Origin of the sequence: Mobilicoccus caccae (genome assembly GCF_030161635.1) — a bacterium.
GTDB lineage: Bacteria > Actinomycetota > Actinomycetes > Actinomycetales > Dermatophilaceae > Mobilicoccus > Mobilicoccus caccae.
Window position 1 is genome coordinate 3,540,413 of sequence record NZ_BSUO01000001.1, and the last position, 55,985, is coordinate 3,596,397.

A 55,985-nucleotide genomic window follows, 5' to 3' on the forward strand; every position below is an offset into this window, starting at 1 on the left:
TGGGATCGGTCTCGGCGAAGTCAGTGTCGGTGGAGTCGGTGGAGTCGGTGGGATCGGTCTCGGCGCGGTCGAGTGCGGGGTCGACGGCGGGGTCGGGGGCGAGCATCACGGGCTCCTTCGTCGTGGTGGCCCACCACGGACCACCGGTCCCGCCACCCTGACGACCCGAACCTCCCGACGGCCTCCCCGGTCACCCGACAGTGGACGACGCGGTCGCCCGCCGGGCGCTGTGGATCGTCAGGACCGCGCGGCCAGCCGCGGCAGCGGCGCGAGAGGCCGATCCGTCGGCACGACGACGCCGTCCTCGATCAGCTCGGCGTCGAGCTCACCCGGCGCCACGACGACGCGGTGGGCGTCGCGTCCGCTCCAGATGTCGACCGCCAGCACCCGCAGGTCCTCCGGTCGCACCCGCGCGCGCAGGAGCCTGACGGGCTCCTCGAGCAGGAGGGAGAGGAAGTCCCGCGACGCCTGTGCCCGCGCCCGATCCGCGCGCCACATGAGGTCACCGGCGCTCCACAGCTCGAGCACGTCACCTCCGAAGGCACCGCCCTCGGCGTACGGCCGCGCAGGGCCCAGCAACCGCGCCCAGTCCTCCAGGCTGCGCTGGTAGCGCACCGCATCCCCGAGGAAGAAGCAGGTGGCGGGCACGTCCGCGAGCTCCCCACTCAGGTCGAGGGTGCCGTCCTCGACCAGCTCGAACAGCAACCGGACCCGCGGCTCGTGGTGGTCGCCCACCCCGGTGAGGTAGTCGTGCAGCCGGTGCACCGGCGCATCGCCGCCGCCACGCAGGACGTCGCGGACCTCCTGCTCGAAGGCGTCCTCGAGTGCCTCCCTGATGCGTTCGGCCATCGCCGCCCCCGGCGGTGGCGTTCCTGCTCCTCGGCGTCGGTCATCGTGCCTCCCCCAGCTGTCGATGTCGCAGGAGTCTAGGACGTACGTCCAGGACACGTGACCGATCCGGTCGCCGGACGCATACAACGCATCGGGACTACGGTCGAGACATGTCGGATCGCCCCGCACTGCTCAACGACCGCTCAGACTTCCTGCCCGAGGCCATCGGTGGCCTGGTGGCAGCGCATCCCGATGCCGCCTGGCATGCCGATCCCGGTTTCGTCGGCCGCGCGGACGCGCCACGCGACGCCGAGACGCCGCGGGTCGGCCTGGTCTCCGGTGGCGGGTCGGGGCACGAACCGCTGCACATCGGATTCATCGGCGCCGGGATGCTCACCGCCGCCTGCCCGGGGTTGCTGTTCACCTCACCCAACGCCCTGCAGGTCGTGGGCGCGACGCGGTGGGCCGATGCCGGGCGCGGTGTCCTGCACATCGTCAAGAACTACACCGGCGACGTGATGAACTTCCAGGTCGCGCGCGATGCCGTCGCCGTCGACGGGGTCGAGACCGACGTGGTCGTGGTGGCCGACGACGTCGCCACGGAGTCCGACGAAGGCCCCGGCCGTCGAGGCACGGCCGCGACGATCGTCGTGGAGAAGGTGTGCGGGGCGGCCGCGGAACGCGGCGACGATCTCGCCCGGGTGACCGAGCTCGGACGCGCCGCCGCCGAGGCGTCCCGGTCGATGGCCGTCGCGGTCGCCCCCGGCCGCCTGCCGACGGCGGACCGACCCACGTTCGACCTCGAGAACGGCTCCTTCGAACTCGGCGCCGGCATCCACGGCGAGCCGGGTGTCGGCCGCATCGACGCGACGAGCGCCGGCGAGCTCGTCGACACGCTCCTGACCAGGATCGCCGCGTCGTTGGAGCTGTCGGCGGGTGACCGGATCGTGCTCGTCGTCAACGGCCTGGGCGCGACGCACGGTCTGGAGCTCGCGCTGGTGTACGGCGAGGCGCTGCGCCGGCTGTCCGAGCGGGAGGTGGTCGTCGAACGCGGGCTCGTGGGCAGCTTCGTCACCGCCGTCGACACCGCCGGGTTCTCGATCACCCTCACCCGCGTCGACGACGAGATGCTCGACCTGCTCGACGCCCCGACGGCCGCACCCGCCTGGCCGAACGCGATCGCGCATCGCCCCACGTACGAGGACGCGCGCCCCGAGGTCGACGACTCCCTGCCCGACGGCGAGGAGTGTGGCTGGCTGAGCGCCTTCGTCGAGCGCGTGCAGGGCGGGATCGACGCCCTCACCGACCTGGATCGCCGAGCCGGGGACGCCGACTTCGGCACCAACATGGAGGCGGCGCTCGGCGACATCGACCTGCCGGTGCGCGGCGATGACGCCGGCGTCCTCCAGGCTCTCGCCGATCGCCTGCTCGTGCGTTCCGGGGGCACCTCCGGCGCGGTGTTCGGCACCCTGTTCCGAGAGCTCGCCACTGCCCGACGTGCCGAGGAGAACGCGGCGATCGCGCTGGCCACGGGCCTGGAGCGGGCGGCCTCCGCCATCACCGATCTCGGCGGGGCGCAGGTGGGCGACCGCACGATGATCGACGCTCTCGTGCCCGCGGCACAGGAGGCGCGTGCCTGCGCCGACGCCGGCGAGGACGACCTGGCCGCGTGCCTGGAGCGGGTCCACGTGGCGGCACGGGAGGGGGCCCGCTCCACCCGCGAGATGACGGCCGCGAAGGGCCGCGCCTCCTACAACGCCGACTCGGCGCGGGGCGTGGTCGACCCGGGCGCGATCGTCGTCAGCTGGCTCTTCGGCGGCGACGGCGACGTGTCGGCGTTCGAGGCGTAGCCGACCCGGCGTTCAGTCCACGTCGCCGTCGACGTACACCCAGTGTCCGGCGCGGCGGGTGAAGCGGCTGGTCTCGGTCATCGTGTGACGCTCGCCGGCGGCGTTGCGGGAGGTCGCCCGGTAGACGACCGTGCCCTCCTCGTCGCCGGGGCCGCCGGCCGAGCTCGAGAGCACCTCGAGCCGCACCCACCGGTGCCGCGGGTCCAACGACAACGAGTCGGGTCGGGTGCGCGGGTGCCACGTGCGCAGCAGGTACGCCTCGTCACCGACGGCGAACGCCGAGTAGCGAGAACGCATCAGCGCCTCGGCGGTCGGTGCCGCCTCACCACCGTGAAAGCGTCCGCAGCAGGCGGCGTAGGTCGCTCCCGAGCCGCACGGGCACGCGCCCTCCGGGCTCGCCGCCCCGCCGACGATCCCGAACGCCGCGCCACCCGCCGCCCCGCCGAACGCACTCACGCGCTCACGCGCTCACCGCAACCGGCCACACGTCAGACTCCACCGGCCACCACGTCCGCCGGTGTGTGGTCGGCACCGCTCAGACGCCCTGCCACATCGCGTCGAACGGCGCGTTCGAGGCGAGGCGGGCGCGGATCCCAGCGGTGACGAACTGCTTGGCGGCGCGGGCGGCCTCCAGCGGCGACTGTCCCTTGGCGAGCTCGGCCGTGATCGCGGCGGCCAACGAGCACCCGGCGCCGCTGACGGCGACCTCACCGATCTTGGGCTCGGAGAGCACCTCGAGCGTCGTTCCGTCGTAGAACACGTCGACCGCATCGGGACCGGCCAGGCGGACGCCACCCTTGGCGAGCACCGCCGCCCCGCAGGTCTCGTGGATGCGGCGGGCCGCGGTCTCCAGATCGCCCACCGACTCGATCGTGTCCATGCCGGCCAGCGACAACGACTCGAAATGGTTGGGCGTCACGAACGTCGCCAACGGCAGGACGTTCTCCTTGAGCGCGTTGTCGGTGTCCAGGGCGGCGCCGGGCTCCTGCCCCTTGCAGATGAGCACGGGGTCGAGCACCAGGCGCTCGGGGCGATGCTCGCGCAGCTCTCGGGCGACCACGTCGATGGTCGCCGGGGTGCCGAGCATGCCGATCTTGACGGTGTCGATGTCGTAGCAGGCGAACTCGGCCTCGAGCTGATCGGCGATGACCTGCGGATCGACGGGAACGAACCGGTGGCCCCAGTCGGCCTTGGGGTCGAAGGAGACGATGCAGGTGAGGGCTGCCAGACCGAAGACACCACTGGCCTGGAAGGTCCGGAGGTCGGCCTGGGCGCCCGCGCCACCGGTGGCTTCGGAGCCGGCGATCGTGAGGGCGAGGGGCGGTGGGGGCATGTGCGTGTCAGCCATGGGCCCATCTTGCTCCTGTCGCCCGGCACCGCGCACGTCGACCGGGCGGTCGTCGGATCAGGGGCGCGCGAACCGCTTGCGCAGCCGGCGCAGTGACTTCTCGATGCCGACGGTGTTGCGGTCCTTGGCCCGGATCAGTCGAAGCAGCGGCGGAAGGGTCGACCCGCTCTCGTCGTAGACCTCGGTGACGCGTGTGCGGCCCTGATCGAGGGGTTCCAGCTCCCACCGCCAGCGGTGACCGGCAGGCAGACGCCATTCGATGAGCCGGTCCCGCTCGAGGCGGGTGACGGTGTTCGTCATGGCGTAGGGGACCCCGAACATCTTCATCGAGACGCGGAACCGGTCGCCCTGCTCGAGGTCGCGGGGGCCGATCACCTCCGGCTGCACGGTTCCGCTGCCGTCGAGCTCGTGGTGGCGGTGGGGGTTGACGAGCAGCGCGAAGATCTCGTGCGGTTCGGCGTCGACGACGACCTGGCGGCCGACGCCCGCGGGTCCGCAGTCGAGCGGGGTCACGTCAGTGGGCTCCATGACCCACACCCTACGGCCGGGTCACGAGGCGACGACCTCGCCGTCTGCCGCCGCGTGGGTGAGACTCATCGCACGTCAGAGGTGCCTCGCGGACGGCCTGCGGGCGGAGACGGGCCGCTAGTGTCGGGGTGAGTTCTCACGAATCGCCGCTCGAGCCTGGAGGTCGACGATGACCGCGCAGCAGCAGTACTCCGCCAAACTCCGGGAGGCCGGAGACGCGGTCGACCTCATCGAGAACGGGTCGGCGATCGTCGCCCCGACCGGTGTGGGCGAGCCGCCGACCATCCTCGAGGCGCTGTCGGAGAACCGCACCGAATTCCGCGGAGTCACCGTCTCCCAGATCCTGCCGCTGCGTCCGTTCGGCTACCTCGACCCCGACACGGTCGAGCACGTCCGCCACGTCGCGTACTTCCTCGGCGGCCCGACCCGACCCGGCGCGCAGGCGGGCTGGGTCGACTACTACCCCTCCTACTTCAGCGAGATGCCCGCGCTGTTCCGCGAGGGGCTGCTGCCGGCCGACGTCGTGGTCGCGATGGCCTCGCCGATGGACAAGCACGGCTACTTCTCCATCGGCCTCACCCCGGACTACACGATGGCGGCGCTGGAGCGGGCCAAGGTGGTCATCCTCGAGGTCAACCCGGGCGTGCCCTACTGCTACGGCCACTGCCACGTGCACATCGACCAGGTCGACGCGATCGTCGAGGACGACCGCCCGCTGCTGGAGGTCGGTCTGCCGACGATCGGCCCGGTGCAGGAGGCGATCGCCGGGCACGTCGCCGACCTCATCCCCGACGGCGCCACCCTGCAGATCGGGTACGGCGGCATCCCCGACGCCGTCGTCATGCAACTGCTCGAGAAGCGCGACCTCGGCGTCCACACCGAGATGATCGGCGACGGCATCCTCTCCCTGGTGGAGGCGGGAGTCGTGACCAACCGGCGCAAGAACGTGTCGCCGGGCTCGATGAGGGCGACGTTCGGCCTGGGCACCCGCAAGCTGTACGACTACATGGACCACAACCCCGCCCTGGAGATGCACCCGGTCGACATCACCAACGACCCCTACCTCGCGGGCTCGCACGACAACCTGCACTCGATCAACGGCACCATGCAGATCGACCTGCTCGGGCAGTGCGGCTCCGAGAGCCTCGGCGTCAAGCCCTACTCCGGCACCGGTGGCCAGTCGGACTTCGTGCGCGCCTCCAACCGGTCGCGTGGCGGCAAGGCGTTCATCGTGCTGCCCTCGACGGCCAAGGGCGACACGATCTCGCGGATCGTGCCCACCCTCTCCCCGGGCACGCACGTGTCGACCAGCAAGAACGACATCGACCACGTCGCCACCGAGTTCGGCGTGGTGCGCCTGCGCGGCCTGTCCGCCCGCGAGCGCGCCCGCGCCCTCATCGGTATCGCCCACCCCGACTTCCGCGCCGAACTCACCGAGCAGGCGGAGAAGTTGCACCTGATCTGAGCGTCGCCTCCGTACGGTCGCCCGCTCTGAGCAGAGCGGGCGACATTGTGCAACGCCCGCTTTGCCCAAAAATCCGACAACTCGCATCGCTCGATGTGCGCCGTCACGGATTCGCCACTGCCAGAGTGAGCTTCGTCATCGTGGACGGAGCCGGACCGGACGTCGCACGTGGGACGCCCCACTCCGCCCTGCCGGTGGTGGCGCCGCCCCGCTCGCGCAGGACACGACACCTTCCACACCCCTGTGAACAGGATGGAAGGACGTGCCCATGCGCATTCTTCGCACCATCGCGGCGGCCGCGGCGGGAGCCCTCACGGTCACCGGAGTCCTCGCTCCGCTGGCCCCCGTCGCCTCCGCGGCCGATCTGCCCGGCCCGGCGACCCGCGCCGTCTCCGACGGCAAGACCTCGTTCGCGGTCGTCACCAACCCCGGCGGCGGCGCCACCCTCAGCTACGTCCCCGGTGGGGCGGTCACGCTGCTGGAGGTGACGACGCCCACGGCGCGCCTGGCGTTCAAGGACATGAACGCCAACCGTCGCCTCGATGTATGGGAGGACTGGCGGCAGCCGGTGAACGTCCGCGCGGCCGCGCTCGCGCAGGAGCTGACGAAGGAGCAGATCGCCGGGCTCATGCTGTTCAGCTCCCACGAGCGCGACCCGGCGGCCGGCCTGACCGACGCCCAGCGCACGTACCTCGCCCAGGACCAACTGCGCAACGTCCTCAACGCCGGACCCAACGACGTGAAGGCGAACGTCACCTGGGTCAACGCGATGCAGAAGTTCGCCGAGGCGCAGGCCAAGGCCGGGCTGCCGTACGTGCCGGTCAACTTCTCCTCCGACCCGCGCTCGACGGCGGCGCAGGACACCGCCTACAACGCGGCCGGCACCGACATCTCCCGGTGGCCGAGCAACCTCGGCCTGGCGGCGACCTTCGACCCCGAGACCATGCTCAGATTCGCCAAGACCTCCTCCGCGGAGTACCGCGCGATGGGCATCACCACCGCCCTCGGGCCGCAGATCGACCTCGCGACCGAGCCGCGGTGGCTGCGCGTCGACGGCACGTTCGGGGAGAACGCCGCGCACGCCTCACGGATGGCGAAGGCGTACGTCGACGGGTCGCAGAACACCTACGACTCCTACGGGCACTCCACCGGCTGGGGCCCGGAGTCCATCGCCACGATGATCAAGCACTGGCCGGGCGACGGCGCCGGTGAGGGTGGGCGCGAGGCGCACCTCAACGCCGGCAAGTACGCCGTGTACCCCGGCGACAACTACCGCGAGCACATGCTCCCCTTCCTCGCCGCCAAGGACTCACTCGCGGTGATGAGCTCGTACTCGATCGCCATCGACAAGGACGGCGAACCGCTCACCGGCAACCGGGTCGGTTCGGCCTATGACAAGGTCAAGATCGACGCGCTGCGCACCGAGGGCTACGACGGCGTCATCTGCACCGACTGGGGCGTGACCCGCGGGTACACCGACCCGAACTCCCCTTCGGCATGGCCTGGGGCATGGAGAAGGCGAGCGTCGTCGAGCGTCACTACGCGGTGCTCAAGGCCGGCGTCGACATGTACGGCGGCAACAACGACAAGGCGCCCGTGCTCGCCGCCTACGACCTCTGGCAGAAGGACCACGAGGCCGGCAAGAACGCGCTCTCGGCCGACGCCCGGTTCCGGCAGTCCGGTGAGCGCATCCTGCGGATGCTGTTCGCGCCCGGCCTGTTCGAGCACCCCTACCTCGACCTGGCGAACTCGATGAGCGTCGTGGCGAGCCGGGACAAGGTGGAGGCCGGTATCGCGGCGCAGCTCGACTCCGTCGTCATGTTGAAGAACGCGAAGCGGACGATCAGGAAGTCCTCGCTCGCGGCCTACAAGAACAAGACGGTCTACATCCCGAGCTCGACCGGCTACGGCTTCCCGAGTGTCTTCTCGCAGTCGACGACCGACGTGACCGGACCGACGCTCGACGTCGAGGTCGCCAAGACCTACTTCAAGAACGTCCTCACCGACACCCCGATCCTCGACGCGAAGGGCAAGGTCGTCGGGTACCGCCAGCCCGACCTGCGCAAGGTCGACATCGTCCTGGCGGGCATGCGCAGCCCCGACAACGGTGACAACTTCACCGGCGCCGGCCTCACCAAGGACGGCACGTTCTACCCGCTGTCGCTGCAGTGGAAGCCCTATACCGCGAACGGCCCGAACGTGCGCCGCACCTCCATCGCCGGCGACATCCTGCCCGACGGCACCCGTGAGAACCGCAGCTACTTCGGGCAGACCAGCCGCATCGGCAACGAGTACGACCTGGTCGCCGTGATGAACACCGTCGAGGCGGTGGAGAAGGTGGAGAAGCAGACGGGCCGCGACATCCCGATCATCGTGTCCGTCAAGGCCAAGACGAGCTTCATCCCGGCCGAGTTCGAGAAGCACGTGGACGCGATCCTCGTGGGGTACTCGGTCAACGACAAGGTCCTCATGGAGACCGCGCTGGGGCAGCACGACCCGCGCGGCCGACTGCCGATGACCAGCCCGAAGGACATGGACGCCGTCGAGGCCCAGCTCGAGGACGTCGGCGAGGACATGACCCCCTACCGCGACTCCGCGGGCCACCACTACTCGTTCGGGTTCGGCCTGAACTGGAAGGGCGTCATCGGTCGCAAGCACTGACACCCGAGACGGCGACAGGGCCGGCGACCTTCGCGGCCGCCGGCCCTGTCATCTGCCGAAACCGCCGGCTATAGCCGGCGGTTTCGGCGCAGGAGAGAGTGGGCGACGCGTCCGAGGTCTACGCGTCAGTCGCCGGTGAGGCGTGCGACGTGCATCGTCAGGTAGGCGACCTCGTCGGCGGTGACCCGCTCGCCCAGGCGCAGTTCGAGCACCGTGGCCAGGCGCGCCGCGCACCGGGCGGCCTCGGGGTAGGCGCCGGTGAACGTCGCCAGCATCGCGGCGTGGCCCTCTTCGAGTTGCCGCCCCGACTTGACCCGCACGAAGAAATACCGCAGGTGGGTGATGAACCGGGCGGCGTTGACGGTGTGGGTGTCGAAGGTGCGCCCGTAGGTCTGCTCGATGACCTCGAACAACTGCTGCAGGATGTCGGTCATCGCATACGTCTGGGAGAGGTCGCCGGTCGCGAACGACGCGTTGACCAGGTGCATCGCGATGGGCACGGCCTCTTCGGGAGGCAACGTCACGTCGATGCGCTCGTTCACGTGGGCCAGGATCGCCCCGGCCGCCGCGTACTCCTCGGGGTAGAGGTGTTCGACCTCGCCCTGCAGCGGATGGTCGATGACGATGCCCTCGCGCACCCGCGTCGCGGCGAAGCTCAGGTGGTCGGCGAGCGCGACGAGCGTGGCGGGATTCTCCTCGCGTCCGAGCCCGACCGCCAGCATGGCCTGTTCGGCGATCTCGAGGAACTCGGTCGGGATCGCGGCGAGGAGCTGCCCGGTGTGGTCGGCATCGCGGCCGTCGGTGGGCGCGAACGTGCGCGCGACGCGGCTCGGGTCGACGTCCTGCCCCGGCTTCTTCTGGAACCCCAGCCCCCGCCCGGTGAGCACGACCTCACCGCCGTCCCCGCCGCGTGCCAGGACGACGTTGTTGTTGAAGACGCGCAGGATCTTCATCGACCCCATCCTCCCCTCGCTCCTTCTCGCTTCGGCTTCCCCTTGCTCACGTCCACTCTCCCCGAAACCGGGGTGTAGCTCTCAGACCGGAGGCGATGACCTCCGGTCTGAAAGCGGGCTCCGTTGTCAGGCGGGTCGAGGAACGGTCGTTCTCCCCGGTGCTCAGGTCAGTGAGGCACCGTTGGTCGCGATGACGTTCTTGTACCAGGCGAACGACTTCTTCTTGTATCGATCCAAGGTGCCGGAGCCGTCGTCGTGGCGGTCGACGTAGATGAACCCGTAGCGCTTGCTCATCTGCGCCGTCGACGCGCTGACCAGGTCGATCGGGCCCCACGAGGTGTAGCCGAGGAGGTTCACGCCGTCGGCGATGGCCTCCCGCACCTGCACGAGGTGGTCGTTCAGGTAGGCGATGCGGTAGTCGTCGTGGACGGTCTTGCCGCCGTCGGCGCCGGCGTCGTCGACGAGTTCGTCCTTGGCGCCCAGACCGTTCTCGACGATGAACAGCGGCTTGCCCCACCGCTCCCAGTAGTCGTTCAGCACGATGCGCAGGCCGACCGGGTCGATCTGCCACCCCCACTCCGATTCCTTCAGGGTGGGGTTGCGCACGCCGGCGAAGATGTTGCCCTGCCCGATCTCGCCCTTGCTCGGGTCGGCGGTCGCGCAGATGCTCACGTAGTAGCTGAACGACACGAAGTCGACCGTGTGCGTCAGCGTCTCGCGGTCCTCCTCGGTGATCTCCAGCTCCACGCCCTGTTCGCGCAGCGTGCGCAGGAAGTACCCGGGGTACTCCCCGCGGCAGTGCACGTCACCGAACGTGTAGTTGCTGTGCTCGATCGCCCGGGCCACGAGCACGTCCTGCGGGTCCGGCGTGAGCGGGTAGGTCGGCATCGCGATGATCATGCAGCCGACCATGATGTCGGGGTCGATCTCGTGGGCGATCCGCGTGGCCGACGCCGACGCGACCAGCTCGTGGTGAATGGCTTGGTACAAGTCCTGCTTGGACAGCTCCTCCTTGGGCGTCCAGATTCCCCCGGCCATGAGCGGCGCGTGCAGCACGGCGTTGATCTCGTTGAACGTCAGCCAGTACTTGACGCGGTGCCCGTACCGCTCGAAGAGCACCCGTGCGTACCGCTCGAAGAAGCCGATCATCCGGCGGTCGGTCCAGCCGTCGTACTCACGCGCGAGGTGCAGCGGCGTCTCGTAGTGGCTGATCGTCACCAGCGGGGCGATCCCGTGCTTCTCGCACTCATCCAGCACCCGGTCGTAGAAGGCCAGCCCTTCCTCGTTGGGGATCTCCTCGTCGCCGTTCGGGAAGATGCGGCTCCACGCGATGGAGAAGCGGAAGACGCCCCAACCCATCTCGGCGAACAGGGCGATGTCCTCGGCGTAGCGGTGGTAGAAGTCGATGCCCTCGTGTTTGAGGTTGTCGGGCGTCGGTTCCTGCGTGGGTGGGGCGGTGATGCCCTTCGGCATGAGGTCCTGGATGGACAGGCCCTTGCCGTCCGTGAGGTAGGCACCCTCGAACTGGTTGGCGGCGGTGGCGCCGCCCCACAGGAAGCCCTCGGGGAAGGTCGGTGTCGTCATGGCTCGATCCTTTCGTGTGCGGTCGATGTCGTCGCCGGGGGTTTCAGAACTGCACCGCGATGACCGGATCTCCGGCGGCGACGTCGGCAGGCGCGGCGGGCAGGACCTCGGCGAGCTGCGCGGTGTTCGTGACGGTGACGATCGTCGTCGTGTCGTAGCCGGCCGCAGCCACGGCGTCGAGATCCACGCGTCCGAGCATGTCCCCGGCCCGGACGTGCGCTCCGGCCTTCACGGCGGGCTCGAAGTGCCGGCCGTCGAGCTGCACGGTGTCGATGCCGACGTGGATGAGCACCTCGGCACCGCCCTCGGTGCGGATACCGAACGCGTGCCCGGTGGCCGCGGCGGTGAGGACCTCACCGGCCACGGGGGCGCGCACGACGCCCTCGCTGGGGACGATGCCCACGCCGGCGCCGAGCGCACCGGAGGAGAACACCGGGTCCGTCACGGCGGCGAGCTCGATCGTGCGACCCGACATGGGGGCGAGGAGGTCGAGCACACGCGCGCGGGTGGCGGTCGCCGTCGTGCCGGCGGCACCATCGGAGCCCGCCACGCCAGCACCTGCCGGCAGCTCGTCCGCCGGGACCGGCGCGGGAGGCGCGTCGCCCGCCGGGTCGGCGTCGGGCACCTCACGGGAGGCGAAGAGGAAGGTGAGGACGAAGGCGATGGCCATGGCCAGGCCGCACCCGATGAGCTGGAGGGTGAAGTTGCCGACCTGCATGTACGCAGGCAGGCCGAGCAGAGAGGGGAAGACGAAGGCGGTGTTCGCGCTACCACCGGCGGCTGCAACGGCACCACCGATGGCGCCGCCCGCGAGTCCGAAGTAGAACGGCAGCTTCAGGGGCAGGTTGACGCCGTAGATGCCGGGCTCGGTGACACCGGCGAGGATCCCGGACAGGGCTGCGGGCCCTGCGACGCCGCGGCGCTTGGCACTGCGCGAACGCAGGAGTACGGCGAGAGTGGCGGCACCCTGGGCCAGCACGGCGGCGGGGATCGGACCTCCGAGGACGGTGAACCCCTGGGTCGTCAGGTCGTTGAGCATGACCGGCACCAGGCCCCAGTGCAGACCGAACATGACGAGGACCTGCCACAGGCCACCCAGGACGAGGCCCCCGAGCCACGGAGCGAAACTGAAGACCGACGTGACCCCGGCGGAGACGGCGTTCGCGACCAACGTGGTGGCGGGGCCGACGGTCAGGAGGACGAGCGGGACCATGATGAGCAGCACGAGCAGCGGGCGGGTGAAGTTGCGGATCGCGCCGGGCAGCACCCGGTCCAACCACCGCTCGAGATACCCCTGCAGCCACACCGCGATGATGATCGGGATGAGCGAGCTCGTGTACGACATCATCACGACGGGGAGGCCGAAGAACGTGACGGGGTCGGGGCTCTCGGCCAACGCGACGATCGACGGGTACACGAGCGTGCCCGCGATGGCCATGGCCGTGAACGGGTCGGCCCTGAACCTCTTGGCCGACGTGACCGCGAGGAAGACGGGCAGGAAGTAGAAGATGGCGTCCGCCGAGGCGGCGAGGATGACGTTGGTCGTGCTCTCGGCGGAGAGCCAGCCGAACTGCGTGGCTGCTGCGAGGAAGGCCTTGAGCAGACCTGCCCCTGCGAGCGGCCACAGGAGGGGAAGAAGGATCGAGCTGATGAGTTCGATGAACCTGTCGAGGATGTTGCCCTTGGCCGCCGGCCGGTCGTCGTCCGTCGCGGCCTTCGTGCCTGCCAGCTGCGCCATCTCCGCGTAGACCGTGGGCACGTTGTTACCGATGACGACCTGGTACTGCCCGCCGCTGCGCCGCACGGTGATGACTCCCGGCAGCTTCTCCACGGCGGCCGTGTCGGCCTTGTCCTCGTCCCGGAGTTTCAACCGCAGCCGGGTGGCGCAGTGGGTGAAACTCGCGAGGTTCTCCTCACCGCCGGTGAGCCGGAGGATGTCACCGGCCAGCGTCCTGTAGTCGACGGACCCCATCGTCCCGTTCCTCTCGTCGAGCCCGAATCCGGGCATAAAAAAAGACCCGAGGCGCACACAGAAGGTGCGTCTCAGGTCTTGCCTCCCTCGTTGATGCGGGGAGTCACAATCCTGTGAGTGGTGAACTCACGGTGAACGTATCAGAGGCCCACGCCGTCCGGCTACGGGTGGTTTGCGCAATCCGCCGGATGCTCAGAACCCTGCGTCGTTCTGATCCTCAGTGCCCTTGACCTCGCCACCGCCGGGCGGGTAGAGCAGGTCGCATGACTCTGACGCTGCTGCACAACCCGCGTTGTTCGACGTCCCGCGCCGCCTTGGAGGCCGTGGAGTCGACGGGTGTCGAGGTCGACGTGGTGCGCTACCTCGACACGCCCTTGCACGAGCAGGCCGTCCTCGACCTCTTCGAGATCCTCGAGGATGCGCCCGGTGACCTGGTCCGTCGCGACGGCACGTTCAAGGAGCTCGGCCTCACCGACGATGACGTCGCGACCAAGGAACAGATCGCGGCCCTCCTCGCCGAGCACCCCAAGCTCATGCAGCGCCCGGTCCTCATCGCCGAGAAGGCGGCGATCATCGGCCGCCCGAAGGATCGTGTGCCCGCGTTCATCGAGGTCTCCCGCGACGCATGAGCAGCGCGTCGACCCGCTCCGAGGCCGGAACGGGGCTGCACCGCACCGCTCCCCGCTGGATCATGGCGGGGGCGATCCTCTACCTCGCCTGGATCCTCGAGGGGTCCTCCTCACGACCGAGCTCGATCCGGCCTCCTCCTACATCAGTGAGCTCTCGGCCCGTAACCAGGCGGGCTCGCTGCTGTACCGCACGACCGACGGGCTCGCCGGAGCCACGGTGACGGTGGGGGCGTTCCTGGCCGCGTTCTCCCCGCGTCTGCGGCGGCGCCTCACCCCGGAGGTCCGTCCGTACTGGCGGATCATGTGGTGGTCGCTCGTCGTCTTCGGGCTGTCGACGGTCGCCGACGCCGTCTTCCCCATGGAGTGCGCGATCACCGGCGACGCCGCCTGCACCGCGGCCGAGATGGCCAGCGAGCTGCCGTGGACGCACCAGGTGCACACCGTCACCAGCTCGGTCGCGACCGCCGCGCTCCTCGTCGCGGTCGCCGTCGCGATGCCGGTGGCGCGCCGGGCCGGCTGGCACTACGGGGTGCTCGTCATCGTCGCCGGCGCCCTCACCCTGCTGGGCTCGGTGTGGCTGGGCGTCGAGATGGCGCGACCCCACCTGCCGTTCACGCCGCCGTGGGACTCCCTCATCGGCGCGTCACAACGCCTGCAGATCCTCGGGGCCTCGCTGTGGCTCATGCGCATCTCACGGCTGCTGCGCCTGTTCATCGCCGACTCGGCGTTCGCCGTCGGCTCCGACTCCATGGCGACCCCGAGCGCCACCGACGCCACGGACACGACCGACACCGCGAACACCGCGAACACCGAGGTCACAGGCGCAGGTGGTGAGCGCGCGGACGCGGCGCCGCCGTTGGTGTTGTGCGCCGGGCTCGGGCTGTCGAGTCGGGTGTGGAAGCCGATGCGGCGGTTCCTCGGCGTCCGTCGCGTGATCGTGGCGGCTCATGGCGTGGGTCGCCGTCCGGTCACGCTCGAGGAGGAGGTGCGGGTCCTGTCCGACACGCTCGCGGCGGTCCCGGCAGGAGAGCGGGTCGTCGTGGTCGGTCACTCGATGTGGGGGCTGGTGGCGGAGGCGTGGGCGCGGCAGCACCCCGACCGCGTCGCCGGGCTGGTCCTGCTCGACTCCAGCGTCGAGGAGGATCCGCACCCGCACTCGAACCGACGTCCGGTCGCGGCGAGGTCGGCGGATGTCGTCGACGGGCTGCGGCTGCCGCGCGCGGGTCGCCTGCTGCGGGAGTTGGCCGGGTACCGCGGCCTCATCGCCGATCTCGACACCATCCGGACGCAGACCCCACTGCCACCCGTGCCGGTGCTCGTCGTCGTCGCCGACCGGGGCGCGCTGCGGGCCGACCGGAGCTGGGTGCAGCGGCAGCAGCAGCTCGCGTCACGTCTGCGCCGGGAACACCCCTGGAGTGACGCCGGAGTCCGCGTGGAGATCGTCGTGCCGAGCAGCCACCTCGTCATGCTCGACCGACCCGCCACGGTCGTCGCCCTGATCGAGTCGGCGTTCCCGTCCGGGTCGGTCGGTTCACCACGTCCGCGACCCGATGTCGCCCGATGAAGAACAACACCGACTACATGGATGACGCTGCCGTGACTCTGGCGATCCTCTGACCTGGGACGTTACCCGCGCTCACACTATTGATGTTGTCGGTGTTGTTCTTCGATCGCGGAGCTTGGACCCCCGGAGCCCGGTTCTTCGGTGTGCGTCTCGAGCCGATGACCTCTCGGGTCCGCGCTCGCCCGCAGGTCGCCGCCCTCAGCGGCGCAGGGCCACCGGGGTGCAGGTCAGGCTCATGGTGCGGGCGGTGACGCTCGCGATGTCGACGACCGTGACGGAGTCGCGCGGCAGGTCGGTCCAGCCCGTGGTGTCCAGTCCGCTGGAGGCGAAGGCGAGGCTGCCGTCGGCGCCGACGCGGAGCCGCAGGTCGTAGTAGGCCTCGTCGTGCGCCGGCGGCAGGTCGTCGTCCACGATGCCCCGCTCGATGAAGTGCTCCCGCGGCACGATGGCATCCGTGCTCGCGCGCACCACGACGAGTTCATCGGTGCCGAGGACCATCGCGTTGAGACTCGCGATCGGAAAGCGTTCGCGCAGGTCGGTGACCACGCAGATCACGGCGTCGCCCAGGTCGAGGCCGTCGGCGAGCCGCTCCCGCACGAGCGCGAAGTACATCTCGCTGTCGGTCGTGCCACCGCACTCGCGCAGCATCGCCGGCGAGACCAGACTCCGCAGATCGTCGACGGGCAGGATGGACCCGTTGTGCGCGAATCCGACACCGCTGCCGGTGAACGGGTGGGTGTTGGCCTCACGGATCGACAACCCGCCCGTGGCCAGACGCAGGTGCGCGACCGACGCGCGGGCGCGGCGTCCGTGCAGGGCGTTGGTGAGGTCGGTGTCGTCGTGCCCCTCACCGGGAGTGCGGCGTCGCTCGACCCGGCCGTCCTCGCGGCGCCACATGATCCCCCACCCGTCGGCGTGCAGCCGGGCGAGCCGCTGGAACGCGCCCGACTGCTCGATGCCGATGACATCGGACACGGTGGACGGCGCGGGGGCGACGTAGGCGAGAAGACGACACATGACGAACACACGACTTTCAGGGGTGACGCGAAGACGTCCCCGTCGGTCTGCGCGTGATCGGGCAGGATCTGAATCTCCCATCGGCAGAAATGCCGCTGAGAAGAAGCTTCTGTTCGGGCGGAGGCGAAACGGCGGCGACACGCCGTCACCGGGTCAACCCACCCAGGGACGTCGTCCCACGTTCTGAGAAGACCGCTCGTTGCGCGAGATAGAGCTCGGCGCACGCCAGCGCGTCCGTGAGCGCCGCGTGCGCCGAATACGGCGGCAGGCCGTGGGCGCGGCGGGCCGTCCCCAGCCGGAGCGACCCCGCGCGCGGGTCGTCGTACTCGTTCGTCGTCAGCCGCCGCTCGAGTTCGAGGGTGTCGACGACGCGCAACGCCAGCGGCGCACCGTGGATCCGCCGGCACGCCATCGACAGGAACCCCTCCTCGATCGGCGAGTAGTGGGCCAGGAGTACGCGACCCGTGAGGGCCTCGAGAACGACGTCCAGCACCTCGGCCAGGGGCCGACCGCCGGCCACGACGTCGTCGGTGAGGCCGTGCACCACCGCGCTCTGGCCCACCTCACCCTCGGCCCGGACCACGAGTTCGCGCGCCCCCGACAGGTCGACGACCTCACCGTCGACGGGGACGAACCCGACCGAGAGGATCTGATCGGTCTTGGGGTCCAACCCGGTCGTCTCCAGGTCGACCGCGAGCAGCGGCACCGTGGAGGTGGGAGTCGAGCGGCGCGGCGGCGCCACGGCCAGGTGCCGCCCCAAGGCCGAGTCCGCTCCGGCCTTTCGCAGGGCACGCTCCCGCTTGCCGCGCAGGCCCAGACCGATCACGAGATGTATCCGAGCGGCTGACGTTGGGCGAGCGCGGTCTGCGCCTGCCGGATCACGCCGAACGCGTCCTTGAGCGTGCGTTTCTCGAACGAACTCAGCGAGGCGGGCGAGACGAAGTTGTCCGGCGCGTGCCCCTCGCGCACCCGCCCCGCCTGATGGCGCAGCCGCACGTAGGAGATGAACTCGAACGCGTCGAGCAGGTCGGCGACGGAACTCTCGGACATGCGCCCGGCGCTGCGTGCCCCCGCGAGGCGGCCGCGGGTGTCGACCGCGGTCGAGCCCACCGACAGGGCCTGGGCACGCGCGATCTCGGCGACCGGCCCGACACCCCGGTGTTTGAGGTCGAGGGTGCTCTCGTTCGGGCCGCCCTTCTCCAGCACCAACCCACGGAACAACCCCAGCGGCGGCTGGTGGAACACGGCCTGCTTGATGAGGTGCGCGAGGAACGTCGACGCCTGCGGCGTGCGCGCCAACACGTGGCGTCGGAGCCGTTCGCACATGTCGGTGTCGCCGGCGAGCGCCCGCATGTCGAAGAAGATCGTCGCGCCGACGACGGCGTCGGGAGTGGGCCTCTCGATCCACTCGGCGAAGATCGCCCGCCAGGCCGTCTCCGTCTGTCGCCAGCGGGGATTCGTCGCCATGACGTCACCGGGGCAACGCGGGTAGCCGCACAGCACGAGCCCGTCGGTGATGAACTCGGCGAACTCGGCGAAGTAGGTGGCGTGCTCCAGCGTGGCGGAGTCGTCGAGGATCAGCGCCGAGTCCTGATCGCCGCCCAACCCCGACTCATAGCGCGCCTGAGAGCCGAGCGCGACCCAGCAGTACGGCACCGGCGGCGGCCCGAACTTCTCCTCGGCGAGCAGGATCAGCCGGCGGTGCAGCGCGTCGGCCACCGCCGTGACGACCCGGGAGATGTCGCTCGCCGACGCGTCCTGCGTGACGAGGTGGTCGACGATCGAGGGCAGGCGCCGCGCCACGGCCGCGAGCCCTTCGGGGCTGCTCTGCCGAGACACGTCCTGCACCACGTACAACGGGCTGGACTGTTCGAGCCGGATCAGATCGGTGCTGGTCACCAGGCCGCGGGGACGCCCGTCCTCCACGACGGGCAGGTGATGGATGCCGCGGCCGAGCATCTCCAGCAGCGCCTCGAGCGCGAGCGCGTCGGACTCCAGGGTGATCGGATCGGTCGTCATGACCTCCGCGATCGGGACCTCGACCGACAGCCCCTCCGCGACGACGCGATTGCGCAGGTCACGGTCGGTGAGGATGCCGCAGAGGCGATCGGTGGAATCGAGGACGAGCACGGAGGACACCCGCGCCTCGCGCATGGTGCGGGCGGCCTCCCGCACGGTCGCGTCGGGTCGCGCGATGACCGGCGCGCGCCCCAGCATGTCGGCGATCCTCGTGCGCAGCACCGCGCCGCCGTGATCGGAGATCTGGACGCTCTCCACGGCCTGCCGCAACCGATGAGCTTGTTGCAGCATGAAATAGGAGGAGACGCCGGGATAGGTGAGCAGATCGCGGAAGACCTCCCCGGGGACGACGAGGACGAGCGTGTCCTCCACCGCCGTGACGACGAAGCCGTACGGGGGCGGCTGCAGCAACCCGTTGACGCCGACGCTGCCGCCGACGTCCACCCGTTCCACCAGACCTCCGGCCGGGTCGTGCACGTCGAGGGCTCCGGAGCGGACGATGAGGAAGCTCGTGACCACCTCGTCGGGTCGCAGGATCGTGCTACCGCGCCGGTGATACCGCAGCGAACAGCGGGCGGGCACCGCCGCGAGGACGTCGTCGGGCAGATCCGAGAACGGGGCGTGGGCGGCGAGGAAGTCTCTGACCTCGGCGAGTTCGGGCTCCATGATGGGCAGCAGCATTCCACGGCGCCCACGCGCGGCCACCGACGCGCGCCGGCCGTTCGCCGAGTGGCGGACGGCCGGCGACGAGCGGTGCGATCAGCGTTCGGCGAGGCGGCGGAAGATCTCGTCGACGATCTGCGCCGGCGGCAGGTCGATGGAGAACACGTACCCGGACTCGTCGTCCCCGAGAGGTTCGAGGGTGTCGAGCTGGGAGTCCAGGAGGCTCGCGGGCATGAAGTGTCCGCTGCGCCCTCCGAGGCGCTGCTCCAGGGTCGAGTGTTCGCCGTGCAGATGCACGAACACCACGTCGCGGCCGCCCTTGCGTAGCTGGTCGCGGTAGGCGCGCTTGAGCGCCGAACACGTGACGACACTCGACATGCCGGCCCGCTCACGCGCCTGGATCCACTCGGTGAGGGCCTCCAGCCAGGGCCCACGGTCCTCGTCGGTGAGCGGAGTCCCGTTCTCCATCTTCTCGATGTTGGCCGCGGGGTGGAAGTCGTCGGCCTCGGCGAAGACCCAACCCGTGCGATCGCGCAGGGCCTCGGCGACCGTCGACTTGCCCGAGCCCGAGACGCCCATGACGACGAGGTGACGTGGAGAGTTCATGCCGTTCATCTTCACACCAACAGGCTGATGGCGAAGGCCAGAGCGAAGCCGATCACGCCGAGGAGGGTCTCCAGGACCGTCCACGTCTTCAGCGTGGTCTTGACGTCCATGTCGAGGAACCGGCCGACGAGCCAGAATCCGGAGTCGTTGACGTGCGAGAGCACGGTCGCACCACAGGCGATGGCGACGACGATGCACGCGAGCTCGAGCTGGGACATGCCCGGCGTGGCCGCGACGGTGGGCGCGATGAGGCCGGCCGTCGTCGTGAGGGCGACCGTGGCCGAGCCCTGCGCGACACGCAGCGCCGTGGAGATGATGAACGCCGCGACGATGATCGGCAGACCGATGCCCGCGAGGCTGCCCGCGAGCGCCTCACCGATGCCGCTGGCGCGCAGCACGCCACCGAACATGCCACCGGCGCCGGTGATGAGGATGATCGCGCAGACGGGACCGAGGGCGTCGTTGCACAGCTTCTCGATCTCGGCGCGACCGAGCCGCGGGCCGGCGAGGGTGAACACGGCCACGAGCAGGGTGATGAGCAGCGCGACGGGCGTCTGACCGAGCAGGCGCAGGGCCTGGACCCAGGTCGCGTCACCGTCCACGACGCCGCTCTTGGCGATCGTGTTGAGGCCGGTGTTGAGGAAGATCAGCACGAGCGGCAGGAGCAGGAGCACGAGGACGTGACCGAAGGACGGCCGCGACTGTTCGGGCACGTCCTCGACCTCACCGAGGATCGAGGGGACCGGGAGGTCGAACCGCTTGCCGGCCCACACACCGTAGAGGTAGGCGCCGAGGAACCAGGTGGGTAGACCGATGAGCAGACCCACGACCACGATGAGACCGATGTCGGCGCCGAGGAGTTCACCCGCGGCGACCGGGCCGGGGTGCGGCGGGACGAAGGCGTGCATGACCGCGAACGCACCCGCGGCGGGCAACGCGTAGGTGAGGACCGAGCCGCCGAAGCGGCGCGCGACGCTGAAGATGATCGGCAGCATGACGACCAGGCCGGCGTCGAAGAAGATCGGGAAGCCGAACAGCAGCGAGGCGACACCGAGGGCGAACGGCGCCCGCTTCTCACCGAACCGGGAGATGAGGGTGTCGGCGAGGGTCTGTGCGCCGCCGGTCACCTCGAGCAGGCGGCCGATCATGGCGCCGAGTCCGACGAGCAACGCGACGCTGGCCAGCGTGCTGCCGAACCCGTCGAGCAGCGTCGGCATGAGGTCGCCGAGGGGGATGCGCGTGGCGAGCGCCGTCAGCAGGCTGACGAGGACCAGCGCGACGAAGGCGTGGATCTTCACCTTCATGATGAGGAAGAGCAGCACCAGCACCGCGACGACCGCGATGCCGAGCAGCACGCCCGTGGAGTAGGCCGGTTGGACGGGTTCCGCCGCAGTGAGGAGCCCGGGGAGTCGAGACACGACGCCTCCTAAGTCAGGTGATCAGTGACAGCACTATGGCCTATAAATATGATCTTTGCCGACATCTCGGGGAAAAACGCATCCGTTGAAGCGATTCGGATCAACTGTGGGCATACCTCAAGCGCGAGTGCGACGATGTCGGGCATGCTCACCGCCACGGCCGCCGGATTGCACGGTCAGATGCTCGACGCCCTCGGGGCCGACCTCGCCTCCGGCGCGCTGGCGCCCGGCAACGTGCTCTCGATCGACCGTCTGGAAGAACGGTACGGCGTCTCCCGCAGCGTCGTCCGCGAAGCGATCCGCGTTCTCGAACAACTCGGCATCGTGCGCAGCCGGCGGCGCGTGGGGATCTCCGTCCGTCCACCGTCGGAGTGGGCCGCCCTGAGTCCGTATGTGATCCGGTGGCGCCTTGCCGGCCCCGGTCGCCTCGACCAGTTGCGGGAGATCGGGGAGCTGCGCACCGGCACCGAACCCGTCGCGGCCGCACTCGCCGCCCGCCGCGCCACCGACGAGCAACGCGCCACACTGCTCGCCGCGGCCTCCGGGATGCTCGTCACCGGCACCGCGGGCGACCTCGACGCCTACCTGGCCCACGATGTGACGTTCCACACCACCCTGCTCGAGGCCTCCGGCAACGCCGCCTTCGCGAGCCTGGCCCCGATCGTCGCCGAGGCGCTCAAGGGCCGAACCCACCACCACCTCATGCCCGCACGCCCGGTCGCCGACGCCATCCGCTGGCACCGCGAGATCGCCGAGGCGGTCACGATCGGCGACGCCGCAGCGGCCGAACGCCACGCCCGATCCATCGTCGCCGAGGCCCAGGGCGCCGTGGACCAGGACGCGCGCGAGCTGGGCGTTCAGTAGGCTGTCGGCATTCGCGCGGCCGGTGAGGGACCGCCGACGTCGACACCCACGGGAGGGCAGATGGGGCTGCGCGTCGCGCTGCTGTCGTACCGCAGCAAGCCGCACGGCGGGGGGCAGGGGATCTACGTCCGGCACCTCTCGCGCGAGCTCGTCGCCGCCGGTCACGACGTCACCGTCTTCTCCGGCCAGCCCTACCCCGAGCTCGATCCGGGGGTGCGTCTGGAGAAGGTGCCCAGCCTCGACCTGTACCGCGAACCCGACCCGTTCCGCATGCCGCGCGTGCGTGAGTACCGCGATCTGGTCGACGTGCTCGAGGTCGGCACGATGATGACCGCCGGGTTTCCCGAGCCCCTCACCTTCAGCCTGCGGGTGGCGCGGATGCTGCGCGGCCGCCTCGCGGACTTCGACGTCGTCCACGACAACCAGTGCCTCGGCTACGGCCTGCTCGACATCGCCCGGCACCTGCCGCTGGTGGTGACGATCCACCACCCGATCACCCGCGACCGCGCCACCGACCTGGCCGTGGCCACCGGCCGGCGCCGCCTCACCCTGCGTCGCTGGTACGGATTCCTGCGGATGCAGAAGCGCGTCGCCCGCCGGCAGAGCCGCATCCTCACCGTGTCGAGTTCGTCGGCACGTGACATCGCGACGGACTTCGGCGTCGACCCCGCGCGCATCGAGGTCGTGCCCCTGGGGGTCGACACGGAGGTGTTCACCCCGTCGGCCGCACCGGCCCGGGTGGCGGGTCGCATCGTGGCCATGGCCAGCGCAGACACCCCGCTCAAGGGCATCGACGTGCTGTTGCACGCGGTCGCGGCGCGGCGCCGACGGCATCCGCAGGCACCGCTCGAGCTCGTGCTCGTCAGCCGGCCCGAGCCCGGCGGGCGCACCGAACGGCTCCTGTCCGAACTCGGACTCCGCGACGTCGTCACGATCGTCAACGGCCTCACGGACGACGAACTCGCCCGCACGATCGCCTCCGCGGAGGTCGCCTGCGTGCCCTCCCGGTACGAGGGCTTCTCGCTGCCCACCGTCGAGGCCATGGCCTGCGGCACGCCGCTCGTCGTGAGCGACGCCGGCGCCATCGGCGAGGTCGTCGGTCACGAGAACGGCTCTGCGCCGGGCGCGCTCGTCGTCCCACCGGGCGACGCCGAGGCCCTGACCGTCGCGCTGGACCGCGTCCTCGACGACGCCGATCTGCGTGAACGGCTCTCCCGCGGAGGGCGGGCACGGGCGCTCGAGCGGTACTCGTGGCCGGCGGTCGCCGCGGCGACGGCGGTGGCGTACGCGAGCGCCATCGCCGAGCACCACCGCCCCGCGGCCTCGAACCTCCCCGCCGCGGGTTTCACGGCCGCAGCCATGACGACCGCCTCGCTCATGGCCCCGGCCACGGGCACCCGCCTGATGCGTCGCCTGCGACCCACCCCACGCACCCGACCGATCCGCCCGACCCGAGACACCCCTGGAGGAGCCGCACGTGCTCACCGTTGACTTGGCCCGCCTCGGCCTGCGCCCCGGCGATTCCGTCCTCGACATGGGATGCGGCGCGGGCCGTCACGCCTTCGAGATGTACCGACGTGGCGCCGACGTCACCGCCTTCGACCAGGACGCGGCCGAACTCGCCGGTGTCGCAGAGATGTTCGGGGCGATGGAACTCGAGGGCGAGGGAGCACCGGGCGGCGCCCGCACCGTGGAGGGTGACGCGCTCGCCCTGCCGTTCGAGGACGCCCGGTTCGACCGCGTCGTCGCCGCCGAGGTCCTCGAGCACATCCCCGAGGACCGGCAGGCGATCTCCGAACTCGTGCGGGTGCTGCGGCCCGGCGGCACGATCGCCGTGACCGTGCCGCGGGCGTGGCCGGAGCGCATCTGCTGGGCGCTGTCGGACGCCTACCACGAGGTCGAGGGCGGGCATGTGCGCATCTACAGCGCCGACGCCCTCGCCGGGCAGCTCACGCAGGCCGGGCTGGAGGTCACCGGCCGCGACCACACCCACGCGCTGCACGCGCCGTACTGGTGGCTCAAGTGCGCGGTCGGGGTCGACAACGACACGAATCCGCTGGTCAAGGGCTACCACTCGATGCTCGTGTGGGACCTGATGAAGAAGCCGGCCCTGACGCGCACCGCCGAGCGCCTGCTCAACCCCGTCCTCGGCAAGTCGGTCGTGCTCTACGCCCGCAAGCCGGGATGAGGCTGCCGAGCGAGGCGGATCTGCGGCTGACGGGCGCAGCCATCGCGGCCACCCAGGCGCCGTGCGGGGCGATCCCGTGGGACGTGCAGGGCGACACCGCGGGCAAGGTCGACCCCTGGGATCACGTGGAATGCGCGATGGCGCTCGTCGCGACGGGACACCTCACCGAGGCCGCCGCGGCGTATGACTGGCTCGCCTCGACCCAGCGTGACGACGGGTCGTGGCCGGCGGAATGGCGGCTGCGCGAGGGCCGGCCCGAGGTCGTCGACGCGGGCTTCGACACCAACCTCACCGGCTACGTCGCGGTGGGGGTGTGGCATCACTGGCGCGACCGCGGTGATCTCGAGGCGGTGCGTCGGTGGTGGCCGATGGTGGCGGCGGCGCTGGACGCCGTGGCCGCGGTGCAACTCCCGTCGGGCGCGATCGCCTGGGCGACGGGGCCGTACGGGCCGGCCGATCGCGGTCTGCTGGCGGGCAGCTCGTGCCTGCGCCTGGCGCTGCGCTGCGGTGTGGTGCTCGGTGAGGTCGTGGGCGATCCGCGGCCGCGGTGGCGCGAGGTCGCCGATCGGATCGAGACGGCGGTCGCGACCGCCACCAGCGGCGATGCGGAGGTCTCCGACGCGATCTTCGACCCCAAGCATCGGTACTCGATGGACTGGTACTACCCCGTGCTCGGTGGCGCCCTGCGCGGACCGGCCGCGCACGCCCGCCTCGACGCGAGGTGGTCGGACTTCGTCGTCCCCGGACTCGGAATCCGCTGCGTCGACGACCATCCCTGGGTCACCGGGGCGGAGACGTGCGAACTCGCCCTCTCCCTCGCGGCGCTGGGTCGCCGCGAGGAGGCGGCTCGCCTCGTCGCCGACATGCAGCACCTGCGCGATGCGGACGGCGCCTACTGGACGGGGTACGTGTGGCCCGATGACGCCCGCTGGCCCATCGAGCGCTCGACCTGGACCTCCGCCGCCGTCGTCCTCGCCACCCGCGCCCTCTGCCCCTCACCGGATTCAGGCGGGTCGAGCGGACGCCTCGAATAATCCTGTGTTTCGGAATGAATAACGCCCTGTGCGATGTTGGGGTGAGGGTCGGGCCTCCTCCGGCCGACCAGTCCACTCACGACGGAGTCTCGCCCATGTCCTCCTCATCCACGCCACCCTCTACCGCCTCCACGGCCCGAAGCAGGCCCCGCCTGTCGTTCGGGATGCAGATCCTCCTGGCGCTCGTGCTGGGTATCGCCCTCGGCTGGCTCGCCCGGGCCTACCAACTCGGCTGGCTCGAGGCCGGCCTGGACGCCGTCGGCAGCCTCTTCGTGCAGCTGCTCAAGCTCGCCGTGCCGCCGCTGGTGTTCGCGGCCATCGTCGTCAGCATCGCCAACCTGCGCCACGTGAGCAACGCCGCGCGCCTCGTCGGGCAGACGCTGCTGTGGTTCGCCATCAGCGGCTTCGTGTCCGTGCTCATCGGCATCGGGCTGGGCCTGCTGACCAACCCCGGCCGCGGCGTCACCCTCGACATGGGAACCGCCGCAGCCCCCGAGCGCACCGGCTCCTGGACCGACTTCGTCACCGGCATCATCCCGACCAACGTCGTGGAGTCGTTCGTCGAGGTCAACGTGCTGCAGATCGTGTTCCTCGGCATCGTCGTCGGTGTCGCGGCCGTGAAGATCGGGCCCAAGGCCGAGCCGTTCCTGGGCTTCGTCGAGTCGGTGCTCGAGATCACGCAGAAGGCGCTGTGGTGGGTCATTCGCCTGGCCCCGCTCGGCACGCTCGGACTCATCGGCGCGGCCGTCGCCGGCTACGGCTGGGACCTCATCGCTCCGCTGGCCGTGTTCACCGTCGACGTCTACGTCGGCTGCGCCATCGTCCTGCTCGTCCTCTACCCGGTGCTGCTGGCGGTGTTCGGCAAGGTCGACCCCCGCCGGTTCTACGCGGGCGCCTGGCCGGCGATCCAGCTGGCGTTCGTCTCCCGCAGCTCGGTGGGCACCATGCCGCTGACGCAGCGCGTCACCACCGAACGCATCGGTGTCGCACGCGAGTACGCCTCGTTCGCCATCCCCTTCGGCGCGACCTCCAAGATGGACGGCTGCGCCGCGGTGTACCCGGCGCTCGCCGCGATCTTCGTCGCGCAGATCTTCGGCATCGACCTCACCTTCGCCGACTACGCCCTCATCGCGTTCGTGTCGGTCGTCGGCTCGGCCGCCACCGCGGGCCTCACCGGCGCGATCGTCATGCTGACGCTCACGCTCAGCACCCTCGGCCTGCCCCTGGAGGGAGTCGGGCTGCTGCTCGCCATCGACCCGATCCTCGACATGATGCGCACCGCCACCAACGTCGCCGGACAGTCCGCGATGACGACCCTCGTCGCGGCGCGGGAGAACCTGCTCGACCGCGACGTGTTCGACGCCCCCGCCGTCGAACTCACCGAGGAGCGCGAGAAGGTCGGCGCCGACGCCTGAGACGTCTCTCGCACACCTGAGAGTCGACCTCGAGCCGGAGGGTGGCGCTCGAAGCCGGAGCCTATGGCGCCCGGTTTCAGCGCCACCCTCCGGTGTCGTGTCGGTGCGTCAGGTCGGGTCGCCCGGTTCGCCCTGGACCCGGCGCAGGATGCGCATCGACCCGAGCGCCTCGATCTCCTCCCACGACCCGGACGTCAGTGCCCGGCGGTAGCAGCGCCACGGCGCCTGGCCACCGTCCTCCGGATGCTCGAAGACGTCGTGGAACACCAGAGTCCCGCCGGGCATGACCCAGCGCCCGAAGCCCAGGTAGTCGTTCGTGACGTGCTCGTCCGTGTGCCCACCGTCGATGAACAGCATCGCGAGCGGGGTGCGCCAGTGACGTGCTACGAGAGGCGCGCGCCCCACGACCGCGACGACCTCGTCCTCCAGCCCCGCCTCGGTGATCGTGCGGCGGAAGAACGGGAGCGTGTCGATCCGCCCGTCGTGCGCATCGACCAACGTCGGGTCGTGGTACTCCCAGCCCGGCTGGTTCTCCTCGCTGCCCCGGTGATGATCGACCGTGAAGGCGACGGCATCGGCGTTCCCGACCTCCCGGGCCACACGGACGGCGGCCCCGAGGTACACGGCCGACTTACCGCACCACGTACCCACCTCGAGCAACGGACCGTGCGGCGCCCGCCTCACGGCCTCGGCGAAGAGCAGGTCGCCCTCGTCCTCGGGCATGAATCCACGTGCCTCACGGGCACATCGCAGCAGGTCCTCGGGCATCACGGCATCCACGCGGCCACCCTAGGCGTCCCGGCGAGGGTCAGTTGGGCAGGGAGCGGGAGTCGACCAGCGTCATGGCGACGTCGCGGAGTTTGACGTTGCGGTCCTGGGAGTACCGGCGCAGCACCGCGAACGCCTGATCGGTGTCGAGCTTGAACCGCTCCATGAGGATGCCCTGCGCCATGCCGATCATGTGCCGCCCGTCGATCGCCCGCTTGAGTTCGGCACGTTCCTTGTCGGCGGCCAGAGCGACGGAGGCGTGGGTGGCCAGGATCGTTCCGACGACCGCGTCGTCACGGGAGTAGCGCCCCGGCTCGGTGGCGTACAGGTTGAGCGCTCCCAAGGCCCCGGACGAGCTCTGCAACCGGATGGACAGGACGCTGCGGATGCCGATCTCGGCGACGGCGGCGCACCAGTGGGGCCAGCGCGTCTCGGTGAGGGTGTCCTCGATGATGAACGTGTCGCGCTCGTCGATGGCCTCCAGGCACGGACCGTCGCCGGCCTCGTACTGCAGTTCGTCGGCGCGGGTGACGAGGTCGTCGCTCACAGCAGCCGATTCGGCCTTGCCCTTACGGACCAGCATGACGCCACCCATGTCGGCGTTCACCGCGGTCATGGCCGCGTTGAGTACCTCGGTCAGGGTGAGTTCGAAGTCGGACCCCTGAAGTCGCTCCGCGAGCTCCGCGAACTCCACAGCAAGATGCTGACCCTCCGTCATCGTGAACCCCTTTGTCAGCGCGACGTCGGCCACGCCACCGTGGTTCCGCCCAGCCGAAATCGAATAGAGACCAAGCCTAAGGTCGAAATGTCCACGTGTAAAAACCTGGGACGACGCTGTTCGACGCCGACCCACCCGCCGTCGCCCGCCTCCGCAGGAACCCTTCAATATCTCAGTGCCACAAGAGGATTCGCAGCTCCCGGATCGGTCGGCGACCCGAGGGGCCGGCTGTCCCCGCGAAGCCCCGGACCCACCACCGGACCCACGACGGCGCCGCCCGCGGTGGGCGGCGCCGTCGGGACGTGTCGGTTCAGTTGCCGAGTGCCGGGCGGTCCTGCACCTTGAGCGAGGCCAGACGTGCCTCGATCTCGGAGTCGGCGCCGTAGTCCTCGAGCTCGGCGAACTGGTCCTCGATCGACGTGGACGCGGCCTCGGCCCGACCCGCGACCAGGGCTTCCTGCTGCTTGATGCGCTCCTCGAATCGGGAGAGTTCGCTGGTGGGGTCCATGACGTTGATCGAGCCCATGGCCTGCTGGACCTTGTTCTGCGCCTCCACCGTGCGCGAGCGCGCGACGAGGGCGGAGCGGCGAGACTTCAGGTCCTCGAGCTTGGTCTTCATGGTCGTCAGCCCGGACTTGAGCTGGTCCACCGTCGCGTTCTGCTGCGCGATGACCGGCTCGGCGTCACGGGCCTCCTTCTCGTACTGGATCTGCCGCCCGATGGCGACCTTGGCGAGGTTGTCGAACTTGTCGCCGCCCGCGGTGTCACCGGAGCCGCGCAGGTCCTCCGCCTTGTGCGAGGCCGCCGCCGCCTTGCGCCCCCACTCGGCGGCCGCCTCGACGTCCTCGCGGTGGTCGGCCTCGATCATGCGCACCTGGGCGATGGTCTGCGCCACGGCCTCCTCGGCCTCGGCGATGGAGTTGGTGTAGTCGCGCACGAGCTGGTCGAGCATCTTCTCGGGGTCCTCGGCCCGGTCGAGCAGGGCGTTGATGTTCGCCTTCGCCAACTGGGCGACTCGGCCGAGGATGGACTGCTTCTGAGCCATGAAAGATCCCTTCGCGTGGATGTGCGTTCTCGATTGTGGTCGTCTCGGGTCGTTGGTGCTGGTCGAGCGGTGGTGCGCTCGGTGGGCCGATGGATCGATGAACCGGGCCGAGGGCCGCGATCGCCGTGGGCTCAGAAACTCCCGCCTCCGCCGAAGCCGCCTCCGCCGCCGAAGCTCCCGCCTCCGCCGAAGCCCCCACCGCCGCCGAAGCCGCCGCCACCGCCGCCCCAGGAGCCGCCGTGGCTGTGCCCGCCGCCACCCATGAGGATGCCGCCGAGGACGAGGGAGCCCAGGTCGATGCCGCCGCTGCGTCGCGGACCCCAGCCGCCGCCGTATCCGCCGCCGCCCCAGCCGTTTCCACCCCAGCCGGAGTGGTCGTCGTCGGCCAGCCGCAGGGCGTCCTCGCCGAGTTGCTCGGCCTGGGCGAGCATGGACAGCGCACGGCCCGGGTCGTCGGCCGCCAACGCGGTGGCCTCGTTGTACACGCGCAGCGCCTCGGAGATGCGGGTGCGGGCCTCGGGACCGACGGCCCCGCGACGTGTGCGGATGGTGTCGTCGATGGACATGAGTCGGGCCCGGGCGCGGTCGAAGCGTTCGTCGAGGCCGGCGCGGGTGCGCTTGCTCTGCTCCTCGGCGTCGCGGTAGCGCTCGAGGGCGTTGTCGAGGTCGTTCTCCGCGGTGTCGAGGGCGGCGAGTGCCCCGAGGGGGTCGCCGCCGGAGCGCGCCGCGCGTCCCCGCTCGATCGCGGCGGTCGCGGCCACCAGGGCCTGCCGCGTCAGGGGGTCGTCGGCGCCGAGACGCTCGACGTCGGCCACGTCGGAGCTGATCGACGCGAGACGCCGGTCGAGTTCGGAGGTCGCCTTGGGCAGGTCGATGTGGGCGCGGTCGACGGCATCGAGCAGTGAGGTGGCGTGGCCGAGCGCGTCCTCGGCCCCGCGGGCGGAGACCACCGCCGAGGGCCGGTCGCCCTCCTGCAGGTGTTCACGTCCCGAGGTGATGAGCCCGGCGGCCGCGTCGACCAGGGATTTCGCCTTGCCGACGTTGGCGGTGACCGTGCGCAGCGCCTCCTGCGGGTACATGGCCTCCAGGGAGGCGAGCTGCTGCTTGGCGACGGGGATCCGCGATCGGACCTCGCCGACGCGCCGCTCGAGTTCGGACAGCAGTTGCGGCACCTTGGACTGCAGGTCGCGCATGCGCGCGAACTCCTCGGTGTGCTGCTCGAGGATCGAGTCGGCGTCGGTGGCCACGGCGATGATGCGCTGCCATGCGTTCGGCCGGTCGGCCTCGGCCACAGTGCCGTCGTCGATCTGCTGCTGGATGCGGAACGCCTCGACCGACCCCGTCTTGGCCTGTTCGAGCGCCTGACGGAACTTGGCGGTGGCCTGCGTGCCGAACTGCGCCTCGGCGAACGCCAACTCCTCACCGGAGGAGCGGATCTCGTCGTCCAACCCGACCAGGGCCGCGGACGCCCGGCGTTGCAGGTCGACGGTGTCCTGCTGGGGTTCGCGGCGCCCGAAGGGGCCGGGGGCGCCCGAGTGCTCGGACCCCGTCGAGCTCGGGACGCTCTGGTTGGAGGTCTTCTTGCGTTTGCGCCGGCTCATGAGGAACGCTGCACCACCGGCGAGCGCCGTCCCGCCCAGGATGAACGGCAGCGCTCCTCCCACACCGCCGCCTCCGCCGGCCGACCCGCCGCCCAACCCGTCGGCGGCGGCGACCGCGGCCTTGCCCCAGGAGCCGTCGGAGGCGGCCTGACGCAGCGCGGGCTCGACGTCGTCGGTCTGCACGTCGCGCAGGTCGCTGTTCGAGACCCCGGAGGCCTCGGTCGTCCACATCCCGTACCGGCGGGCCTCGGTGGCCACGACCAGCAGGACGTCGTTGCCGCCCAGCGCGCTGCGCTCGTAGGTCCGGCGGGCCCAGTCCTCGCCGCTCATCCCGTCGAAGGTCTTGACGTAGGCGACGTGCAGGTCGATGTTCTTGCGCTCGGAGAGTCGCTGCACGGCCGACTGCACCTCGGCGCCCCCGCCCCCGAGCGCCCCGGCGGCGTCGGTGATCTGGTTGGTGAGGCTCTGCGGCGGTTCGGCCCAGGCGGTGGCGCCGCCGAACGCGAACACCGCCCCCAGCCCGGCGACCGCCGCGGCACGCGAGAGCGCCCGTGTCGTCGCTGCAGTCGGTCGGTGTGTCGTCGTCGCTCGCTCGCTACCCACCCGTTGATCCTCCCCGCCCGGGGGCGCCCTCGCAACGCCCCTACGACCCCAGCATGCCCCGCCCCACCTGGAGGGCGCCCCTCCACGCCCTCCAGGTGGGTCCCCTCACCCCCGGGTCGACACCTGTGCTCAGCCGTGGATCGCGCCTGCGGCCACCAGTTCTTCGCGATGGCGACGGACCGCCTCGCGCACCACCTCATCCTGTGGACGACCGGAGGCGACGGCGATCTCCTCGATCTCCTCCCAGAGGTCCTCGGGCAGGCCGTGCGTCGTGTTCGGCTCCTGCTCGCGTGCATCGACCCACGCGTCGGTGTGGGGGGACTCGGCGCGGATCACGCGCACCCGACGCAGCATGACGAAGGCCGGCACGAGCACCGTCCCGAGCACGTCGAGGATCGCGGTCACTCCCACGAGCCGCCAGTACCACTCGCTCGGGTCGAACCCCTCGATCCAGATCGCCGGCATCCACTCGAGCACCCACAGCACGGCCACGACCAGCGTCGCGACGAGTCCCGAGCGCAGCACACGGTGCCCGTCCTCGGGACGCTGGTCGCCGGCCGTCGACCACAGCAGGCAGATCTGGGCGAGGAGACCGGCCACGAGACCACCCGTGGCGAAGACCTCGGCCACGCGCGCGAACGGCTCGCTGTCGAGCCAGATCATGAGGAGCCCGGTGACGAGCGGCACGAGCACCACCCCGCCACCGACGGCGCCGACGATCTGGGCGCGCCCGCGGGGGTCAGGTAGCAGAGCACGGCGATGCTGACGACGCCCACGAGCAGGGTCGTCAGGAGGATCCGGCCCTCGAGGTCACCCATCTGGCCCCCGCGCAGGAGGACGGCGATGCCGAGGAGTGCGGCGATGCTGAACGAGACCGCGATGAGCCGGATGACGGCCGTGCGGAAACCGGAAGCTGTGACGGACATACCTCAAGGGTCGACCGTGACCGCGGTGCCGGTCCTGAGCATCGGTGCTCAGATGTGCGCGGTGCCGGCACGTCGGAGACCCAAAACCGTCCACCTGGCGAGACGGCTTGGACCCTGGCCGATCTCGGGGCGATTTCGGGACACGTCGGACGAACACCGACCCACACGACGGTGATGCCTCACTACGTTCCGGGTGTCCGAAATCTCCCTTCCTTCGGAGGACGCCCGTGCCCCGTCCCTCGCCCCGGCTCACGCCCCGTCGCGTCGGTGTCGTCGCCGCCCGAACCCTCGGGACGACGATCGCCCTCGTCGCTGCATCGGCGGCGAGCGCCCAGGCGCACGAGGGTGCAGAAGCGGCCCATCACGAGTCGCCGGAGGGATGGACCGCACCCGCCTCCGCGCCCGAGGACACCGGCAGCGGGACGCCTGGCGCCGCTCAGCACGAGTCCCCTCCGCCACAGGAGCAGGCGCCGACTCAGGACTCCGCGCCGACGGCGCACGCCGAGGAGCGTCAGGCGACGCCGCAGCCGCAGGAACACACCGAGCCCCCGCAGAGCTCTCCCGAGCCCTCGCCGAGTCACTCACCCGAGCACACTCCCGACGCCGCGCACCCGCAGCAGCACGAGACCCCGACGCCGGCCCCCGACCGGGAGCAGAAGCGGAGCTCCGAGGCTGAGCGTCCCTCGCAGCAGGAGCAGGCGTCGCCTCCTGCGCACGAGCCATCGCAGCAGCAGACACCCGAACCCGCGCGTGAGCAGCATCGTCCTGACGAATCGCCGACCCCACCGAGAGCGGAACGGTCTTCTGAGCGAGCAGCAGCCGCCGAGCGAGCAGCCGCCGAGCGAGCAGCCGCCGAGCGAGCAGCGGCCGAGCGAGCAGCGGCCGAGCGAGCAGCGGCCGAGCAGGCGGCAGCCCAGCAGGCGGCGGACGAACGAGCCGCAGCCCAACGGGCGGCGGCTGAGCAGGCGGCGCAGCACGCGGCGGCCGAACAGGCAGCCCGGCAAGCCGCCGCCGACCAGGCAGCGGCCCAGCACGCAACCGCCCAGCACGCCGACGAGTCCCGGCCGGAGATGAGCGACCAGGCGCAGGCCGAGGCGCAACCCACCGAGGTGAGCGAGCAACAGCACCCTGCACCGATCGCGCAGCCACAGGCCGAGATCCAGGAGCAACCGCAGGTCGGCTCACCCCGGGCTGACGCAGTCGACGGACCCCGATCCGAGGACCAGGGCCCCCACGCACCTCAGGTCGAGGACGCCACCACGGCCGGCCCCGCCGTCGCGACGCCGAACCTCGACGCCGCGCCCACGCAGCCGCCGACACCGACACCGACACCGACACCGACACCGGAGTCACCCTCTGCCGGCACACCGACCGCGAACTCACCCGAGTCACCTGCGCCCGATCACGGGCCCGTGGGTCACGGAGCGGTCGAGCAGCCGGCGGTCGGCGCGCCCGAGGCCACGCCTCAGGTCGACACCGCAGACACGACCGCCGGCACGGCCGGTCAGAAGATCGGGCCTCTCGAGGGCGGACCGACGCCGCAGTTCAGGGCCGCCTTCGCCGCGACACCGCCGGCGCCGACGCACCGTGCAGAAGCTCTCCCGGGCGACGCCCGACAGCCCGACGCCCACGACGACGCACGAGAGGCGCCGCCCGACTCCGCTCCTGACCACGCTCCCGGCAGTGACGCCACCGAGCCCGAGCCGGGTATCGCTCACCTGCCCGGACTCCCCGAGGTCGGCGAGAAGGCGCGCCCACGCCCGGTTCCCGAGGCGCCGGACTGGTGGACCGCCCTGTTCTCCGGTGCGGACGCCCGTCGAGACGACGCCGACGATCACCGCGGCGACCGTGAGAAGTCCGCGCCGGCGCCCGAGGACGACCACGAGTCGCGCGATGAGCGCCGCAACGCAGGGGCGCCCGAGGGTGGGCGACCCACGGACGACGACGACAACGACGAGAAGCGCGACCGACACGAGAAGCGCGAGGAGAAGAACGAAAAGAACGAGAACAAGGACGTCAAGAAGAAGGACGAGGACGACGGCGACGCCGCAGCCCGGTTCTTCCGGTCGTTGTTCGGCCTCGACGACGAGGACAACGACCGCGAGGAGGAGAAGTCCGAGAAGCCTGCGGCGAAGCGTGCCGAGGACAAGAAGACCGAGCCGAAGAAGAAGGGCGCCTCCACGAGCCGTCCGATCATCGACCTCGACAAGGACGACAAAGACGACGAGGACGAGGAGGACGACCGGGGACCGCGTCGCGCGACGCCCACCGTCGAGCCGCTGAAGCTGTCGAAGCTCTTCGAGCTCGACTCCGAACCGCGCTCCGCGAAGACGCCCCGACGCGCGGCGTCCCCCACGACCGAGCCCCGCCGGTCCCCGCAGAACCGCCGGGAGGAGACCTCGGGCCTCGACGATCTGCGCAGGCTGCGGGCGGACGGGGACGACGCGGATCCCACGACCGACTCCGACGACGAGGCCGTACGGGGCGCTCGGACCACCGATACCCAGCCTCCGCGCGAGACCCCGGCCGACGCCGGTTCGGCCACCAGCCGTCCGACCAGGTCGACGCCCACTCAGCCCACGCCTCCCGCACAGACCTCCGCCCCCACGGCCCCGTCCGCTCCGTCGACACCTGCACAGACGCAGACACCCCCGGCTCCGACACGGTCCGAGCAGCGCAGCGAGCGGATCCCGGGGTTGCACACCCCGCGCCCCGACACCTCGCGTCTCGTGCCCGCGCCCCTGCCGCCGCGGACGTACGCACCGGTCCCCTCCGCGGCCGCACCCCAGGAGGGCACTCGCAGGACGCCGCGCACCGAGACACCCACCCCGGAGCGGTCCTGGCCGAGTGGTGTCGTCCGGGGCGGGCGTCCCGTGGACACCGAGCGAGGCCGTCCGGCCGACGTCGTCGTGGTCACCGTCGACGGCCGGTCCTGGGGGTCGATCGTCGCCGCGGATGCGCTCCGCCCGGTGCGGGATTCGGCCGCGCGAGTCGTCGTCGAGACGCCGCTGCTGCCGGAGTCCGGATTCGACCTCGCGCAGTGCGCGGCCGGGGAGTACCGCGACCAGTGGACGACGTTCGGCACCCGCCTGAAGACGCTGAAGACGCCTCCGATCGTCGCCCTCGGGCCGGGCATGAACGAGTCCGGGCACCCGTGGAGCGGAGAGGCCGCCGACTACGCCGCGTGCTTCACCGACGTGGCCCGCACCGTCAAGCAGGTCGCGCCGAACGTCGCGTTCCAGTGGACGCCGGCGCTCGGGTCGCGCCCGGGGATGCCGGGCGACACCGTCCTCGCGGCCTGGCCGGCGCCCGAGGTGGTCGACGTCATCGGCGTCGACGCCACCGCCGACGGGCGGCCGTGGCAGGAGCAGGTCAACGGCGCCTACGGTCTCAACTACTGGGCCTCCTTCGCCGATCGGCACGGCAAGCGCATCGCCGTCGCCCGGTGGGGAGTCCTGCCGGGCACCCACCAGGACCGCTCGGTCAACCCGGCCTACATCCGCAACATGCACGACTGGGTGTCGCGGATCGCCGCCAAGGAGGCCCTCGCGTACGAGGCCTACGCGGAACCCACCGACGTCCCCGAGGAGATCGCCGCTGCGTACCGCGCCCTCTTCTGAGACGACGCCCGTCGTCGTCCGGATCCGAGCAGCGGGCGACGACGAGACCGCGTTCGTCGACGGCCACACCGTGGTCCGCGATCCCGGGGAGACCGCCCGCGAGGCGGCCCTGCGGACGGTCCTCTCGCAGACCTCCTCGCCGAGGAACGTCGACATCTTCACGCCCGCGGGGGTCGTCCTGCACGTCCGGGCCGAGCCCGGTGGCCGACTGCACGTCCTGGGGCAGAGCACGGCCGACCCTGCGTGCGGCGGCGACGAGACCGCGACCGCGACCGGCGACCCCACCCGGGTCACCACCGACGAACCTGCGACGGACCCCTCGACGGGCCGGCCGAGCGCCCCCGACGAGGGCACCACCGACGCGACTCCCGCGAGCCCGACAGCCGCCGAGCAGACCCCCTCGAACGCGACCGATGACCCGTCGGCGACACAGGAGCCGGCGACCTCGACCTCGACCTCACCACCCCGGGTCGGCGGCCCCTGGACGCAACGGGATCTGCCGTGGCCGGCCGAAGCGCCACCACCCAGCCCGGAGGACGAGGCGTTCGAGGCCCGCATGCGCTCGCCGCGGCGCAGGCTCGGCAGACGTCTGAAGATCCTGCGCCGGCCCGACCTCCAGCACAGCTTTCGGCGCCCACGGGCGAACCGCGGCCGCATCCTCGCCGTCGTCGCCGTGACGATCGCCGCGCTCGTCACCGTCTCGGCGCTGGCCGGGGGCCTGATCCACCTCGCGCGCTCCGCCCAGGCGCCGGCCGTGCACATCGCCCAGGGCGAGCCGTTCCCCGGCGACCCTCCGGACGGGACGGGCGAGCCGCGCTGGGCCAGCCCGGTCCTGCACCGCGAATCCCCGGTCGCGCTGGTGCCGGGTGAGGAGCAGGTCCTCTCCTTCGTCACCGCGGATCGGACGCTGGCCGCGGTCGATCCGGCCACCGGCGCCGTCCGGTGGACGACGTCTCTGCCCGAGGGCGCCCTGACGACCGGCCCGGCGACCACCCGCGTGGACGGCGCTCCGGCGATCGCCGCCCGGGTGGGAGATCACGTGCTCCTGTGGGCCGCCGCCGACGGCCGCACACTGGCCGACGTCACCGTGCCTGCCGGGAGCGAACTGGTCCTCGACGGCCAGACGCCGATGATCCGCATCGACGCCGGCCGAGCGGCGCTGCTCGACGCCTCCGGTCTGCACGACGTCGACCTCCCCGACGGCGCGCGGGCGCTGGCCGGCCGCGAGGACGGCACGATCCTCGCCGGTGGGAGCGGAGGGTGGTGGCATCTGCGCCCGTCCACACCCGCCGGGCCAGTCACCCCTTGGGAGCAGATGCGCGGACTCGGCGACCAGGGCACCCCCGAGGTCGTGGCGGCCATCGGCTCCTTCGTCCTGCTCGTCCACCCCGACCCCGACCGGCCGCGCCTGCTCGTCCACCACGACGGCGACGTCGTCCGCGCGAGCTTCCAGAGCGAGTACACCGCCGGTCGCGACCCGATCTGGGCACCGTCGCCGAGCCGGAGCTGGGGCATCCTCGGCCGCAGCCTCGTCGACGCCGAGTCCGGGCAGGTGACCGACCTCGGCGATTGGCGGACCGTCCTCGTCGCCGAGGACCACGCCTACGGGCTCGTCGGCGACACCCTGCACACCACCGGCCCCGGCCGCCCGATCACCCCGGTGTCGGTGAGCACCGCCGTGGTCGAGGCCGGTTCGGCCGCCGCCTCCGTCGTCCGCGCCGACACACCGGAGGGCCCCCGGGTGTGGGTGATGAGCACATCGGCCTACCGTTGAGATGCAGCGGTGTGCCACGCCGACCTGGACACGTGTCAAGATGTCCGCCGCGGCCGTGGTGACCGCAGCACAGCCGAGGGAGATGAAGTCGTTGTCCGAAACCCAGTCGACACCCGTCGACGACGAGGCGGGCGAGCACATCGCACACTGGTCCCAGTTGCCGCACCCGCTCGAGGCGGCGGTGCTGCACGAGCTCAACGAACCCGACGAGGCCGTTCACCGGGCCTCGGAGATCCTTCACCGCAACCCGCCCGGCCTCACCGGTTCGACGCGCTCGGTGTGGGTGCTCGCGCAGTGCACACCCTCGGGTGAGGGAGATCGCCTGCAGGTGGAGAGCTGGTGCTGGTACGCCACCCGGCAGGCCGCGGAGGCCGCCGAGCACAACGCGCCCGGGGTCACCGTCCTGCACGAGATCGGGGTTCCGCGCGCCGTGCGTTGCGACGGCGTCGAGGGGTACCTGGCCAAGCAGTACCGGGCACGCTCGGCCGCGCCGGGCAACTGAGCCTCAGGCGCTCCCCACCGAGGCGCCCGCGTCGCGATAGCGGCCGGGACTCACCCCGTATCGCTCGTGGAACGCGCCGCTGAACGCGAACGGGTCGCCGAAGCCGCTGGCCGTGGCCGCCGAGGTGACGCTCGCCCCTTCGGCGAGCAGCGTCGCCGCCCTCGTGAGTCGCCACTGGCGGAGATACATCATGGGCGGTTCGCCGACGAAGAGCTGGAACCGGCGCGACAACGACGACCGGTTGACCCCCACCCGGTCGGCGATCTCCTGCAGGGTCCAGGGGTGTTCGGGCTTCTCGTGGAAGAGGTGGAGCGCGGCGCCGACCATCGGGTCGAGCACGGCACGCATCCAGCCCTGCGCATCACCCTCGGCCACCCAGCGGCGCATCGCGTCGATGAACACCAGGTCGAGCAGCCGGCTGAGGACGCTCGACCTCGCCATGGACAGGTGGTCGGCCTCGTCGCGCAGGTCGTGCCACAGGGGATGGTCGCGAGCGGTGACGAGAACCTGCTCGGGGGCCATGGCCGGAAAGACGTCCGAGCTCGGCCCCTCGACGGCGCGGAAGAAGCGGATGAACAGCCGTGTCCCCCCTGGCCCCTTCTCCCCCGGGTCGACGGCCCGTCCACGGAGGCGGGGGGCAGTGGCGGTCGGACGGCCGCATGCGAGAAGAGCCGGCGCCCCTGGGAGCGCAGGAGGACGAGATCGCCGGTCTGCAGGTGCAGGGGCGCGTCGTCCTCGGGGTGGAACCACGCCTCACCCTCGGCGACCGCGACCATCGCCGGACGCGGCGAGGCGTCGAGGGCGACGGCCCACGGGGGACGCAGCCGCACATCGGCGACGCGTTCCCCGGAGTCGAGGAGGGTGCTCAAGGGGTCCACGGAGCACACGCTAACGGCGACCTCGGGTCGTTCCGAGGTGCCGACACGACGCCGGGGTCGGAACCGTTCGCCTGCGGAGATGTTCGCCTCGCGGGGTCAGTCCACCATGTGGGCACCGGGGAGGCGCGACTCGATCTCGTCGAGGAAACGGCGGACGACGGGCCTCTTGCCGGAGCTCTCGCGGTAGAGCGCGTGGAGTCGGCGGAAGGGCGCCACACCGGCCAGCGGCAGGTTCGAGATCGTGGGCGGGAGAGAACCGAAGGCCAGCCGCGGCATGACGGTGTTGCACAGCCCGGCGCCGACGAGCGCCAGTTGAGCGGCGATCTCGTCGACCCGGTAGTCGATCTTCGGGCGGGTGCCCAGCGTGGCCATCCGGCGGATCATCCAGTTGCGGTAGAAGCCCTCGAGATCGTCGAGCACCCAGATGTCGTCGACGAGCTGATCCAGGGTGACCTCCTCGACCCAGGCGAGCGGGTGGCCGGCCGGGACGAGGACGTCGACGACGTCGTCGCCGATGACGATGGACCGCAGGCCGTGCCCCGAGGGCGGGAGCGCGTCACCCCACAGGTGGACGACCGCGACGTCGACATGGCCACCGACGACGGCGTCGTGCGCCCGGTCGGGGAACATCTCGTGCAGTTGCACGTGCAGGTCGGGCGCCTGCCGCAGCAGCCGGGTGATCACCGGGACCACAACGGGCCCGACGGCGCTGGGGAACGAGGCGATGCGCAGGGTCCCCCGCAGGTCACCGCGCAGATCCTCCAGGCGGGCGGTGGCGCGCTCGGTGACCGCGGAGATCTCCTCGGCGGCCTCCACCAGCACGAGGGCGGCGTCGGTGAGGACGACGCCCCGGCCGGCGCGCTCGAGGAGCGTGGCCCCGACCTCGCGTTCGAGCTTGCCGATCTGCTGGCTCACGGCCGAGGAGGTCAGCCCCAGTTCGATGGCGGCGTCGAGCACGGTTCCGTGCACGTGGACGGCGTGCAGACACTGCAGGCGTCGAGGATCCAGCATGTAGCAATGCTACGCAGTAAGGCGCAGTTCCAGTTACTTGTGCTTACCAGTTGACGTACCACATACTTGGGATGTCGCACTTACCGGGCCCACAGGTCCGAGACGTCACGCCTGGTCGACAATGCCGTCCCACCCGTGACGTGCGCATCTGCGCCGACATCGACACCTTGACCGTGGGGGTCTTTTCATGCTGCTCGCCATCCTGTTCTTCGCCGTCACGCTGCTCGTCCTGGGCGCCCTGAACTCCCGTCGCCACACCGGCCCGGCGTACTTCCTCGCCAACGGCCCCGAGCAGATGATCCACACCGGCTACCCCTCCGTTCAGACGCTGCGCTGAACCAGACGCTGCGCTGAATCGTTCACGGCCGCATGCCTCATGCTGAAGCCGTGAGCCACCCCTTCGGATCGCCGCCCCATGTGCTCGCACACCGGGGCGGCGCACTCATGCCCGGCAACGTCGGCCGCGAGAACACCCTGGCCGCCTTTCGCGAGGCGCGGGCCCTCGGCGTCGTTCATCTGGAGACCGACGTGCACGTCACCTCCGACGGCGTGCTGGTCGCCGCGCACGACGAACGTCTGGACCGGGTGAGCGACCGCGTCGGCGCCATCGCGGAGCTGCCCGCGGCCGAGGTGTTCGCCGCGTCGATCGGCGGGGAGTCGATGCCCGTGCTGACCGAGCTCATGGACGACCTGGCCGACGCGATCTTCACCATCGACATCAAGGCGCCGGGAGCCACGCGCCCCTCGCGCGGGCGCTCAGGCGCTCCGGCCGGAGAGGCCGGGCGTGCGTGGGGTCGTTCTCCGAGCGCCGCCTGTGGACCTTCCGGCTTCTCACCCTCGGCCGCGTGCCGACCTCGGCCGGACGCCTCGGCGTCGCCATCCTGCGACTCCTGCCGGTCGGATGGCGCTGGCTGCGCACACCCGGGGTCGTCTATCAGGTGCCGCAGTACCAGCGGGTCGGACCGCTGCGCGTGCGCATCGTCACGCGGGAGTTCGTGCGCCGGGCCCACGAACTCGGCAAACAGGTCCACGTCTGGACGGTCGACGACCCGGCCACGATGCACGAGCTGCTCGATCTCGGCGTCGACGGCATCGTCTCCGACCGCCCCGACCTCGCCCTGGAGGTCCTCCGCGAACGCGCCGGCACCCCGTCGCCCTGACCGACCCTCGCCTCGAGCCTGGCATCTGAGTGTCGAGATGCGTATCTCGAATGATGGATCGGCTCTGAGGGCTCCCGGCTCGGTGGGCTTACGGTTGGACGACATCCATCCAGACCGGTCGAGGGACAGGCCCGACGACGCCGGGGCAACCTGCCCGCTTCACGCGGGAGCACGGTGCCAATTCCTGCGGAGGGCCCTCGCCCGCCGGAAGATGGGTCGCTGCGGGTCACCGCGCAGCGCACACCACCTCCCGCCGCCGGACTCGGCGCCCCCAGGTTGTTCGATGGGCAGGCGCAGGACGAGCAGGAGGAACACGATGAGCGACATCTCCCGGATCACCCGCGGTCTTCGTACCGGGATCGACACCGACCCCACCCAGGGTGCCGTGGTGCCGCCGATGTACCTCTCGAGCACGTACTCCTTCACCGCCCTGGGCGAGCCGCGCACCTACGACTACACGCGCTGCGGCAACCCCACCCGTGACCAGCTCGGCGAGGCCATCACGACCCTCGAGGGCGGCGCCGGCACCACGATCACCGCCAGTGGGATGGCCGCCATCACCAACATGCTGTACGTGCTCGTCGAGCGCGGCGGCACGGTCGTCGTCCCCCACGACTGCTACGGCGGGAGTTGGCGCCTGTTCGACTCCCTCGACAAGCGCGGCGACATTGCGATGCTGACCGTCGACCTCACCGACGAGGAGCAGCTTCAGGCCGCCCTGGCACAGTCCCCCGCCCTGGTGTGGATCGAGACGCCCAGCAACCCGTTGCTGCGCCTGACCGACATCGAGGCCGTGACGAGCGCCGCCCACGCCGCGGGCGCGAAGGTCGTCGCCGACAACACGTTCTGTTCGCCGCTGATCCAGCGACCCTTCGACTTCGGCGTCGACGCGGTGGTGCACTCGACGACCAAGTACATCAACGGACACAGCGACGTGGTCGGTGGCGCCGTCGTCTCGGGGACCGAGGAGATGGCCGAGGAGGTCGCCTGGTGGGCCAACGTGCTCGGCCTGCCCGCCAGCCCGTACGACTCCGCCCAGGCGTTGCGCGGATTGCGCACGCTCGCAGTACGGCTCGAGGCCCACCAGCGCAACGCGGCCGCCGTCGCCGACCTGCTCGCGGCCCACGAGGCCGTCTCGCACGTGTACTACCCGGGGCTGCCGGACCACCCCGGCCACGAGATCGCGAAGAAGCAGCAGTCGGGCTTCGGCGGCATGGTGAGCTGTGAGCTCGCGGGCGGCTACGACGCGGTCGCGGCATTCGTCGACGGCCTGGCTGTGTTCAGCCTCGCCGAGTCCCTCGGTGGCGTGGAGAGCCTGGTCGCGCACCCGCCGACGATGACCCACGCCTCGATGACCGAGGAGGCGCGTGAGGTCGCCGGGATCCGTGAGGGGCTGCTGCGGTTCTCCGTCGGCATCGACGCCACCGACGACATCCTCACCGACCTGCGGGCCGCCCTCGACCGCGCCGCGGCGGTGCGCTGAGCCGGCGCTGACGTCGACCCGCCCGGTGGCTCAGGCGAATCCGGGTGCGGTGCGGCCGAGCCACTCCAAGGTCTGAGGGACCAGCGGCTTCCAGGCGCCCACGCGGTGTCCGGCGTCCGGGGTCGCCCAGTGCGTCACCGACAGCGGCTCGCGGGTGGCGTCGATCAGCTCACGGGTGCTCGGCGCCGAGACGGCGTCCTTGTCGGAGTACTGGGCCAGCAGGGCCACCGACGGCGGGTCGGTGCGTGCGAGAAGCGGCAGGTCATAGGCGCCGCCCTCGGCGGGGAAGGGGCGGTAGCGCGGTGAGAACAGCGGCCGGGAGTACCCGCCGAGGCTGACCGCGGCGGAGTACGTCTGCGGGTGGCGCATCGCCGTCATCGCGGCGCACCAGCCGCCGGCGCTGTACCCGAACGTCGCCCACGAGCCGCGGTCGGCGCGCGCGCCGAGGGTGTCCACGGCCCACGCGGGGACGTCGGTGGTCAGCCAGGTCTCCATCTTGCCGGCGGGTCCGTCGGTGCATTCTGTGTCGAGTTCGCCCGGCGACCAGTCGGGGATGAGCAGGATCGCTCCCGGCAGGGTGCGGTGGACGTCGTCCAGCCCGAGGTTGGCGAACGCGCTCTGAGCCGAGACGGGGTAGCCGTGGAACACCTGCAGCACCGGCCGCCCGTCGGCCGGGGCCTCGTCGGCCGCGGGCGCCCACACATGCACGGTTCCCGTGTAGCCGCTGGCGGGTCCGGTGACGGTGTAGGTGCTCAGCCTGGTCGTCGTGTCCGGGACCGGAGCGGGCGAGGCCACGACCTGGGCGTCACCCGGACCCCACTCGCCGAGATCAGCCCCCGCCGCGGCAGCCGCCCGCGCGCCGTGCTCGCGCATCTCCCCGCCCGTGGGGCCGGTGACCACGGACGCCAGGTCGCGCCACGAGACGAACCAGAGGCCGGAGCGGTTCACGGTCGTCGCCACCGCGAGCACGATCATCACGGTGACCAGCACCTGAGCCAGCACCCGCGACATGACGGCGCCGACCCCGGGACGCGCGAGGCGCCCCCAGGTCCGCGTCACGACGACGATGCACGTCAGCGCGAGCACCCATGCCAGCAGGATCGTCCCGACCCCGGTGATCTCGAACACTCCGCTCATCCGACCAGGGTAGGAGGAGGACGATCTGAACCCGAGATCAGTTGCGGCGGGTCGGTGTGGCGCGTGATCCGGGTGTTCGCCGGATGACACCACGAGGAGCCTCGCAGCGTGTCAGTTCAGCGCCCGTGCTCTGTGGCTCGGAACGAGGCACACTGGAAACGCCAGGAGACGAGAGGAGGCGGAGATGATCGACCGGTTTTCCGACGCGCTCTACACCCCGACCGAGGTCGCCCGCTATCTGACGCTTCCGGCCTCCACGCTCCGCGGGTGGATCGCTCCGGCCGACGAATCCGGGTCCCTGCCGCTCGTCACCGCGGAGACCACGACCGTCCCCGGCGAAGCGCGGGTGCCCTTCGTGGGGCTTGCGGAGGCGTACACCTTGCGTGCGATCCGGACCGCGCGGATTCCCATGCAGCGGATCCGGCCGGCCTTGGAGCAGCTGGCGCGGCGTGACCAGCTCAGGCATGCCCTGGCCTCGGAGCGACTGTTCACCGACGGCGCCGAACTCCTCCTGGACGTGGCCGACGGGGCGTCCGGAGAGGAGGCGGAGGCCGTGCGCCAGCTCGTTGTCGTTCGGTCCGGCCAGGGGGTGCTTCATGAAGTGGTCCGCGACTACCTCCACCGCGTCACCTTCGAGGGCGGGTATGCCCAGGTGATTCCTCTGCCCACTTTCGGTGGGGCTGTCGTCGTCGATCCATCCCGAAGTTTCGGGCAGCCCATCTTCGCCTCATCCGGAGCCCGGCTCGACGATGCTCTCGATCTGTTCAAGGCCGGTGTCGACGTCAACGACGTGGCAGACGAGTTCGCCATCAGCGCCGAGGAACTCCAGCAGGCCATCCGCGGTCATATGAGCCTGGCCGCCTGACATGTACGGCCGGACGACCTTCTTCGTCGATCGGTCGCTGGGCCGACGCATCGTGCCGCTGCTCCTGCGCGAGGCCGGGTGGAGTATCGAGATCCACGACGAGGTCTTCGTCGGCAGGGCCGAGTCCGTCTCCGACGAGGAATGGCTGACGCTCGCGGGCGGCGAGGGCTGGGCAGTCCTCATGAAGGACACCCGCATCCGGTACCGGTCCTCGGAGCGACAAGCGTTGATTGCTGCGCGGGTGCACGCGTTCTGCCTCACGAGAGGGGATCTTGCGGGGCCACAGGCGGCCAGCGTGTTCTTGCGCCACCAGCCGTACATCGAGGCGGCTGTTCGGCGTCCGACGCCGAGCCTTCACCTGCTGAGTCAGAACGAGGCGCGAGACATCGACGACATTCGGGAGCGATGAACCGGCCAGTGACCCTGCTGTCACGAGCCCCATCGCTGAGAAGGCCGGCGGTCATCCGATGGGCAAGGGTGACGGCTGCCACGCACTTTGGCAAGGTGAGGTGACGATTTGGCAATTGCGCTGGCAGGGTTGTCACTCCGGTCTCTCGTCGGCCTCGATCGCGACGCCGCGACGGAGGCCTTCTCGGAGCAAGCTGCGCCGCGAACCCGGCTCACGCGGCCGGGCGTGGGCGTCGGTTTTCGTTGAACCGCGCCGAGGCCCGCCTGCCGAGGACAGTGAGCTTGTCGACGACGCTCGACGCCGAGTCCGACAGCCGTGCTCGGGCGTCGTGTCCGAGCACGCCCTTCCCGCCCTGATCACCCGCGGCCGACGGCAGCAGCCGTGACACCAGCCCCATGGCGGCGTCGGCCGTCGCGGGTGCCAGACCGTAGGCGCGGACGCCGATCTTGGTGAGCGGCGACAACAGGACGATGCTCCTGCCGCCGAGCACGCCCGCGACCATCTTCCGCGCCGCGCGTTCGGCGTCCATCGAGATCAGCGGCAGCGAGGCGCCGGGCGCGAACCAGGCGTACTCGGCCGGAGCGTCGCCGACGAACGTCGCCTGCACGTGCGAGCCGGTGCGCATGAGGCCGGGCACGATCGTCGTGGCGGTGACACCCGACCCGGCGAGGTCGGCGGACAGCCCCCGCGTGTAGCCGACCGCCCCGAACTTGGCCGTCGAGTACGGCAGGAGGTGGGGGACGGCGATCATGCCTCCGACCGACGTCACCACCCCCAGGCGTCCCCGCCGGCGTGCGCGCATCGCCGGGAGGACCGCCTGCGTCACCGTGATCGGCCCCCACAGCATCGTGTCGAGCGCCTCCTCGTAGTGGTGTCGCTCGAAGGACTCCGCCGGTCCGACCTGGATGACCCCCGCCACGTGCACGGCGACCTCGATCGGGCCGAGCTCGCGTTCCACGGCCGCCACGACGTCGCGGATCTGCGTCTGGTCCCGCACATCGGCCACGCGGGTGTCGAAGTCGTGGCCCCACCCGGCCATGGTCTCCTGCGCCCCGGCCAGGGCGTCGGGGTCACGGCTGAGTCCGACGACGCGGAACCCCCGTGCGGCGAGCTCACGGGCGACGAGCAGCCCGAGGCCGCGGGAGGCGCCGGCGACCAGGGCGACGGGACGGGGTGTGGGCGAGGAGTTCATGGACCTCCCTTACCCCGGGACGGGAGAACGATGAATCGGCGCGCCATGTATGCCCGATTCGTCTGGTGGGTAATCGAGGGGTCGGATCACCACCGACAGGAGAACGACGATGAAGGCATTGACCTGGCAGGGCACCGAGAAGGTCTCGATCGAGGAGGTTCCCGACCCCGTCATCCAGGAGCCGACCGACGCGATCATCAAGGTGACCTCCACCGCGATCTGCGGGTCCGACCTGCACCTGTACAAGGTGCTCGGCCCCTTCCTCACACCCGGCGACATCCTCGGTCACGAGCCGATGGGCATCGTCGAGGAGGTCGGGTCCGAGGCGGCCTCGCGCCTCAAGGTGGGCGACCGGGTGGTCGTGCCCTTCAACATCTCCTGCGGGCATTGCTGGATGTGCACGCACGACCTGCAGTCCCAGTGCGAGACGACAGCGGACCACGAGCAGGACAAGGGCGCCGCGCTGTTCGGGTACACGAGCATGTACGGGGCGGTCCCCGGTGGTCAGGCCGAGTACCTGCGGGTGCCGCAGGCGCAGTTCGGGCCGGTCGTCGTCCCCAAGGAGGGCCCGGACGAGCTGTATCTCTACCTGTCCGACATCCTGCCGACCGCCTGGCAGGGCGTGAAGTACGCGGAGGTCGGGCCCGGCACGACGGTCGCCGTCATCGGCCTCGGCCCGGTCGGACAGCTCGCCACGCGCTGCGCCCGGTACCTGGGCGCGGAGCGCGTCATCGGTGTCGACCTCGTCGACGAACGCCTGGCCGTGGCCCGCTCGCACGGGGTCGAGACCATCGACCTGCGCGCCGTGGACGGCGAGGTGTACGAGGCGATCCGCGAGATGACGGACGGTCGCGGTGCCGACTGCGTCGTCGAGACCGTCGGGATGGAATCGCACGGCAACCCCATCGCCGCGACCGCCATCACCGCCACCGGCCTCCTGCCCGGACCGCTCGCGCGGGCGGCCTTCAAGACGGCCGGTCTCGACCGACTCGACGCCCTGCACACCTCACTGCAGTCGTCCCGACGCGGCGGGATCGTCTCGATCTCGGGCGTCTACGGCGGCATGGCCGACCCGATGCCGATGATGGCGATGTTCGACCGGCAACTCACCCTGCGCATGGGGCAGGCGAACGTGCGCCGCTGGACCGACGAACTCCTGGGCATCATCGAGAGCGATGGCGACGTGTTCGGCCTGACCGACCTCGCGACCCACCGCCCCTCACTCGAGGAGGCACCGGCCGCCTACGAGATGTTCCAGAAGAAGGAGGACGGCTGCATGAAGGTCGTCCTCAAGCCCTGAGCCCGCGCTCCCCCACGCACACGAGGGCCGGTCCACCTGTGTCGGTGGACCGGCCCTCGTGTGCGTCGTGCTGCGCGCGCCACACCATCGCATCCGCCTGCTCGGGCAACACTGGATTTCATGTATGATCGAGTCACTACATCCCCCTCGCCTCTCGACGATGCGCACTAGGGGGATTTTCCTTTCCCCGGCGTAGGACGTCGCTCGGAGCACCCCGAGCCTCCTACGATCGAGGGATGCCACGCCGTCGGCCCAGCCATCCGCCCCTCCGACCCCGCGGCACTGGTGAGTACGACAAGCCACCTCTCACCCACGCCCAACTCATCGATCGCATGCGGAGCCGCGGCCTGAGCGTGGCCGATGTCCCGCGAACACTGCGATACCTGCAGCAGATCTGTTCGGTGACTCCAGTCAACACCAGCGGCTCCTGCAGAGCGTGCGCGACCGATGCCGAGAGCAGCTCGCGCGTCCAGCGGAACAGCCTCCTGAAGACATCACCTTTCGTAGCGCCGTGGAGCACTACCTCACCACCGACGGTCGGCCAGAGCTTCCTCCGTCGTGGGTGACTCTCGAGCTGCTCACGTTCGGTGAGCTCATCCATCTGGTCAGGAATTTGGCCGAGAGGGAGGACCGGAACGCGATCGCGCAGGTCCTGGGGGTCAACGAACCCCTGCTTATCTCCTGGCTCCGGAGTTACCAGCGAGTGCGCAACATCTGTGCCCACCACGGACGGCTGTGGAACGTGGGCTTGGGTGTCTATCCCGCACTTCCGCGAAGTCGGCGGGTGGCGTGGCTTGATCGGCCGGAGGTTCTCAACCGAGACCAACGCCGGGCCAAGCGCCTCTATCCAGTGATGGTGTCGATCCAGTCCGTTCTGACCACGATCTCGCCACGGAGCACGTGGGCCTCCCGTCTAGCTGCGCTTCTCGACGAAAATCCCAGTGTTCCTCTGGACGGCATGGGCTTTCCCCATGACTGGAGCACCGATTCCTTTTGGTCACGGCATCTGGCCGACCCGCAGTAGAGCGTGGTCGGGCCTGGCACGGAGAAAGGCCGGGACCGCCTCGGCGGCACCGGCCTTTCTCCGTGTAGTGCGGGATGCCTCGCTCAGCCGATGAGCGGGGTGGCGCTGCGGGCCGCCTCGAAGCGCTGCTGCGCGTCTTCCCAGTTGACGACGTTCCACCAGGCCTTGACGTAGTCCGGCTTCATGTTCTGGTAGTCGAGGTAGAAGGCGTGCTCCCACATGTCGAGCATGACGACCGGGACGATGCCGGCGGTGATGTTGCCGTGCTGGTCGGTCATCTGCTCGATGACCAGACGCTGGCCGATCTGGTCGTAGCCGAGAACGGCCCAACCGGAACCCTGGATGGTCGTCGCGACAGCGGTGAAGTGGCTCTGGAAGCCGTCGAAGCTACCGAAGAACTCGTCGATCGCCGAGGCGAGCTCACCCGTGGGCTTGTCGCCACCGGCCGGGGACAGGTTCTTCCAGAAGATCGAGTGGTTGGTGTGACCACCGAGGTTGAAGGCCAGGTTGCGCGAGAGCAGGAGGGCCTTGTCGGCGATGGAGCCGTCGGCGCGGGCCTCTTCCATCTTCTCCAGCGCGGTGTTCGCGGCCTTGACGTAGGTCGCGTGGTGCTTGTCGTGGTGCAGCTCCATGATCTTGCCGCTGATGTGGGGCTCGAGAGCCGCGTAGTCGTACGGAAGGTCCGGAAGGGTGTACTCCGCCATCGGGATTCCTCTCCTCTGCTGCGTCGGGATGCGCCGACTGCTGTGCCGACGCCTTCGTTTGCACTGTATCCACGGTGGCCGTTCTCCATTCGTCGAGGCGACCACGATGCGGGATTCTGCGACCGACCGGCGGTACGACGGCCCGTTGACCTGCATCGATGAGTCCGAAGAGGACGAGCCGGACGGAACGGGCGATTCCCTCTCGACATCCGGGACCGGATCGGCCGATGCTGACGCATGACCTCCTCGACCTCCGTCACCTCCTCGACCTACGACCATCTCCGCGTCGAGCGCGCGGGCTCCACGACGACCATCACCCTCGCCCGCCCCGAGAAGCGCAACGCGTTGTCCTTCGACGTGATGACCGAGGTGCGCGACGCCCTGTGGGAGGCGGGGAGCAGCGACACACTGGCGGTGGTCCTCGCCGCCGAGGGCAAGGTCTTCTCCGCGGGCCACAACTTCGGCGACATGGCCGGCGCCGACCTCGCCTCGACCCGCGCCCTGTTCGAACGGTGCGTCGAGATGATGGACGCAGTCCAGCAGATCCCGCAGCCCGTCATCGCGAAGGTCCACGCCCTGGCCACGGCCGCCGGGTGCCAGCTCGTGGCGACCTGCGACCTCGCGATCGCGGCGCAGTCGGCCGGCTTCGCCCTCCCCGGCGGCAAGGGCGGCCTCTTCTGCACGACCCCGCTGGTGGCGGTAGGGCGCAACATCGGCCGCAAGCGCGCACTCGAACTCGCCCTCACCGGCGACCCCATCGACGCCGAGACCGCCGCTGACTGGGGACTCATCAACCGCGCGGTGCCCGACACGGAACTCGACGACGCCGTGGCCGACCTCGTCGCCCGTGTCACCCGAGGCAGCGCGTACGGCCGCAGCATGGGCAAACGCGCCTTCTACGCCCAGATCGGACTCGACCAGCCGCAGGCCTACGCCGTCGCACTGGAATCGATGGCGGCGGGCGCCACCACGGCCGACGCCCAGGAAGGCTTCGCCGCGTTCCTCGAGAAGCGACACCCGGAGTTCACGAGTCGCCCGTGACCGCCGGCGGCGCCTCGACCTCGGCTCCTGCTCAGGGCAGGAGCTGCCGGACGAGGGTCTCGGCGAGCCAGGTGGTGATGCGGTCGTCGTCCCAGCCGCAGTCGACTCCGGCGAGGTAGACCTCGATCCCGGTGAGGATCCACGCCCGGTCCGCAGCGTCCTCGGCGGCGAGGCCGGGGCGGAGTTCGCCGGCGTCCGCCATTCGGCGCATCAGCGAACGCAGGGCGCTGCGTCGATGGGCGTCGCCCGCCTGTTTGAGGTCGGCCATCGGCGGCTCGGCGGCGGCCTCGCGGCAGATGTCCTTGAGGGTGCGTGACGGGGCCAGCATGGACACGGTCCACCCGGCCCACGCGGTGAGGCGGTCCACGCCGTTCGCGGCGTGCTCGATGCGCTCTCGCCATCCGGCGGCGTCGGCGCCGGATTCCAACTCCTGCAGCAGCGCCGGCACCAATGCGGCCTTCGTGCCGAAGTGGGCGTGCACCGTCTGTGAGCTGACCCCCGCGGCCCGCGCGATGCCGGCGATCCCCGCCTTGCCGAACCCACCTGCCAGGAACTCCTCCCGGGCCGCGTCGAGGATGCGACGACGGGTCTGCGCGGCCCGCCGTTCGCGCACCTCGGAGCTGTACGTGCGCGTCACGCGGCAGCACCCTGCATCCGCCGCTGCTCGGCGCGGGCACCCGCCGAGATCCCCCACAGCGCGACCCACACCAGGGCGATCCCCGGCAGGACGCCGGCGGCCAGGTCGACCCACCAGCGGGGCGCGCCGCCGAAGGCGAGCACCAGGCCGAGAACACCCAGGGGCGTGAGCACGTACGCCAGCGTCGTGAACATCGGCATCTTCGTGACCCTCCCCATCGGGTAGAAGTGCGCGCCCACCACCGTCGTGATCCACGCGATCGCCGCCTCCGGACGCCCCAGGACGGTGTTCAGCACGAACAGCCCACCGAAGATGGCGAGCACCTCGACGGCGGTGATCAGACCGAACTTCCCCGGAAGGGGTCGGCGGACTCACCGCTGCGGATCTCCAGCAGCAACCCCCGGTTGCGCCAGAACGTGACGACGAACGCCACCGCCGCGAGGACGGCCAGCGCCGTCACGATCGCAGGGAGCATCCCCGGCAGGCGCGAGTTGTTGACGCGCAGGTACGTGAGTCCGAACCCCAGACCTACGAGCGAACCGACCAGACGACCGGACATGGCACCCATCCCCTTCAGTGGTGAGGGGATGAGCATAGTCACATTCGCTTGATACGTGTCAAGTGAATTGAGGCCTCACCTGATGTCGCCCTCACTCCTTGGGTGTCGGCGCGAGCTGCGTCCCTGCCGCGACGGCGCCGAGACCCAGCCCGAGCATCGTCCGCGGGGCCCGCACGCCACGGGCACGGATCCGCGCCGCCGCCGCGTCGAGCATGCGGTGCTCCACGGCGGAGACGGCGGAGAGGCCGACCAGCCCGATCATCCAGATCGCCGCCCGCTGCGCCGGATCCTCCAGAGCGCGGCTGAGCGAGGCCATCTTCTCGTCACGGTCGGGGCGGGGCGTGGGCTCGTCGTCGATGAGGGCGACACCGATGGAGGAGACCGTCAGCAGCGCCGCGCGGGCGGCGAGACGGGTCCACCGCCCCTCGACGTACTCGGGCAGGGCGGTCCACACGGCGACGGTCCCTCCAGCGAGGGCGGCCATGGAGATCGAGGTACGCAGGGATTCGTCGGTCACGGAGCCACCGTAGTGGGCGGACCGAGAACCTGTCAGGGCCTCCCCGGCCCCCTCGTGGCCACCGTCCGGGCACCGGGCCGACACCGGCGAGGCCCCGATGACGCCTTGCTCCCGGGCCGTGACGGTGCCGTACTGTCGAGGCGACAACAGGGCACAAGTAGATCCACGAAGGACCGTCATGACCGATTCCGAGCCCGAGGGTGTCGTCGGCCGGCTCGGCTCACGCATCCGCGCCGAACGCCAGGGCCAAGGCCTCACGGTCGCGGAACTCTCGAACCTCAGTGGCGTCGGCCGGGCCACGGTCTCCGAACTCGAGCAGGCCGCCCGCACACCCACCCTCGACACCCTCGCGAAGATCGCCACCGGCCTCGGTGTGCCGATGCCGACGCTCCTGGAGGAACGGCGCCCCGGCATGCCGCTGGAGTCGTTCGCGCCGGGGTCCGAGCTCGAGGTCCGGGTGCTCGGCATCTGGATCGAGGACGACGTCCAGGTCGAGGTGTACCGGCTGCGCCTGTCCGGACCTCTGCGTCGGGGTCGTTCCCGGCCGGGCTCCCGGGGGTACCTCACGGTGATCTCGGGCACCCTCTCCGCCGGGTCGGCCGCCACGCCACGCCACCTGACCGCCGGTTCTCAGCTCGCGTTCGCCGCCGATCAGCCGCACGCCCTGCTGCCCGACGGCGACGCGGAGGTCGTGCTCGTCATGCGCTACCCGATCGACATCGACGTGCCTGACCCTGCCGAGCCTCAGCCCAGCGGCGACTGAAGCTCGCGCGGAACGACGCCGCGCACGCGGTATCCGTTCTCGAGCTGATCGACCTCGAGGCTTCCGCCGACCGCCTCGAGCCGCTCGCGGACCACACGCATCCCGCGGCCCTCGACGTAGTCCTCGGGCGTGAAGATCGACTCCTCGAACCCCTCGGCCTCCCTCGCGGGCACCTCGTCCTCGATGGTGACGGCGACCTCCTCGCCCGCCCAGAGGAGTTCGACCTGCGCCACCGCCCCCGCGCCGGCGTGCCGCACCGTGTTCGTCAGGGCCTCCTGGACCGTCCGGTACAGGGCGAGCTGACCGGCCACGGGCAGGTCGCCGCGCTCGCCCACCACCCCGAGGGAGACCGCGAGACCCTCGCCGCGCGCCGCGTCGATGAGTTTGGGGAGGTCGGTGAGCTGCGGCTGCGGGGACAGCGCGTGTTCCTGCACGAGCACCGTCGTCTGCGCATCGTCGGCGAGCATGTCGTCGAGCCCGTCGACCGGGTCGTCGAGCAGCGACAACAGTGACTGGACACGCCCGAAGGCCTCCTCACCCTGCTGCGTGATCTCGGCGAGCGCGTCGGTGGCGATGGCCGGAGCCCGCCGCGCCGCCAACCGGCCCTCCCGGGCGCGGGAGAGGATCTCGTCGAGATTGCCGAGCACCGCCCGGTGGACCTCACGGGCCGTCCGCGCCTGCTGCTGGGCGACGACATGGTCGAGATACGCGGTGTCGCTCTCGTACGTCCCCTCACCCCAACCGGGTTCGCGCCCACGGTCCTGCTGGGCGACCGCCAGCGCCCGCCACCGGCCGCAGGCGTACGCCAACGCGACCAGCAGAACACCGACGCCCGCGACACTCAGCCGCCACGCCTCGGGGATCGTCGGGGTGAGAAACCAGGGCATCCCGTTCCACAACGAGGCGGTGACCTCCGCCGCACCCGCGACGCCGAAGACGATCGCCAGCGGACGGTAGGAGCGCGCATGCGCCGCAACGGAATAGATGGCCAGACCTAACAACCACGCGCTCGGGAGCAGGACCGCAGGCAGAGGACCGGGCAGACCCGTCACCGTCGCCGGGATCGCCGGACTACCCAACAGGGCCAGAGCCCCGATACCGGTGACGGCCAACGTCACCCACGGACGAGACGCACGCAGCAACAACGACAGGTGAATGGCGGCGATCGCCACCAGAGCAGGCGTCCGCCACACCGCGTCGTTCGTCTCCCACACGAGAAACGCACTCACGACGAGCAGCGGCAGTGACAGAGCGAACGCGCTCATGTCCTGCCGACGGACCAGGTGCCGCACGTTCACCCCACGCACCTCACCAGCCTAGACGCGAACCCACCCGCGCCCAGAACGCACACCGGCGCCGATGTATACGAGACGGATCACCCGATCCGCCCGCGAAGCAGGCGCACTCACACCTCGAACGACGACGCATCGCCGGACCCGTAGCGCAACACCTCCGCCGTCCCCGTCGACAGATCGACCACCGTCGTCGGCTCGACCCCGCACTCCCCGGTGTCCAGAACGATGTCGACGAGATGGTCCAGCTCGTCCTTGACGAGCCACCCCTCGGTCATCGGCGCGTCCTCACCCGGCATGATCAGCGTCGTCGTCAGCATCGGCTCCCCGAGCTCGGCCAGCAGCAACTGCGCCAGCGGGTCGTCGGTGATGCGCACCCCGACCGTCCGCTTCTTCGGGTGCGCGAGGCGCCGCGGGACCTCGGGCGTCGCGGGGAGGATGAACGTGTACGGCCCCGGCGTGACGGCCTTGACCGCCCGAAACACCGCGTTCGACACCTCGACGACCTGCCCGAGCTGCGCGAAGTCCCGACACAGCAGCGTGTAGTGGTGGTCGTCGCGCAGATGCCGGATGCGCTGCATCCGCTCGCGGCCCTCGATGTTCTCGAGTGCGCAGCCGAGGGCGTAGCCCGAACTCGTCGGGTAGGCGATCAGCGCGCCCTCGCGCATCTTCTCCACCGTGCGGGTGACGATCCGCGGCTGGGGGTCGACGGGGTGGACGTCCTCATACCGGGCCATGGCCACACGCTCCTCATCGATGCAGGTGAGCACACTGTACGAGGCGGTCGGGCCGATTCGACGGGGACGTTCGGCCCGCTCCGTCGTCCGCTCGACCGCCGGCTCATGGCCCGAGCCCGTCGCGTCAGGCCCGCACGACGCCCGCCTCGTCCACCGTCACCGCGCGGCCGATCGGCTGATCCTCCTCCAGCAGCGCCCAGGTCGCGGAATCGTCGGCCGTGGCGGCGACGAATCGTGCGTCGTCGGCGTCGAGCCTGCCGACGACGATGCCACGCCGCCCACCGTCGCGGCTGTGCACCACCGTGTACGTCTCGATCCGCGCCGCCCCGCGCGGGGTGTCCGTGACCCGCGGCGACGGCCACGCGGCGACCTGCCTCCGGATTTCGGCGTCCACACCCGCCCGCCACGGCGCCGGGGTCGTCGACCACAGGCCCATCGACTGGCTCGAGAGGATCCCGCCGTTGGCCGTGACCAGGCCCGCCGCCTCCGGCCGGCGGCGCAGGCGCCGCACCATCTCGGCGAGTCCGTGCATCGCGTAGTCGTTGCCCGGGCCGCCGAAGAACGGCAGCCCACCGGTCACGGTGAACCCGCGCGGGTCGTCGGGCCGCAGCCCCAGCGCCTCGACGACGACCGACACCGCGATCGGAAAGCACGAATAGATGTCGAACAGGTCGATCTCGGAGGCCTCCACGCCGGCCTCCGCCAGCGTCGCCTCGACGGCCAGGCGTGCGGCGGCGGACGTCGACAGGTCCTCGCGTTCCAGCAGCGGTCGTTCGGCGACGTCGGCGTGGCCGTGGCAGAACACGAGCCGGTCCTTGGGGATGCCCAGGTCGCGCGCGAGGCCGAGGGAGGTGAGGACCACCGCGGCGCCCTGGTTGACCTGATCGCGTGCGACGACGAACCGCGGGTAGGGCTCGGCGATGACGCGGTTGCGGTCCGTCGGCGTCATGAGTTCGGCCGCCGGCCGCAGGGTCGGTGCCGCCGCGTGGGGATTGCTCGCGGCCACCGCGGTGAAGGGCGCGAACAGCTCCCCCATCGAGCGGTCGTACTCGGCCCGGGAGCAGCCGAGCCGAGCGCGGCGGGCGTTCTCGAACAGGGCGTACGCCGCGG

55 protein-coding genes, 2 pseudogenes and 1 riboswitch (2 of these 58 running past the window's edge) are annotated in these 55,985 nt (G+C 70.8%); of the genes and pseudogenes, 24 read left to right on the forward strand and 33 right to left on the reverse strand.

Going from position 1 to position 55,985, the window contains the following annotated elements:
- Nucleotides 1–106, reverse strand: partial view of a DNA-3-methyladenine glycosylase I gene (locus QQK49_RS17330; RefSeq protein ID WP_284305046.1) — the 5' end (the start) only. The gene continues 671 nt to the left of window position 1, outside the view; the window shows 106 of its 777 coding nt (coding positions 1–106); its start codon is at nt 104–106; its stop codon lies off the left edge, out of view.
- A gap of 131 nt (nt 107–237) precedes the next feature.
- Entirely contained in the window at nt 238–849 is a 612-nt protein-coding gene (locus QQK49_RS17335) for a hypothetical protein (RefSeq protein ID WP_284305047.1), read from the reverse strand.
- A gap of 152 nt (nt 850–1,001) precedes the next feature.
- Here QQK49_RS17335 and QQK49_RS17340 point away from each other — a divergent pair, with 152 nt between their 5' ends.
- On the forward strand, nt 1,002–2,681 hold the full coding sequence (locus tag QQK49_RS17340) for a dihydroxyacetone kinase family protein (RefSeq protein WP_284305048.1): 1,680 nt from the start codon (nt 1,002–1,004) through the stop codon (nt 2,679–2,681).
- Between the two features lie 12 nt (nt 2,682–2,693).
- On the opposite strand, the gene QQK49_RS17345 is transcribed toward QQK49_RS17340, so the two are convergent.
- The 3 genes from QQK49_RS17345 to QQK49_RS17355 form a co-directional block, all read right to left on the reverse strand.
- Nucleotides 2,694–3,137 carry a YchJ family protein gene (locus QQK49_RS17345; protein ID WP_348536225.1) on the reverse strand — a complete coding sequence of 148 codons (444 nt, stop codon included), beginning with the start codon at nt 3,135–3,137 and terminating at the stop codon, nt 2,694–2,696.
- Between the two features lie 79 nt (nt 3,138–3,216).
- Nucleotides 3,217–4,029, reverse strand: a complete 813-nt coding sequence (locus QQK49_RS17350) for a hydroxymethylpyrimidine/phosphomethylpyrimidine kinase (RefSeq protein ID WP_284305049.1) — start codon at nt 4,027–4,029, stop codon at nt 3,217–3,219.
- Between the two features lie 57 nt (nt 4,030–4,086).
- A complete protein-coding gene (locus QQK49_RS17355; protein WP_284305050.1) occupies nt 4,087–4,557 on the reverse strand; it encodes an SRPBCC family protein in 471 nt (156 codons plus the stop codon).
- Nucleotides 4,558–4,726: 169 nt separating this feature from the next.
- Here QQK49_RS17355 and QQK49_RS17360 point away from each other — a divergent pair, with 169 nt between their 5' ends.
- The 3 genes from QQK49_RS17360 to QQK49_RS17370 all read left to right on the forward strand — a co-directional run bounded on the left by QQK49_RS17360 (nt 4,727) and on the right by QQK49_RS17370 (nt 8,683).
- On the forward strand, nt 4,727–6,022 hold the full coding sequence (locus QQK49_RS17360) for an acetyl-CoA hydrolase/transferase family protein (protein ID WP_284305051.1): 1,296 nt from the start codon (nt 4,727–4,729) through the stop codon (nt 6,020–6,022).
- Nucleotides 6,023–6,290: 268 nt separating this feature from the next.
- Entirely contained in the window at nt 6,291–7,778 is a 1,488-nt protein-coding gene (locus QQK49_RS17365) for a glycoside hydrolase family 3 N-terminal domain-containing protein (protein WP_284305052.1), read from the forward strand.
- 554 nt (nt 7,779–8,332) lie between these two features.
- The gene (locus tag QQK49_RS17370; RefSeq protein WP_284305946.1) at nt 8,333–8,683 is read left to right on the forward strand and encodes a glycoside hydrolase family 3 C-terminal domain-containing protein; all 351 of its coding nucleotides are present in this window, start codon (nt 8,333–8,335) and stop codon (nt 8,681–8,683) included.
- 125 nt (nt 8,684–8,808) lie between these two features.
- On the opposite strand, the gene QQK49_RS17375 is transcribed toward QQK49_RS17370, so the two are convergent.
- From QQK49_RS17375 to QQK49_RS17385, 3 genes are all read right to left on the reverse strand, one after another.
- On the reverse strand, nt 8,809–9,636 hold the full coding sequence (locus tag QQK49_RS17375; protein WP_284305053.1) for a PRD domain-containing protein: 828 nt from the start codon (nt 9,634–9,636) through the stop codon (nt 8,809–8,811).
- A 162-nt stretch (nt 9,637–9,798) separates the two neighbouring features.
- On the reverse strand, nt 9,799–11,220 hold the full coding sequence (locus QQK49_RS17380; protein WP_284305054.1) for a glycoside hydrolase family 1 protein: 1,422 nt from the start codon (nt 11,218–11,220) through the stop codon (nt 9,799–9,801).
- 43 nt (nt 11,221–11,263) lie between these two features.
- A complete protein-coding gene (locus tag QQK49_RS17385; protein WP_284305055.1) occupies nt 11,264–13,192 on the reverse strand; it encodes a beta-glucoside-specific PTS transporter subunit IIABC in 1,929 nt (642 codons plus the stop codon).
- A gap of 263 nt (nt 13,193–13,455) precedes the next feature.
- Here QQK49_RS17385 and QQK49_RS17390 point away from each other — a divergent pair, with 263 nt between their 5' ends.
- Entirely contained in the window at nt 13,456–13,821 is a 366-nt protein-coding gene (locus tag QQK49_RS17390; protein ID WP_284305056.1) for an ArsC/Spx/MgsR family protein, read from the forward strand.
- The gene (locus QQK49_RS17395; protein ID WP_284305057.1) at nt 13,784–15,385 is read left to right on the forward strand and encodes an alpha/beta fold hydrolase; all 1,602 of its coding nucleotides are present in this window, start codon (nt 13,784–13,786) and stop codon (nt 15,383–15,385) included. The genes QQK49_RS17390 and QQK49_RS17395 overlap by 38 nt, the downstream gene beginning before the upstream one ends.
- 198 nt (nt 15,386–15,583) lie before the next feature.
- Here QQK49_RS17395 and QQK49_RS17400 read toward each other — a convergent pair whose 3' ends face one another.
- From QQK49_RS17400 to QQK49_RS17420, 5 genes are all read right to left on the reverse strand, one after another.
- A complete protein-coding gene (locus tag QQK49_RS17400) occupies nt 15,584–16,402 on the reverse strand; it encodes a class II glutamine amidotransferase (RefSeq protein WP_284305058.1) in 819 nt (272 codons plus the stop codon).
- Between the two features lie 145 nt (nt 16,403–16,547).
- Complete coding sequence (locus tag QQK49_RS17405) at nt 16,548–17,228, reverse strand: exonuclease domain-containing protein (RefSeq protein ID WP_284305060.1); 681 nt, start codon at nt 17,226–17,228, stop codon at nt 16,548–16,550.
- Nucleotides 17,225–19,102 carry a DUF294 nucleotidyltransferase-like domain-containing protein gene (locus QQK49_RS17410; protein WP_284305061.1) on the reverse strand — a complete coding sequence of 626 codons (1,878 nt, stop codon included), beginning with the start codon at nt 19,100–19,102 and terminating at the stop codon, nt 17,225–17,227. The genes QQK49_RS17405 and QQK49_RS17410 overlap by 4 nt, the downstream gene beginning before the upstream one ends.
- A 78-nt stretch (nt 19,103–19,180) precedes the next feature.
- Nucleotides 19,181–19,690 carry a gluconokinase gene (locus tag QQK49_RS17415; RefSeq protein WP_284305063.1) on the reverse strand — a complete coding sequence of 170 codons (510 nt, stop codon included), beginning with the start codon at nt 19,688–19,690 and terminating at the stop codon, nt 19,181–19,183.
- Nucleotides 19,691–19,701: 11 nt separating this feature from the next.
- Nucleotides 19,702–21,108, reverse strand: a complete 1,407-nt coding sequence (locus QQK49_RS17420) for a GntP family permease (RefSeq protein ID WP_284305064.1) — start codon at nt 21,106–21,108, stop codon at nt 19,702–19,704.
- Between the two features lie 144 nt (nt 21,109–21,252).
- Here QQK49_RS17420 and QQK49_RS17425 point away from each other — a divergent pair, with 144 nt between their 5' ends.
- From QQK49_RS17425 to QQK49_RS17445, 5 genes are all read left to right on the forward strand, one after another.
- Nucleotides 21,253–21,972 carry a FadR/GntR family transcriptional regulator gene (locus tag QQK49_RS17425; RefSeq protein ID WP_284305065.1) on the forward strand — a complete coding sequence of 240 codons (720 nt, stop codon included), beginning with the start codon at nt 21,253–21,255 and terminating at the stop codon, nt 21,970–21,972.
- 60 nt (nt 21,973–22,032) lie between these two features.
- On the forward strand, nt 22,033–23,463 hold the full coding sequence (locus tag QQK49_RS17430) for a glycosyltransferase family 4 protein (protein ID WP_284305066.1): 1,431 nt from the start codon (nt 22,033–22,035) through the stop codon (nt 23,461–23,463).
- A complete protein-coding gene (locus QQK49_RS17435; RefSeq protein ID WP_284305067.1) occupies nt 23,450–24,160 on the forward strand; it encodes a class I SAM-dependent methyltransferase in 711 nt (236 codons plus the stop codon). The genes QQK49_RS17430 and QQK49_RS17435 overlap by 14 nt, the downstream gene beginning before the upstream one ends.
- The gene (locus QQK49_RS17440; RefSeq protein ID WP_284305068.1) at nt 24,157–25,194 is read left to right on the forward strand and encodes a prenyltransferase; all 1,038 of its coding nucleotides are present in this window, start codon (nt 24,157–24,159) and stop codon (nt 25,192–25,194) included. Before QQK49_RS17435 ends, QQK49_RS17440 begins: the two co-directional genes overlap by 4 nt.
- Nucleotides 25,195–25,289: 95 nt before the next feature.
- Nucleotides 25,290–26,609, forward strand: a complete 1,320-nt coding sequence (locus QQK49_RS17445; protein WP_284305069.1) for a dicarboxylate/amino acid:cation symporter — start codon at nt 25,290–25,292, stop codon at nt 26,607–26,609.
- Between the two features lie 108 nt (nt 26,610–26,717).
- Here the strand turns inward: QQK49_RS17445 and QQK49_RS17450 are convergent, their stop codons facing one another.
- The 7 genes from QQK49_RS17450 to QQK49_RS17480 form a co-directional block, all read right to left on the reverse strand.
- Nucleotides 26,718–27,389, reverse strand: a complete 672-nt coding sequence (locus QQK49_RS17450; protein WP_284305070.1) for a class I SAM-dependent methyltransferase — start codon at nt 27,387–27,389, stop codon at nt 26,718–26,720.
- Between the two features lie 28 nt (nt 27,390–27,417).
- Nucleotides 27,418–28,071 carry a GAF and ANTAR domain-containing protein gene (locus QQK49_RS17455; protein ID WP_284305071.1) on the reverse strand — a complete coding sequence of 218 codons (654 nt, stop codon included), beginning with the start codon at nt 28,069–28,071 and terminating at the stop codon, nt 27,418–27,420.
- Nucleotides 28,072–28,405: 334 nt separating this feature from the next.
- Nucleotides 28,406–29,140 (reverse strand): PspA/IM30 family protein, encoded by a 735-nt coding sequence (locus QQK49_RS17460; protein ID WP_284305072.1) that lies wholly within the window; start codon nt 29,138–29,140, stop codon nt 28,406–28,408.
- Between the two features lie 131 nt (nt 29,141–29,271).
- Nucleotides 29,272–31,344 carry a TPM domain-containing protein gene (locus QQK49_RS17465; protein WP_284305073.1) on the reverse strand — a complete coding sequence of 691 codons (2,073 nt, stop codon included), beginning with the start codon at nt 31,342–31,344 and terminating at the stop codon, nt 29,272–29,274.
- 129 nt (nt 31,345–31,473) lie between these two features.
- Nucleotides 31,474–32,031, reverse strand: a complete 558-nt coding sequence (locus QQK49_RS17470; RefSeq protein ID WP_284305074.1) for a ribbon-helix-helix domain-containing protein — start codon at nt 32,029–32,031, stop codon at nt 31,474–31,476.
- Nucleotides 32,004–32,270: a hypothetical protein gene (locus QQK49_RS17475; RefSeq protein ID WP_284305075.1), complete on the reverse strand. Its 267-nt coding sequence runs from the start codon at nt 32,268–32,270 to the stop codon at nt 32,004–32,006. Before QQK49_RS17475 ends, QQK49_RS17470 begins: the two co-directional genes overlap by 28 nt.
- A 581-nt stretch (nt 32,271–32,851) precedes the next feature.
- Complete coding sequence (locus tag QQK49_RS17480) at nt 32,852–33,439, reverse strand: hypothetical protein (RefSeq protein WP_284305076.1); 588 nt, start codon at nt 33,437–33,439, stop codon at nt 32,852–32,854.
- A gap of 243 nt (nt 33,440–33,682) precedes the next feature.
- Between QQK49_RS17480 and QQK49_RS17485 the strand changes: the two genes are divergently transcribed.
- The 3 genes from QQK49_RS17485 to QQK49_RS17495 all read left to right on the forward strand — a co-directional run bounded on the left by QQK49_RS17485 (nt 33,683) and on the right by QQK49_RS17495 (nt 38,166).
- Entirely contained in the window at nt 33,683–35,890 is a 2,208-nt protein-coding gene (locus tag QQK49_RS17485; RefSeq protein ID WP_284305077.1) for a hypothetical protein, read from the forward strand.
- Between the two features lie 70 nt (nt 35,891–35,960).
- Nucleotides 35,961–37,664, forward strand: a complete 1,704-nt coding sequence (locus QQK49_RS17490) for a hypothetical protein (protein WP_284305078.1) — start codon at nt 35,961–35,963, stop codon at nt 37,662–37,664.
- An 82-nt stretch (nt 37,665–37,746) separates the two neighbouring features.
- On the forward strand, nt 37,747–38,166 hold the full coding sequence (locus QQK49_RS17495) for a hypothetical protein (RefSeq protein WP_284305079.1): 420 nt from the start codon (nt 37,747–37,749) through the stop codon (nt 38,164–38,166).
- Nucleotides 38,167–38,169: 3 nt separating this feature from the next.
- Here the strand turns inward: QQK49_RS17495 and QQK49_RS17500 are convergent, their stop codons facing one another.
- The 3 genes and pseudogenes from QQK49_RS17500 to QQK49_RS17505 all read right to left on the reverse strand — a co-directional run bounded on the left by QQK49_RS17500 (nt 38,170) and on the right by QQK49_RS17505 (nt 40,055).
- Nucleotides 38,170–38,688, reverse strand: coding sequence for a helix-turn-helix transcriptional regulator (locus QQK49_RS17500; protein WP_348536226.1), 519 nt, complete (start codon nt 38,686–38,688; stop codon nt 38,170–38,172).
- Nucleotides 38,689–38,765: 77 nt separating this feature from the next.
- Nucleotides 38,766–39,053: pseudogene (locus QQK49_RS23385) on the reverse strand (cupin domain-containing protein); the annotation flags it as partial.
- 87 nt (nt 39,054–39,140) lie between these two features.
- Complete coding sequence (locus QQK49_RS17505) at nt 39,141–40,055, reverse strand: LysR family transcriptional regulator (RefSeq protein ID WP_284305081.1); 915 nt, start codon at nt 40,053–40,055, stop codon at nt 39,141–39,143.
- A 187-nt stretch (nt 40,056–40,242) separates the two neighbouring features.
- Between QQK49_RS17505 and QQK49_RS17510 the strand changes: the two genes are divergently transcribed.
- The 4 genes and pseudogenes from QQK49_RS17510 (at nt 40,243) to metB (ending at nt 42,698) form a co-directional block, all read left to right on the forward strand.
- Entirely contained in the window at nt 40,243–40,392 is a 150-nt protein-coding gene (locus tag QQK49_RS17510) for a hypothetical protein (protein ID WP_284305082.1), read from the forward strand.
- Nucleotides 40,393–40,499: 107 nt separating this feature from the next.
- Nucleotides 40,500–40,673: pseudogene (locus QQK49_RS17515) on the forward strand (glycerophosphodiester phosphodiesterase); the annotation flags it as partial.
- 170 nt (nt 40,674–40,843) lie between these two features.
- On the forward strand, nt 40,844–41,215 hold the full coding sequence (locus QQK49_RS17520; protein WP_284305083.1) for a glycerophosphodiester phosphodiesterase family protein: 372 nt from the start codon (nt 40,844–40,846) through the stop codon (nt 41,213–41,215).
- A 102-nt stretch (nt 41,216–41,317) separates the two neighbouring features.
- Nucleotides 41,318–41,433, forward strand: a riboswitch (SAM riboswitch).
- 98 nt (nt 41,434–41,531) lie between these two features.
- Complete coding sequence (gene metB, locus QQK49_RS17525) at nt 41,532–42,698, forward strand: cystathionine gamma-synthase (RefSeq protein ID WP_284305947.1); 1,167 nt, start codon at nt 41,532–41,534, stop codon at nt 42,696–42,698.
- A 30-nt stretch (nt 42,699–42,728) separates the two neighbouring features.
- Here metB and QQK49_RS17530 read toward each other — a convergent pair whose 3' ends face one another.
- Nucleotides 42,729–43,835 (reverse strand): alpha/beta hydrolase, encoded by a 1,107-nt coding sequence (locus tag QQK49_RS17530; protein ID WP_284305084.1) that lies wholly within the window; start codon nt 43,833–43,835, stop codon nt 42,729–42,731.
- A gap of 184 nt (nt 43,836–44,019) precedes the next feature.
- Between QQK49_RS17530 and QQK49_RS17535 the strand changes: the two genes are divergently transcribed.
- Both QQK49_RS17535 and QQK49_RS17540 read left to right on the forward strand, forming a co-directional pair.
- Complete coding sequence (locus tag QQK49_RS17535; RefSeq protein WP_284305085.1) at nt 44,020–44,700, forward strand: DUF433 domain-containing protein; 681 nt, start codon at nt 44,020–44,022, stop codon at nt 44,698–44,700.
- Between the two features lies 1 nt (nt 44,701).
- Nucleotides 44,702–45,109, forward strand: coding sequence for a PIN-like domain-containing protein (locus tag QQK49_RS17540; protein WP_284305086.1), 408 nt, complete (start codon nt 44,702–44,704; stop codon nt 45,107–45,109).
- A gap of 211 nt (nt 45,110–45,320) precedes the next feature.
- Here QQK49_RS17540 and QQK49_RS17545 read toward each other — a convergent pair whose 3' ends face one another.
- Nucleotides 45,321–46,301 carry an SDR family NAD(P)-dependent oxidoreductase gene (locus QQK49_RS17545; RefSeq protein ID WP_284305087.1) on the reverse strand — a complete coding sequence of 327 codons (981 nt, stop codon included), beginning with the start codon at nt 46,299–46,301 and terminating at the stop codon, nt 45,321–45,323.
- 109 nt (nt 46,302–46,410) lie between these two features.
- On the opposite strand from QQK49_RS17545, the gene QQK49_RS17550 reads away from it, so the two are divergent.
- Nucleotides 46,411–47,601, forward strand: a complete 1,191-nt coding sequence (locus tag QQK49_RS17550; protein ID WP_284305088.1) for a zinc-dependent alcohol dehydrogenase — start codon at nt 46,411–46,413, stop codon at nt 47,599–47,601.
- 436 nt (nt 47,602–48,037) lie between these two features.
- Nucleotides 48,038–48,625, forward strand: a complete 588-nt coding sequence (locus tag QQK49_RS17555) for an Abi family protein (RefSeq protein WP_284305089.1) — start codon at nt 48,038–48,040, stop codon at nt 48,623–48,625.
- Nucleotides 48,626–48,708: 83 nt separating this feature from the next.
- Here QQK49_RS17555 and QQK49_RS17560 read toward each other — a convergent pair whose 3' ends face one another.
- Nucleotides 48,709–49,329: a superoxide dismutase gene (locus tag QQK49_RS17560; RefSeq protein ID WP_284305090.1), complete on the reverse strand. Its 621-nt coding sequence runs from the start codon at nt 49,327–49,329 to the stop codon at nt 48,709–48,711.
- A 237-nt stretch (nt 49,330–49,566) separates the two neighbouring features.
- Here QQK49_RS17560 and QQK49_RS17565 point away from each other — a divergent pair, with 237 nt between their 5' ends.
- On the forward strand, nt 49,567–50,370 hold the full coding sequence (locus tag QQK49_RS17565; RefSeq protein ID WP_284305091.1) for an enoyl-CoA hydratase-related protein: 804 nt from the start codon (nt 49,567–49,569) through the stop codon (nt 50,368–50,370).
- Between the two features lie 31 nt (nt 50,371–50,401).
- Here QQK49_RS17565 and QQK49_RS17570 read toward each other — a convergent pair whose 3' ends face one another.
- From QQK49_RS17570 to QQK49_RS17585, 4 genes are all read right to left on the reverse strand, one after another.
- Nucleotides 50,402–51,007 carry a TetR/AcrR family transcriptional regulator gene (locus tag QQK49_RS17570; protein WP_284305092.1) on the reverse strand — a complete coding sequence of 202 codons (606 nt, stop codon included), beginning with the start codon at nt 51,005–51,007 and terminating at the stop codon, nt 50,402–50,404.
- The gene (locus QQK49_RS17575) at nt 51,004–51,330 is read right to left on the reverse strand and encodes a hypothetical protein (RefSeq protein ID WP_284305093.1); all 327 of its coding nucleotides are present in this window, start codon (nt 51,328–51,330) and stop codon (nt 51,004–51,006) included. Before QQK49_RS17575 ends, QQK49_RS17570 begins: the two co-directional genes overlap by 4 nt.
- 14 nt (nt 51,331–51,344) lie before the next feature.
- Nucleotides 51,345–51,566, reverse strand: a complete 222-nt coding sequence (locus QQK49_RS17580; protein ID WP_284305094.1) for a hypothetical protein — start codon at nt 51,564–51,566, stop codon at nt 51,345–51,347.
- Between the two features lie 91 nt (nt 51,567–51,657).
- Nucleotides 51,658–52,083, reverse strand: coding sequence for a hypothetical protein (locus QQK49_RS17585; protein WP_284305095.1), 426 nt, complete (start codon nt 52,081–52,083; stop codon nt 51,658–51,660).
- Nucleotides 52,084–52,261: 178 nt separating this feature from the next.
- Here QQK49_RS17585 and QQK49_RS17590 point away from each other — a divergent pair, with 178 nt between their 5' ends.
- Nucleotides 52,262–52,846 carry a helix-turn-helix domain-containing protein gene (locus tag QQK49_RS17590; RefSeq protein ID WP_284305096.1) on the forward strand — a complete coding sequence of 195 codons (585 nt, stop codon included), beginning with the start codon at nt 52,262–52,264 and terminating at the stop codon, nt 52,844–52,846.
- On the opposite strand, the gene QQK49_RS17595 is transcribed toward QQK49_RS17590, so the two are convergent.
- The 3 genes from QQK49_RS17595 to QQK49_RS17605 all read right to left on the reverse strand — a co-directional run.
- Nucleotides 52,828–54,111, reverse strand: a complete 1,284-nt coding sequence (locus QQK49_RS17595) for a sensor histidine kinase (protein ID WP_284305097.1) — start codon at nt 54,109–54,111, stop codon at nt 52,828–52,830. The two genes, QQK49_RS17590 and QQK49_RS17595, sit on opposite strands and share 19 nt — an antisense overlap.
- Before the next feature lie 140 nt (nt 54,112–54,251).
- On the reverse strand, nt 54,252–54,875 hold the full coding sequence (locus QQK49_RS17600) for an L-threonylcarbamoyladenylate synthase (RefSeq protein ID WP_284305098.1): 624 nt from the start codon (nt 54,873–54,875) through the stop codon (nt 54,252–54,254).
- A gap of 124 nt (nt 54,876–54,999) precedes the next feature.
- Nucleotides 55,000–55,985, reverse strand: partial view of a thiolase C-terminal domain-containing protein gene (locus QQK49_RS17605; protein WP_284305099.1) — the 3' portion only. 598 nt of this gene lie beyond the right edge of the window; the window shows 986 of its 1,584 coding nt (coding positions 599–1,584); its start codon lies beyond the right edge, outside the window; it ends in the stop codon at nt 55,000–55,002.

Coding starts and splice junctions, on each gene's coding strand:
- QQK49_RS17535 (WP_284305085.1), top strand. CDS start 44,020: ATGATCGACCGGTTTTCCGACGCGCTCTACACCCCGACCGAGGTCGCC.
- QQK49_RS17460 (WP_284305072.1), bottom strand. CDS start 29,140: ATGGCTCAGAAGCAGTCCATCCTCGGCCGAGTCGCCCAGTTGGCGAAG.
- QQK49_RS17350 (WP_284305049.1), bottom strand. CDS start 4,029: ATGGCTGACACGCACATGCCCCCACCGCCCCTCGCCCTCACGATCGCC.
- QQK49_RS17505 (WP_284305081.1), bottom strand. CDS start 40,055: ATGCTGGATCCTCGACGCCTGCAGTGTCTGCACGCCGTCCACGTGCAC.
- QQK49_RS17595 (WP_284305097.1), bottom strand. CDS start 54,111: ATGAGCGCGTTCGCTCTGTCACTGCCGCTGCTCGTCGTGAGTGCGTTT.
- QQK49_RS17360 (WP_284305051.1), top strand. CDS start 4,727: ATGACCGCGCAGCAGCAGTACTCCGCCAAACTCCGGGAGGCCGGAGAC.
- metB (WP_284305947.1), top strand. CDS start 41,532: ATGAGCGACATCTCCCGGATCACCCGCGGTCTTCGTACCGGGATCGAC.
- QQK49_RS17415 (WP_284305063.1), bottom strand. CDS start 19,690: ATGAACTCTCCACGTCACCTCGTCGTCATGGGCGTCTCGGGCTCGGGC.
- QQK49_RS17355 (WP_284305050.1), bottom strand. CDS start 4,557: ATGGAGCCCACTGACGTGACCCCGCTCGACTGCGGACCCGCGGGCGTC.
- QQK49_RS17500 (WP_348536226.1), bottom strand. CDS start 38,688: ATGGCCCCCGAGCAGGTTCTCGTCACCGCTCGCGACCATCCCCTGTGG.
- QQK49_RS17410 (WP_284305061.1), bottom strand. CDS start 19,102: ATGCTGCTGCCCATCATGGAGCCCGAACTCGCCGAGGTCAGAGACTTC.
- QQK49_RS17530 (WP_284305084.1), bottom strand. CDS start 43,835: ATGAGCGGAGTGTTCGAGATCACCGGGGTCGGGACGATCCTGCTGGCA.
- QQK49_RS17335 (WP_284305047.1), bottom strand. CDS start 849: ATGGCCGAACGCATCAGGGAGGCACTCGAGGACGCCTTCGAGCAGGAG.
- QQK49_RS17445 (WP_284305069.1), top strand. CDS start 25,290: ATGTCCTCCTCATCCACGCCACCCTCTACCGCCTCCACGGCCCGAAGC.
- QQK49_RS17380 (WP_284305054.1), bottom strand. CDS start 11,220: ATGACGACACCGACCTTCCCCGAGGGCTTCCTGTGGGGCGGCGCCACC.
- QQK49_RS17430 (WP_284305066.1), top strand. CDS start 22,033: ATGGGGCTGCGCGTCGCGCTGCTGTCGTACCGCAGCAAGCCGCACGGC.
- QQK49_RS17540 (WP_284305086.1), top strand. CDS start 44,702: ATGTACGGCCGGACGACCTTCTTCGTCGATCGGTCGCTGGGCCGACGC.
- QQK49_RS17580 (WP_284305094.1), bottom strand. CDS start 51,566: ATGTCCGGTCGTCTGGTCGGTTCGCTCGTAGGTCTGGGGTTCGGACTC.
- QQK49_RS17370 (WP_284305946.1), top strand. CDS start 8,333: ATGAACACCGTCGAGGCGGTGGAGAAGGTGGAGAAGCAGACGGGCCGC.
- QQK49_RS17425 (WP_284305065.1), top strand. CDS start 21,253: ATGCTCACCGCCACGGCCGCCGGATTGCACGGTCAGATGCTCGACGCC.
- QQK49_RS17340 (WP_284305048.1), top strand. CDS start 1,002: ATGTCGGATCGCCCCGCACTGCTCAACGACCGCTCAGACTTCCTGCCC.
- QQK49_RS17510 (WP_284305082.1), top strand. CDS start 40,243: ATGCTGCTCGCCATCCTGTTCTTCGCCGTCACGCTGCTCGTCCTGGGC.
- QQK49_RS17440 (WP_284305068.1), top strand. CDS start 24,157: ATGAGGCTGCCGAGCGAGGCGGATCTGCGGCTGACGGGCGCAGCCATC.
- QQK49_RS17365 (WP_284305052.1), top strand. CDS start 6,291: ATGCGCATTCTTCGCACCATCGCGGCGGCCGCGGCGGGAGCCCTCACG.
- QQK49_RS17590 (WP_284305096.1), top strand. CDS start 52,262: ATGACCGATTCCGAGCCCGAGGGTGTCGTCGGCCGGCTCGGCTCACGC.
- QQK49_RS17600 (WP_284305098.1), bottom strand. CDS start 54,875: ATGGCCCGGTATGAGGACGTCCACCCCGTCGACCCCCAGCCGCGGATC.
- QQK49_RS17495 (WP_284305079.1), top strand. CDS start 37,747: ATGAAGTCGTTGTCCGAAACCCAGTCGACACCCGTCGACGACGAGGCG.
- QQK49_RS17550 (WP_284305088.1), top strand. CDS start 46,411: ATGAAGGCATTGACCTGGCAGGGCACCGAGAAGGTCTCGATCGAGGAG.
- QQK49_RS17390 (WP_284305056.1), top strand. CDS start 13,456: ATGACTCTGACGCTGCTGCACAACCCGCGTTGTTCGACGTCCCGCGCC.
- QQK49_RS17565 (WP_284305091.1), top strand. CDS start 49,567: ATGACCTCCTCGACCTCCGTCACCTCCTCGACCTACGACCATCTCCGC.
- QQK49_RS17400 (WP_284305058.1), bottom strand. CDS start 16,402: ATGTGTCGTCTTCTCGCCTACGTCGCCCCCGCGCCGTCCACCGTGTCC.
- QQK49_RS17375 (WP_284305053.1), bottom strand. CDS start 9,636: ATGAAGATCCTGCGCGTCTTCAACAACAACGTCGTCCTGGCACGCGGC.
- QQK49_RS17475 (WP_284305075.1), bottom strand. CDS start 32,270: ATGTCCGTCACAGCTTCCGGTTTCCGCACGGCCGTCATCCGGCTCATC.
- QQK49_RS17560 (WP_284305090.1), bottom strand. CDS start 49,329: ATGGCGGAGTACACCCTTCCGGACCTTCCGTACGACTACGCGGCTCTC.
- QQK49_RS17385 (WP_284305055.1), bottom strand. CDS start 13,192: ATGGGGTCCGTCGACTACAGGACGCTGGCCGGTGACATCCTCCGGCTC.
- QQK49_RS17545 (WP_284305087.1), bottom strand. CDS start 46,301: ATGAACTCCTCGCCCACACCCCGTCCCGTCGCCCTGGTCGCCGGCGCC.